The organism is Rhodococcoides corynebacterioides (assembly GCF_019834675.1).
In the GTDB taxonomy this organism is placed as follows: Bacteria; Actinomycetota; Actinomycetes; order Mycobacteriales; family Mycobacteriaceae; genus Rhodococcoides; species Rhodococcoides corynebacterioides_A.
Genome location: NZ_JABUBU010000002.1, coordinates 346,030 through 402,012, shown reverse-complemented (window position 1 = coordinate 402,012; position 55,983 = coordinate 346,030). Strand labels below are relative to the sequence as shown.

At 71.5% G+C, this 55,983-nt stretch carries 55 protein-coding genes and 4 tRNA genes (2 of these 59 cut by a window edge); 28 read left to right on the top strand and 31 right to left on the bottom strand.

The annotated features are described in order from the left end of the window. Positions 1-775, top strand: the end of a protein-coding gene (locus tag HQ603_RS06215; RefSeq protein WP_261773473.1) for a bifunctional acetate--CoA ligase family protein/GNAT family N-acetyltransferase. It extends 1,880 nt beyond the left edge of the window; the window shows 775 of its 2,655 coding nt (coding positions 1,881-2,655); its start codon lies off the left edge, out of view; it ends in the stop codon at positions 773-775. Positions 776-839: 64 nt separating this feature from the next. Here the strand turns inward: HQ603_RS06215 and HQ603_RS06210 are convergent, their stop codons facing one another. The 3 genes from HQ603_RS06210 to HQ603_RS06200 all read right to left on the bottom strand — a co-directional run bounded on the left by HQ603_RS06210 (position 840) and on the right by HQ603_RS06200 (position 4,029). After that, complete coding sequence (locus HQ603_RS06210; RefSeq protein WP_222683652.1) at positions 840-1,808, bottom strand: sigma-70 family RNA polymerase sigma factor; 969 nt, start codon at positions 1,806-1,808, stop codon at positions 840-842. A 159-nt stretch (positions 1,809-1,967) separates the two neighbouring features. Further along, positions 1,968-3,467 carry a DUF7782 domain-containing protein gene (locus tag HQ603_RS06205; protein ID WP_222683743.1) on the bottom strand — a complete coding sequence of 500 codons (1,500 nt, stop codon included), beginning with the start codon at positions 3,465-3,467 and terminating at the stop codon, positions 1,968-1,970. 130 nt (positions 3,468-3,597) lie between these two features. Next, entirely contained in the window at positions 3,598-4,029 is a 432-nt protein-coding gene (locus HQ603_RS06200) for a DUF3099 domain-containing protein (RefSeq protein WP_222683651.1), read from the bottom strand. Between the two features lie 93 nt (positions 4,030-4,122). On the opposite strand from HQ603_RS06200, the gene HQ603_RS06195 reads away from it, so the two are divergent. Then, positions 4,123-4,362, top strand: coding sequence for a DUF3039 domain-containing protein (locus HQ603_RS06195; RefSeq protein ID WP_222683650.1), 240 nt, complete (start codon positions 4,123-4,125; stop codon positions 4,360-4,362). On the opposite strand, the gene HQ603_RS06190 is transcribed toward HQ603_RS06195, so the two are convergent. After that, entirely contained in the window at positions 4,335-5,357 is a 1,023-nt protein-coding gene (locus tag HQ603_RS06190; RefSeq protein ID WP_371830977.1) for a YihY/virulence factor BrkB family protein, read from the bottom strand. The genes HQ603_RS06195 and HQ603_RS06190 overlap by 28 nt on opposite strands. A 389-nt stretch (positions 5,358-5,746) precedes the next feature. On the opposite strand from HQ603_RS06190, the gene HQ603_RS06185 reads away from it, so the two are divergent. Further along, positions 5,747-7,495 (top strand): DEAD/DEAH box helicase, encoded by a 1,749-nt coding sequence (locus HQ603_RS06185; RefSeq protein ID WP_222683648.1) that lies wholly within the window; start codon positions 5,747-5,749, stop codon positions 7,493-7,495. Between the two features lie 73 nt (positions 7,496-7,568). On the opposite strand, the gene HQ603_RS06180 is transcribed toward HQ603_RS06185, so the two are convergent. Then, positions 7,569-7,763, bottom strand: coding sequence for a DUF7455 domain-containing protein (locus tag HQ603_RS06180; RefSeq protein ID WP_068150802.1), 195 nt, complete (start codon positions 7,761-7,763; stop codon positions 7,569-7,571). Between the two features lie 253 nt (positions 7,764-8,016). On the opposite strand from HQ603_RS06180, the gene HQ603_RS06175 reads away from it, so the two are divergent. Both HQ603_RS06175 and HQ603_RS06170 read left to right on the top strand, forming a co-directional pair. Further along, the gene (locus HQ603_RS06175; protein WP_308126382.1) at positions 8,017-8,976 is read left to right on the top strand and encodes an EamA family transporter; all 960 of its coding nucleotides are present in this window, start codon (positions 8,017-8,019) and stop codon (positions 8,974-8,976) included. Further along, on the top strand, positions 8,973-9,311 hold the full coding sequence (locus HQ603_RS06170; RefSeq protein WP_222683647.1) for a DUF952 domain-containing protein: 339 nt from the start codon (positions 8,973-8,975) through the stop codon (positions 9,309-9,311). Before HQ603_RS06175 ends, HQ603_RS06170 begins: the two co-directional genes overlap by 4 nt. 48 nt (positions 9,312-9,359) lie before the next feature. Here HQ603_RS06170 and HQ603_RS06165 read toward each other — a convergent pair whose 3' ends face one another. Continuing rightward, the gene (locus HQ603_RS06165; protein ID WP_222683646.1) at positions 9,360-10,706 is read right to left on the bottom strand and encodes an RNA polymerase sigma factor; all 1,347 of its coding nucleotides are present in this window, start codon (positions 10,704-10,706) and stop codon (positions 9,360-9,362) included. Between the two features lie 153 nt (positions 10,707-10,859). Next, entirely contained in the window at positions 10,860-11,672 is an 813-nt protein-coding gene (ppgK, locus tag HQ603_RS06160) for a polyphosphate--glucose phosphotransferase (RefSeq protein ID WP_222683645.1), read from the bottom strand. Between the two features lie 94 nt (positions 11,673-11,766). On the opposite strand from ppgK, the gene HQ603_RS06155 reads away from it, so the two are divergent. Beyond that, complete coding sequence (locus tag HQ603_RS06155; protein ID WP_222683644.1) at positions 11,767-12,705, top strand: inositol monophosphatase family protein; 939 nt, start codon at positions 11,767-11,769, stop codon at positions 12,703-12,705. A gap of 66 nt (positions 12,706-12,771) precedes the next feature. On the opposite strand, the gene cei is transcribed toward HQ603_RS06155, so the two are convergent. Further along, positions 12,772-13,452, bottom strand: coding sequence for an envelope integrity protein Cei (gene cei / locus HQ603_RS06150; RefSeq protein ID WP_222683643.1), 681 nt, complete (start codon positions 13,450-13,452; stop codon positions 12,772-12,774). Positions 13,453-13,927: 475 nt separating this feature from the next. Between cei and HQ603_RS06145 the strand changes: the two genes are divergently transcribed. Continuing rightward, positions 13,928-14,230, top strand: a complete 303-nt coding sequence (locus HQ603_RS06145; RefSeq protein WP_068100871.1) for a DUF4193 domain-containing protein — start codon at positions 13,928-13,930, stop codon at positions 14,228-14,230. 94 nt (positions 14,231-14,324) lie between these two features. Here the strand turns inward: HQ603_RS06145 and HQ603_RS06140 are convergent, their stop codons facing one another. Continuing rightward, entirely contained in the window at positions 14,325-14,777 is a 453-nt protein-coding gene (locus HQ603_RS06140) for a DUF3093 domain-containing protein (RefSeq protein WP_222683741.1), read from the bottom strand. A 119-nt stretch (positions 14,778-14,896) separates the two neighbouring features. Here HQ603_RS06140 and dut point away from each other — a divergent pair, with 119 nt between their 5' ends. Further along, on the top strand, positions 14,897-15,451 hold the full coding sequence (dut, locus tag HQ603_RS06135; RefSeq protein ID WP_222683642.1) for a dUTP diphosphatase: 555 nt from the start codon (positions 14,897-14,899) through the stop codon (positions 15,449-15,451). A 2-nt stretch (positions 15,452-15,453) separates the two neighbouring features. Continuing rightward, on the top strand, positions 15,454-16,323 hold the full coding sequence (locus tag HQ603_RS06130; protein ID WP_222683641.1) for a DUF3710 domain-containing protein: 870 nt from the start codon (positions 15,454-15,456) through the stop codon (positions 16,321-16,323). A 41-nt stretch (positions 16,324-16,364) separates the two neighbouring features. Here the strand turns inward: HQ603_RS06130 and HQ603_RS06125 are convergent, their stop codons facing one another. Next, complete coding sequence (locus HQ603_RS06125) at positions 16,365-17,117, bottom strand: alpha/beta hydrolase (RefSeq protein WP_222683740.1); 753 nt, start codon at positions 17,115-17,117, stop codon at positions 16,365-16,367. A 179-nt stretch (positions 17,118-17,296) separates the two neighbouring features. Between HQ603_RS06125 and HQ603_RS06120 the strand changes: the two genes are divergently transcribed. After that, positions 17,297-17,674, top strand: coding sequence for an OB-fold nucleic acid binding domain-containing protein (locus tag HQ603_RS06120; RefSeq protein WP_068100877.1), 378 nt, complete (start codon positions 17,297-17,299; stop codon positions 17,672-17,674). A gap of 46 nt (positions 17,675-17,720) precedes the next feature. Further along, entirely contained in the window at positions 17,721-18,416 is a 696-nt protein-coding gene (locus tag HQ603_RS06115; protein ID WP_222683640.1) for a DUF3159 domain-containing protein, read from the top strand. Here HQ603_RS06115 and HQ603_RS06110 read toward each other — a convergent pair. Beyond that, positions 18,384-19,049, bottom strand: a complete 666-nt coding sequence (locus HQ603_RS06110) for a potassium channel family protein (protein WP_222683639.1) — start codon at positions 19,047-19,049, stop codon at positions 18,384-18,386. The two genes, HQ603_RS06115 and HQ603_RS06110, sit on opposite strands and share 33 nt — an antisense overlap. A 62-nt stretch (positions 19,050-19,111) precedes the next feature. After that, a complete protein-coding gene (locus HQ603_RS06105; protein ID WP_222683638.1) occupies positions 19,112-19,774 on the bottom strand; it encodes a potassium channel family protein in 663 nt (220 codons plus the stop codon). A gap of 104 nt (positions 19,775-19,878) precedes the next feature. On the opposite strand from HQ603_RS06105, the gene HQ603_RS06100 reads away from it, so the two are divergent. Together HQ603_RS06100 and HQ603_RS06095 are read left to right on the top strand one after the other, a co-directional pair. Then, entirely contained in the window at positions 19,879-21,912 is a 2,034-nt protein-coding gene (locus HQ603_RS06100; RefSeq protein ID WP_222683637.1) for an APC family permease, read from the top strand. Further along, on the top strand, positions 21,909-23,165 hold the full coding sequence (locus tag HQ603_RS06095; protein ID WP_222683636.1) for a class I SAM-dependent RNA methyltransferase: 1,257 nt from the start codon (positions 21,909-21,911) through the stop codon (positions 23,163-23,165). Before HQ603_RS06100 ends, HQ603_RS06095 begins: the two co-directional genes overlap by 4 nt. 4 nt (positions 23,166-23,169) lie before the next feature. Here HQ603_RS06095 and HQ603_RS06090 read toward each other — a convergent pair whose 3' ends face one another. Both HQ603_RS06090 and HQ603_RS06085 read right to left on the bottom strand, forming a co-directional pair. After that, on the bottom strand, positions 23,170-24,012 hold the full coding sequence (locus HQ603_RS06090; protein ID WP_222683635.1) for an ABC transporter permease: 843 nt from the start codon (positions 24,010-24,012) through the stop codon (positions 23,170-23,172). Position 24,013: 1 nt separating this feature from the next. Beyond that, the gene (locus tag HQ603_RS06085) at positions 24,014-25,012 is read right to left on the bottom strand and encodes an ATP-binding cassette domain-containing protein (RefSeq protein WP_222683634.1); all 999 of its coding nucleotides are present in this window, start codon (positions 25,010-25,012) and stop codon (positions 24,014-24,016) included. 314 nt (positions 25,013-25,326) lie between these two features. On the opposite strand from HQ603_RS06085, the gene HQ603_RS06080 reads away from it, so the two are divergent. Next, positions 25,327-25,968 carry a sigma-70 family RNA polymerase sigma factor gene (locus HQ603_RS06080; RefSeq protein WP_222683739.1) on the top strand — a complete coding sequence of 214 codons (642 nt, stop codon included), beginning with the start codon at positions 25,327-25,329 and terminating at the stop codon, positions 25,966-25,968. Positions 25,969-26,011: 43 nt separating this feature from the next. Beyond that, complete coding sequence (locus HQ603_RS06075) at positions 26,012-26,815, top strand: anti-sigma factor (protein ID WP_222683633.1); 804 nt, start codon at positions 26,012-26,014, stop codon at positions 26,813-26,815. A 68-nt stretch (positions 26,816-26,883) separates the two neighbouring features. Here the strand turns inward: HQ603_RS06075 and glsA are convergent, their stop codons facing one another. Continuing rightward, positions 26,884-28,731 carry a glutaminase A gene (gene glsA / locus HQ603_RS06070; protein ID WP_222683632.1) on the bottom strand — a complete coding sequence of 616 codons (1,848 nt, stop codon included), beginning with the start codon at positions 28,729-28,731 and terminating at the stop codon, positions 26,884-26,886. 129 nt (positions 28,732-28,860) lie between these two features. Between glsA and dxs the strand changes: the two genes are divergently transcribed. After that, positions 28,861-30,750, top strand: coding sequence for a 1-deoxy-D-xylulose-5-phosphate synthase (gene dxs / locus HQ603_RS06065; protein ID WP_222683631.1), 1,890 nt, complete (start codon positions 28,861-28,863; stop codon positions 30,748-30,750). Positions 30,751-30,773: 23 nt separating this feature from the next. On the opposite strand, the gene HQ603_RS06060 is transcribed toward dxs, so the two are convergent. Further along, positions 30,774-31,787 (bottom strand): iron-siderophore ABC transporter substrate-binding protein, encoded by a 1,014-nt coding sequence (locus HQ603_RS06060; protein ID WP_308126380.1) that lies wholly within the window; start codon positions 31,785-31,787, stop codon positions 30,774-30,776. 309 nt (positions 31,788-32,096) lie between these two features. Here HQ603_RS06060 and HQ603_RS06055 point away from each other — a divergent pair, with 309 nt between their 5' ends. Next, a complete protein-coding gene (locus HQ603_RS06055; RefSeq protein WP_222683630.1) occupies positions 32,097-32,354 on the top strand; it encodes a hypothetical protein in 258 nt (85 codons plus the stop codon). Positions 32,355-32,744: 390 nt separating this feature from the next. Here the strand turns inward: HQ603_RS06055 and HQ603_RS06050 are convergent, their stop codons facing one another. The 4 genes from HQ603_RS06050 to HQ603_RS06035 form a co-directional block, all read right to left on the bottom strand. Next, positions 32,745-34,859: a 3-hydroxyacyl-CoA dehydrogenase NAD-binding domain-containing protein gene (locus tag HQ603_RS06050; RefSeq protein ID WP_222683629.1), complete on the bottom strand. Its 2,115-nt coding sequence runs from the start codon at positions 34,857-34,859 to the stop codon at positions 32,745-32,747. A gap of 5 nt (positions 34,860-34,864) precedes the next feature. Continuing rightward, the gene (locus HQ603_RS06045) at positions 34,865-36,088 is read right to left on the bottom strand and encodes a thiolase family protein (protein WP_222683628.1); all 1,224 of its coding nucleotides are present in this window, start codon (positions 36,086-36,088) and stop codon (positions 34,865-34,867) included. 68 nt (positions 36,089-36,156) lie between these two features. After that, entirely contained in the window at positions 36,157-37,458 is a 1,302-nt protein-coding gene (locus HQ603_RS06040) for a ribonuclease D (protein ID WP_222683627.1), read from the bottom strand. A gap of 10 nt (positions 37,459-37,468) precedes the next feature. After that, a complete protein-coding gene (locus tag HQ603_RS06035; RefSeq protein WP_371830976.1) occupies positions 37,469-38,020 on the bottom strand; it encodes a DUF3000 domain-containing protein in 552 nt (183 codons plus the stop codon). A 133-nt stretch (positions 38,021-38,153) separates the two neighbouring features. Between HQ603_RS06035 and hemE the strand changes: the two genes are divergently transcribed. Both hemE and HQ603_RS06025 read left to right on the top strand, forming a co-directional pair. Continuing rightward, positions 38,154-39,236, top strand: a complete 1,083-nt coding sequence (gene hemE, locus HQ603_RS06030) for a uroporphyrinogen decarboxylase (protein WP_222683625.1) — start codon at positions 38,154-38,156, stop codon at positions 39,234-39,236. Continuing rightward, complete coding sequence (locus HQ603_RS06025) at positions 39,233-40,594, top strand: protoporphyrinogen oxidase (RefSeq protein ID WP_222683624.1); 1,362 nt, start codon at positions 39,233-39,235, stop codon at positions 40,592-40,594. Before hemE ends, HQ603_RS06025 begins: the two co-directional genes overlap by 4 nt. An 8-nt stretch (positions 40,595-40,602) precedes the next feature. Here the strand turns inward: HQ603_RS06025 and HQ603_RS06020 are convergent, their stop codons facing one another. Beyond that, a complete protein-coding gene (locus HQ603_RS06020; protein ID WP_371830971.1) occupies positions 40,603-41,511 on the bottom strand; it encodes an ABC transporter substrate-binding protein in 909 nt (302 codons plus the stop codon). 124 nt (positions 41,512-41,635) lie between these two features. Here HQ603_RS06020 and hemQ point away from each other — a divergent pair, with 124 nt between their 5' ends. Genes hemQ through HQ603_RS06005 form a run of 3 tightly spaced genes read left to right on the top strand, consistent with a single transcriptional unit; the run spans position 41,636 to position 45,335 of the window. Next, entirely contained in the window at positions 41,636-42,331 is a 696-nt protein-coding gene (gene hemQ / locus HQ603_RS06015) for a hydrogen peroxide-dependent heme synthase (protein ID WP_222683622.1), read from the top strand. Next, a complete protein-coding gene (locus HQ603_RS06010; protein ID WP_222683621.1) occupies positions 42,328-43,026 on the top strand; it encodes an HAD family hydrolase in 699 nt (232 codons plus the stop codon). The genes hemQ and HQ603_RS06010 overlap by 4 nt, the downstream gene beginning before the upstream one ends. 20 nt (positions 43,027-43,046) lie before the next feature. Further along, on the top strand, positions 43,047-45,335 hold the full coding sequence (locus HQ603_RS06005; RefSeq protein ID WP_222683737.1) for a molybdopterin-dependent oxidoreductase: 2,289 nt from the start codon (positions 43,047-43,049) through the stop codon (positions 45,333-45,335). On the opposite strand, the gene HQ603_RS06000 is transcribed toward HQ603_RS06005, so the two are convergent. From HQ603_RS06000 to HQ603_RS05980, 5 genes are read right to left on the bottom strand one after another with little or no spacing between them, the layout of a single operon-like run. Further along, entirely contained in the window at positions 45,326-45,784 is a 459-nt protein-coding gene (locus HQ603_RS06000) for a MaoC family dehydratase (RefSeq protein ID WP_222683620.1), read from the bottom strand. The genes HQ603_RS06005 and HQ603_RS06000 overlap by 10 nt on opposite strands. A gap of 37 nt (positions 45,785-45,821) precedes the next feature. Further along, a complete protein-coding gene (msrB, locus tag HQ603_RS05995; protein WP_222683619.1) occupies positions 45,822-46,256 on the bottom strand; it encodes a peptide-methionine (R)-S-oxide reductase MsrB in 435 nt (144 codons plus the stop codon). A 9-nt stretch (positions 46,257-46,265) separates the two neighbouring features. After that, a complete protein-coding gene (locus HQ603_RS05990) occupies positions 46,266-47,564 on the bottom strand; it encodes a glycosyltransferase family 87 protein (protein WP_222683618.1) in 1,299 nt (432 codons plus the stop codon). 21 nt (positions 47,565-47,585) lie between these two features. Continuing rightward, positions 47,586-49,166, bottom strand: a complete 1,581-nt coding sequence (locus tag HQ603_RS05985; protein WP_222683617.1) for an alpha/beta fold hydrolase — start codon at positions 49,164-49,166, stop codon at positions 47,586-47,588. Between the two features lie 29 nt (positions 49,167-49,195). After that, on the bottom strand, positions 49,196-49,954 hold the full coding sequence (locus HQ603_RS05980; RefSeq protein ID WP_222683616.1) for a pyrimidine reductase family protein: 759 nt from the start codon (positions 49,952-49,954) through the stop codon (positions 49,196-49,198). A 26-nt stretch (positions 49,955-49,980) separates the two neighbouring features. On the opposite strand from HQ603_RS05980, the gene zapE reads away from it, so the two are divergent. Next, positions 49,981-50,991: a cell division protein ZapE gene (gene zapE / locus HQ603_RS05975; protein WP_222683615.1), complete on the top strand. Its 1,011-nt coding sequence runs from the start codon at positions 49,981-49,983 to the stop codon at positions 50,989-50,991. Between the two features lie 6 nt (positions 50,992-50,997). Here the strand turns inward: zapE and HQ603_RS05970 are convergent, their stop codons facing one another. Next, on the bottom strand, positions 50,998-51,534 hold the full coding sequence (locus HQ603_RS05970; RefSeq protein WP_222683614.1) for a GNAT family N-acetyltransferase: 537 nt from the start codon (positions 51,532-51,534) through the stop codon (positions 50,998-51,000). Beyond that, a complete protein-coding gene (locus HQ603_RS05965) occupies positions 51,531-51,851 on the bottom strand; it encodes a hypothetical protein (protein WP_222683613.1) in 321 nt (106 codons plus the stop codon). The genes HQ603_RS05970 and HQ603_RS05965 overlap by 4 nt, the downstream gene beginning before the upstream one ends. 139 nt (positions 51,852-51,990) lie before the next feature. On the opposite strand from HQ603_RS05965, the gene HQ603_RS05960 reads away from it, so the two are divergent. Then, positions 51,991-52,230: a hypothetical protein gene (locus tag HQ603_RS05960; protein WP_222683612.1), complete on the top strand. Its 240-nt coding sequence runs from the start codon at positions 51,991-51,993 to the stop codon at positions 52,228-52,230. Between the two features lie 67 nt (positions 52,231-52,297). On the opposite strand, the gene HQ603_RS05955 is transcribed toward HQ603_RS05960, so the two are convergent. From HQ603_RS05955 to HQ603_RS05945, 3 genes are all read right to left on the bottom strand, one after another. After that, a tRNA-Val gene (locus tag HQ603_RS05955) sits at positions 52,298-52,372 on the bottom strand. A gap of 30 nt (positions 52,373-52,402) precedes the next feature. Continuing rightward, positions 52,403-52,473 (bottom strand) — tRNA-Cys (locus HQ603_RS05950). 40 nt (positions 52,474-52,513) lie between these two features. After that, positions 52,514-52,586, bottom strand: a tRNA-Gly gene (locus tag HQ603_RS05945). Positions 52,587-52,830: 244 nt separating this feature from the next. On the opposite strand from HQ603_RS05945, the gene HQ603_RS05940 reads away from it, so the two are divergent. The 4 genes from HQ603_RS05940 to thrS all read left to right on the top strand — a co-directional run. Then, positions 52,831-52,902: transfer RNA gene (locus HQ603_RS05940), tRNA-Val, on the top strand. A 108-nt stretch (positions 52,903-53,010) separates the two neighbouring features. Continuing rightward, positions 53,011-53,460 (top strand): TIGR02611 family protein, encoded by a 450-nt coding sequence (locus HQ603_RS05935; protein WP_371830970.1) that lies wholly within the window; start codon positions 53,011-53,013, stop codon positions 53,458-53,460. Continuing rightward, on the top strand, positions 53,418-54,179 hold the full coding sequence (locus tag HQ603_RS05930; RefSeq protein ID WP_222683611.1) for a hypothetical protein: 762 nt from the start codon (positions 53,418-53,420) through the stop codon (positions 54,177-54,179). Before HQ603_RS05935 ends, HQ603_RS05930 begins: the two co-directional genes overlap by 43 nt. Before the next feature lie 115 nt (positions 54,180-54,294). Then, a protein-coding gene (gene thrS, locus HQ603_RS05925; RefSeq protein WP_222683610.1) for a threonine--tRNA ligase crosses the window boundary here: on the top strand, positions 54,295-55,983 show its 5' portion. The gene runs 381 nt beyond the window's last position; the window shows 1,689 of its 2,070 coding nt (coding positions 1-1,689); the start codon lies at positions 54,295-54,297; the stop codon falls past the right edge of the window.

Genomic DNA, 55,983 nt, shown 5'->3' with positions numbered 1-55,983 from the left:
GGCGCGGCTCGGTCGCCCGGTCGACGACGTCACCCGGCCGGCGGGCATCGACACCGCCGCCGCCCGCGACCTGGTCGCCGACTGGATGGAGCGCACCCCGGACGGCCGGTGGCTGTCCGACGAGGAAGCGACGCAGCTTTTGGGGTGCTACGGAATCGACGTGGCGTCGTTCCGCACCGTCACCGACGAGGCCGATGCGGTGGCGGCCGCCGAGGAGCTCGGTGGGCCCGTGGCCGTCAAGGCGACCGGCAAGCAGTGGCGGCACCGGCCCGATCTGTCCGGCGTGCGCCTCGACGTGGTGGGAGCCGGCGCCGTCGGCCGCGCGTACCGCGATCTGTTCGCGGCGTCCGGCAATCCGGTCATGGTGGTCCAACGCATGGCCACCAAGGGCATCGGCTGCGTGGTGCGGGTGCAGGACGACCCGTCGTTCGGGTCGGTGGTGTCGTTCGGGCTGTCGGGCGCGCTCCCGGAGTTGCTCGGCGACCGGGCGTACCGGGTGCTGCCGCTCGGCGAGCGGGACGCGGCCGAGCTGGTCGAGTCACCGCGATCGGCACCCATGCTCTCGGGCTACCGCACGGCCACCCCGGTGAACAAGAACGCGCTGGTCGACCTGGTTCTGCGCGTGTCCACGTTGGCCGACGACCTGCCCGAGGTGCGGCAACTGACGTGCGATCCGGTTCTCGCGTCGGCGACGGGGGCGGAGACCACCGACGCCCGCATCCGCATCGGTCCGGAGCCGACGCGCGCCGACTTCGGGCCGCGCCGCCTCCGCTGACGGTCCACGCACGCGAGAAGGGCCCCGGCACGAATGCCGGGGCCCTTCTCGCGTGCGTGGTGTGTCAGCTGGCGTAGGACCGCAGACGCTCGGCGCGATCGCCCTGGCGGAGCTTGCCCATCACCTCGCGCTCGATCTGACGCACCCGCTCGCGGGAGAGTCCGAAGAGCTTGCCGATCTGGTCGAGCGTGCGCGGCTGGCCGTCGTCCAGGCCGTACCGCAGCCGGATGACCTGCTGCTCGCGCTCGTCGAGCGTGGCGAGGACGCTGCGCACGTCGGTGTGCAGCAGGCCGGCGATGACGGCGTTCTCGGCGGACGTGGCCTCCGAGTCCTCGATGAAGTCGCCCAGCGGCGCCTCCTCGTCACTGCCGACGGGCATATCGAGGCTTACCGGGTCACGGCTGTGGTCCAGCAGATCGGCGATCTTCTCGACCGGGATGCCCGACTCCTCGGCCAGTTCCTCGTCGGTGGCCTCGCGGCCCAGCTGCTGGTGCAGCTCGCGCTTGATGCGCGCCAGCTTGTTCACCTGCTCGACGAGGTGGACGGGGAGCCGGATGGTGCGGCTCTGATCGGCCATGCCGCGGGTGATGGCCTGCCGGATCCACCAGGTGGCGTAGGTCGAGAACTTGAAGCCCTTGGCGTAGTCGAACTTCTCCATCGCCCGGATGAGGCCGAGGTTGCCCTCCTGGATGAGGTCGAGCAGCGGCATGCCGCGTCCGGTGTAGCGCTTGGCGAGCGACACCACGAGGCGCAGGTTCGCCTCCAGCAGATGCGCGCGCGCCGCGCTGCCCTCGCGGACCACGGTGGCGAGATCACGCTTCTTGGCAGCGGAGAGACGCTTGCCGGTGGCGAGGACGTGCGCGGCGTAGAGGCCGGCCTCGATCTTCTTGGCCAACTCGACCTCTTCGGCGGCGGTGAGCAGGGCCGTGCGGCCGATACCGTTCAGGTAGACGCGAACGAGGTCCGCAGCCGGGCTTTGAGCGTCGAGATCGGCTTCGCTCGGGCGCGGACGAACGGTGGTGGGGCTGGTCATGACGTGCCTCCTGATCGGTGGTGTCTCACCCGTGTCAACGTCGAAACACTCCCCGAAAGTTCCCAGCCGGCCCGGCCGTCAAACCATCTGGCCTGCGGATTCGTCGACATCGCCCTGAGAAGTTGCTGAGAGAAAGGATCTCCGGGGCCGTCGGTGCGGTTACCGGGAACCGGCCGGCCGCACGAGCCCGTGGACCACCAGGCCGGACACCAGGGACACCGCGCCCGGCATCAGCTCGTCGGCGTCGACGCCGCGCGCCGCGGCCAGCAACTCCACCACGTCGCCCAGGGGCAGACCGTCCGCGCGCAACCCGGCGAGCAGCGTGGCACCGTCCTCGTCGATCTCGTGCTGCCAGGCGGGACCGTCGCCGCGGTGGACCCGACGCACCACCGTCGACCAGCCGCCGTCGGGGTCGGGGAGCGCGACGTTCTCGTACGCGGTGGCGGGGTCGACCGTGAACCGTTCGGCCACGAGGTCGTGTGTCCGCAGCCAGTCGAGACGGTCGAACACGTCGAGGGCCTCGTCGCCCAGCGGGTCCGCGAGGCCGTGGCGCAGGTCCTCCGCGAGCACGCTCGTCGGTCGGTCGGTGCGCCGCAGGTAGACGAACCCGAATCCGACCCCGGTGACGTCGGCGTCCTCGAGTCGGCTCAGCCAGCGCTCGGCGAGCGCGTCGGCCGCCGGCGTGCGAGGGTCGAGTCCGCCGTCGCGCAGCCAGGTGCCGACGTGCAGAGCCGGATCGGCGACGTCGCGCTGCACGATCCAGGCGTCGACGCCGTGGTCCGGGAGCCAGGACGCCACCCGCGAGCGCCAGTCCTCGCCGTCGACGTGGATCCAGGCCGCCAGCAGGGCGGCAGTGCCGCCGAGATGCAGGTGGTCCGGCGCGGTCGACACGACCAGCCGACTCGCCCCGTCGAGGTCGAGGCCGGAATCACGGTAGGAGTGCGTGACGTCGCCCGTCCCCACGACGAACGGGGGATTGGCGACGATGCGGTCGAAGCGGCGGCCGACCACCGGCTCGAACCACGGCCCGGCCAGTACCTCGACCGAGGTCCGGTTCAGCGCCGCGGTCACGCGCGCCAGCACGACGGCGCGGGCGGACAGGTCGGTGGCCGTGACCCGGTCCGCGTACGTGGACCCGTGGACGGCCTGGACACCGCAGCCGGTCCCGAGGTCGAGGAGGGACACCGGGCCGTCGGTGCGGGTCGGTGTCGCCCGGACCAGGGACAGCGAGGCGTGGCCGACCCCGAGCACGTGGTCCGACCCGATGGGCACGTCGCGGGTGCTGCCGTCGATGTCGGACACCACCCAGCGCGTGCCGTGGCCGAGGTCCAGCGGTCGCACGTCGAGCAGCGCGCGCACGGTACCCTCGGCGTCACCGGCGAGAAGCCCGGCCCGCTCGGCGTCGGCCCGCTCGACCGGTGCGAGGGCCGCCCGCGCCGCGTCCGCGTCGACGTCGTCGGCCAGCAGGAACAGGCGGATCAGGGTTCCGAGCTCGCCGAGGTCTCGGCACCGGCGGCGGACGGGCGTGGGTTCACCGCGGCCGAGTGCGTCGTGCACCTCGGACTCCAGGCCGGCGAGGACACCGTCGGCGGTGAAGCCGGTGCGCGCGAACGCCTCACGCAGCGGGTGCGTGAGGCGGAGCAGCGCGTCCTCGTCGATCGCAGGAGAAGCGGTCGGACGCGGGGCGTCGGTGTCACTGGGACGCGAAGCGTCGGTGTCACTGGGACGCGAAGCGTCGGAATCGGTCACGGCGACGAGCGTATCGACCCGCGCCGACCCGCCCGGCGAGTCAGGTCGCGGCCGTCCCGGGGCTCTTCGCGGTCACCGCCGCGCGCGGGGGAGCGGCGGTCTCGTCGAGGTCCACGTCCACGGTCACGACGGGATGGCTCGTCGATTCCAGCGCCGTCGTGTTCTGCGCACGCCACCCGTAGCGGCTGGGCTCGTCGTCGGTCCGCGGCGGGCGGTCGTTCGCGATGAGCACCGCCATCCACGGCAGCGGGATCGAGACGCCGACGATCGCCATCGCGATCCACGGGTTCTGCCACGCCCCGTAGGACAGCGCCGCGAGAACCAGCGCGGGGATGCGGAAGGACATGATGAACAGGTATTTGCGGACACGCGCGCGGTGTTGTTCCTCGACCGACGTGTGTGCCTCGGTGATCAGAACCGCCCGGCGAACATCCTCTCGGGCGGACTGGCGTGAGGTGCCGTCTTGTGCCATGACTCCACTGTGTCACTGTTGAACGAAGTGTGCAGTAATCCGGACCGTGACATGTCCGACGCCGTCGTCGGGAACAACCGTCATAATCGAACGATGAGCAGCACGCAGACCATCGAACGGCCCGATGTCTCCACCAACGAGACCACCGACGACGACACTCCCAAGTTCTTCCACTACGTCAAGAAGAACAAGATCGCCGAGAGCGCGGTCATGGGCACCCACGTCGTCGCGCTGTGCGGCGAGGTGTTCCCGGTGACCAAGTCGGCCAAGCCGGGATCCCCGGTGTGCCCGGAGTGCAAGAAGGTCTACGACGGCTTGCGCAAGGGCGACTGAGCCGTCTCCGGCCGGGCCGACCGACCGCGAGACGCCTCCGGTCGGTCGGCGCGGGCGTCCTGACGACCGAGCCGGACGGGCCCGGTGGCCAGCCGTCCGAGGGCGCCCGTCGCCGGTTCGACGGCCTTGGTGTTCACCCAGTCCTTCACCTGCTCGAGCCGGGACGCGCGCGCGGGCCAGAACTCCTGCACGGTCGCGTTGAACTCCGCGCCGAGGACCACGGCGAATCCGAGGAAGAACGTGAACAGCAGGAACGCGATCGGCGTGGCCAGCGCGCCGTAGGTGTAGCCGGTTCCGGTCACCCAGGACAGGTACGCGCGCAGCACCGCGCTCGCGATCATGAAGAACACGCCGGCCAGCAACGCCCCGCCGAGCAGACGGTGCCACGGCAGCGAGGTGTGCAGCGCCACCTTGTACAGCGTGGTGAGGCCGACGATCAGCAGCAGTCCCACGCCGGGGTAGTAGGCGACGTCGATGATGCTCGACCCGATCTCGTACCACGACGACGGCAGCACCCGGCCGATCATGGTCGGGCCCAGCGCGACCAGCGGCAGGACGAACACCGCGACGATCAGGAACCCCACGTAGAGCAGGAGCGCGAAGATCCGCTGCCACACCGGGTTGCGTGCGTCCTGCTGCCCGTGTGCGGCGACGATCGAGTCCACGAACGTCGAGATCGCCGACGACCCCGCCCAGAGCGAGAGCAGGAAACCCACCGACACCACCGGGCCGTGACCGCTCGCGAGGATGTCCCGCACCGTCGGACCGATGATTTCGTCGACCACGTTGTCGCTGAACACCGTGCCGCTGAACGTGAGGATCTTCGACTCGATGATGTCGAGGGTGTTCGGCCCGAACCAGGCCGCCACCGAGGTGAGGCTGCCGAGCAACGCCAGGATCAGCGGGGGCAGCGACAGGGTCTGCCAGAACGCCGCGGTCGCCGACTCGGAGAAGATCGAGTCGTCCCACGCCTTGCTCGCGGTGCGCACGAGCACGCGCCACGCCGTCCGGACGGGGCGAGCCGGCACCGGGCCGGTGCCGGGGACGTCGGACGCTTCGGGGACGTCGGACGCTGCCGAACCGTTGGACGCTGCCGAGCCGTCGGACGCTGCCGAGCCGTCGGGCACGGCGGTCACGGACTCGGTGGGCCGGTCGTTCTCGGGCGCGGACATGATCGCTCCAGCATGACGGACGGCGCGGGGAGATGCGGCGGTGCCGGGCGGCGTGTCACCCCGTCCTGGGGATTGGTCGGTCCGGCGCGCGGGCCGCTAGGGTTGCCCGCGGTGTGCAGAAGACGAGCGAGCCGGACGGGAGTTCCAGTGCCACGGACGGACCGACCTCTCGTGAGGCCGTGCGCGGAGTCGACTCGGGGCGGGGTGCGCCGATGACCGCCGGGGTGGACGACACACCGCGCGGCGCCACGGGTCCGGCGGGAGTGTCCCTGCCGCCGCTGCGCGCGTGGCAGCGGCGGGCGCTGACGAAGTACCTCACCAGCGGGCCACGAGACTTCCTCGCCGTCGCGACGCCCGGCGCGGGCAAGACCACCTTCGCCCTCCGAGTGGCGCTCGAGCTGCTGGCGGATCGCACCGTGGACCGCGTGACGGTCGTCGCCCCGACCGAGCACCTCAAGCACCAGTGGGCGGAGGCGGCCGCCCGCGTGGGTCTGGCGTTCGACTCGCGCTTCTCCAACAGCACGGGGTCGACCTCGGCGGACTACCACGGCATCGTGGTCACCTACGCGCAGGTGGCGTCGCATCCCGCCCGGCACCGCGTCCGGACCGAATCGTTCCGCACCCTGGTGATCCTGGACGAGATCCACCACGGCGGTGACGCCAAGAGCTGGGGCGAAGGCATCCGGGAGGCCTACGGCGACGCGACTCGGCGCCTGGCGCTCACCGGTACGCCCTTCCGCAGCGACGACAGCCCGATCCCGTTCGTGTCCTACGAGCCGGACGAGGAGGGCCTGCCGCGGTCGCGACCGGACCACAGCTACGGGTACGCCGACGCGCTGGCCGACGGCGTCGTGCGTCCGGTGGTGTTCCTGGCCTATTCGGGCGAGGCGCGGTGGCGCAACAGCGCCGGCGACGAGTTCTCCGCTCGACTCGGCGAGCCGCTCAGCGCCGAGCAGACCGCCCGTGCGTGGCGCACGGCGCTCGACCCGTCGGGGGAGTGGGTGCCGTCCGTGCTCTCGGCGGCCAACACCCGGCTGCACCAGTTGCGTGCCGGCGGCATCCCCGACGCCGGGGGCCTCGTCATCGCCTCGGACCAGACCACGGCACGCGCGTACGCGGGCATCCTCGAAACGCTCACCGGTGAGATGCCCACGGTGGTGCTGTCCGACGACCCGACGTCGTCGTCACGCATCGCCGAGTTCGGCGCCGGCACGTCGGCGTGGATGGTGGCGGTACGCATGGTGTCCGAGGGAGTCGACGTGCCGCGCCTGGCCGTCGGCGTCTACGCCACCAGCGCTTCGACGCCGCTGTACTTCGCGCAGGCGATCGGGCGCTTCGTGCGCTCGCGCCGCAAGGGCGAGACCGCCAGCGTCTTCCTTCCGTCCGTGCCGGTGCTGCTGGACCTCGCGAGCAAGCTCGAGGCGCAACGCGACCACGTGATCGGCAAGCCGCATCGCGAGAAGGACGGTCTGGACGACGACCTGCTTGCGGACGCGAACCAGCAGAAGGACGAACCGGGCGAGGAGGAGAAGGCGTTCACCGCCCTGGGCGCGGACGCCGAGCTCGACCAGGTCATCTTCGACGGCTCGTCCTTCGGTACGGCCACGTTCTCCGGCAGCGACGAGGAGGCGGACTACCTCGGCCTGCCCGGCCTGCTCGACGGGAACCAGATGCGCGCGTTGCTGCGTAAGCGTCAGAGCGACCAGCTCGCGAGCCCGGCCCGCGCCGAAGCGCCGGCCCCGACGCCCGCGCGGGCGGCCGAGAGTCGGGCGGGCGACGCCGCCAAGCTCGCGGATCTGCGCAAGGAACTGAACTCTTTGGTCGCGATGCAGCATCACCGGACCGGCAAGGCGCACGGCATCATCCACGGCGAACTGCGCCGTACGTGCGGCGGGCCGCCGACGGCCATCGCGACGGCCGAACAGCTCACCGAACGTATCGCCGCCCTGCGCTCCTGGTGACGGGGCGCCGCAACGACGAACGGCGGGCGACCACCGAGGTGGTCGCCCGCCGTTCGCGGGTGGAGCGGGGCCGTCAGGCCATCGCGTCGGCATCCGTCACGATGGTCGCGTTCATCTCGCGGAGGCGGTCCTCGTGCTCGTTGGCGTGGTGGCGGCAGAAGAGAAGCTCACCGCCGGTGGCGAGGACGGCGCGCACCCGTGCGCCTGCGCCACAGCGGTCGCATCGATCCGCCGCTGTGAGGGTCGTGTCTGTCATCAATCCGGGCATGACGCCTCCGTACTGACCGCGAAAGCACGGTCCTGGGATCGGTCCTCCGCGCCGGTGCGACGCGGTTCGTTCACTCTGTCAGACGTATAGCCGCCATGCGGTGTTCCCACGCAGGACACGATGTGTCGTCACTAACACGAAACATGCTGGCCAGGGCCTCGGCTGCTCGAGACGTTCGCTGAGGGCAGAACGCGACGGCCCCGTCGGACCCGGCTCGGGGGTCGACCCCGCCGTCTCGCTAGCGTGCTCCCTCGTGGCCTCCGACACGTCGCGTACCGCACCGCGCACCTTCCCCGGGTGGGCGGTGCCCGGCGTGTTCGTCGTCGGCGCGGTGGCCCAGTACCTCGGCGCCGCGGTCGGCGTGTTCCTGTTCGACACCACCTCGCCCACCACCGTCGCCTGGCTGCGAGCCGCCGGGGCGGCGGTGATCCTGCTCGCCTGGCGTCGGCCGTGGCGCACGCGGTGGACGCGCCGGTCGGTCCTGGCCGCAACGGGATTCGGCGTGGTGACCGTCGCGATGAACCTGGCGTTCTACGAGGCGATCGCCCGGATCCCGCTCGGAACGGCGGTGGCCGTCGAGTTCCTCGGCCCGGTGGCGGTGGCCGCACTGGGTTCCCGACGTCCTCGCGACGTCCTGTCGCTGGCGTTGGTGATCGTGGGCGTCGCCCTGGCCGCGGGCGCGACCGGGGACGTCGGCGCCGTCGGGGTGGCGTTCGCGCTGACCGCGGCCGCCCTGTGGGCGGCCTACGTGGTGCTCGGCACCGTGGTCGCCGACGCCGGACGCGGGCTCGATTCGCTCGCCGTCGGCATGGGCGCGGCGACCGTCCTCCTGGCACCGATCGGCCTGACGCCGCAGCTGCTCGCCGACCCCGGTGTGTTCGCGCACCCCGCCACGTGGGCGCTGGGGCTGGGCATCGGCCTGCTGTCGTCGGTGGTGCCGTACGCGCTCGACCAGGTGGTCCTGCGGTCGGTGGGCCGCGCACGCTTCGCGCTCCTGCTGGCCCTGCTGCCCACCACGGCGACGGTGGTGGGCTTGGTGGTCCTCGGTCAGCTCCCCGAGATCACCGAGGCGGTCGGCATCGCCTTCGTCGTGGTCGCGCTGATGCTCGGCGGCGTGGACCGCCGCCCCCGCCCTGCCGATCCACCCCGCTCTGCCGATCCACCCCGCCCTGCCGATCCGCCCCCGACGCGGGCACCGAAAGGACTCACGTGACCGAACTTCTGCACCTCTGCACGCAGGACGAGTGGGCCGGGTATCGCGCCGCCGGCGAGATCGCCCCGCCGTCGCTGGCGACCGACGGCTTCGTCCACCTCTCCACCGCCGAGCAGGTGCACCTGCCCGCGAACCGGCTCTTCCGCGGCCGCACGGACCTGCTGGTGCTCCGTGTCGACGCCGCCGCGTTGCCGGGCGAGGTGCGGTGGGAACCCGGGGTGCCGGGCGATCCGGAATCGATGCGGTTCCCGCATCACTACGGGCCGATCCCGGTCGGCGCCGTACGCCGGGTGGACGCACGACCGCCCGGTGACGACGGCTCGTTCGGCGGGTGACGCCGAGCCGTGGTCACCGGGCGGTGAACGAGGCGGTGCTGCGGGTGCTCAGTCCAGGTAGTCGCGCAGAACCTGGGACCGGCTGGGGTGGCGCAGCTTCGACATGGTCTTGGACTCGATCTGCCGGATGCGCTCGCGCGTGACTCCGTAGACCTGGCCGATCTCGTCGAGGGTGCGCGGCTGCCCGTCGGTGAGACCGAAGCGCAGACGGACCACGCCGGCCTCGCGCTCGGAGAGCGTCTCGAGCACGGACTGCAGCTGATCCTGCAGGAGCGTGAACGACACGGCGTCGACCGCGACCACGGCCTCCGAGTCCTCGATGAAGTCGCCGAGCTGGCTGTCGCCCTCGTCGCCGATGGTCTGGTCCAGCGAGATGGGCTCACGCGCGTACTGCTGGATCTCCAGCACCTTCTCCGGCGTGATGTCCATCTCTTTCGCCAGCTCCTCCGGCGTGGGCTCGCGGCCCAGGTCCTGGAGCAACTCGCGCTGGATGCGGCCGAGCTTGTTGATGACCTCGACCATGTGCACCGGGATGCGGATGGTGCGGGCCTGATCGGCCATGGCGCGGGTGATGGCCTGACGGATCCACCACGTGGCGTAGGTCGAGAACTTGTAGCCCTTGGTGTAGTCGAACTTCTCGACCGCGCGGATCAGGCCGAGGTTGCCCTCCTGGATCAGGTCGAGGAAGGCCATGCCGCGGCCGGTGTAGCGCTTGGCCAGCGAGACCACCAGGCGGAGGTTCGCCTCGAGCAGGTGGTTCTTGGCGCGGTTGCCGTCGCGGCAGATCCAGTTCATGTCCCGGCGCTGCGCGACGGGGAGCTTCTCGCCCTTCTCGGCGGACTCGGCCATCAGCTGCGTGGCGTACAGACCCGCCTCGATGCGCTTGGCCAGCTCCACCTCCTCCTCGGCGTTGAGGAGGGCGACCTTGCCGATCTGCTTGAGGTAGGCGCGGACCGAGTCGGCCGACGCGGTGAGCTCGGCGTCCTTGCGGGCCTGACGCAGCGCCTCGGACTCCTCCTCGTCCCACACGAAGTCGCCCGACGCCTTGTCCTCGGCCGTGGGCTCGGCGGTGGCCTCGTCCTCGCCGTCCTCACCGACGGCGACGACCTCCACCACGTCGGACTCGGCGGCGAGTTCGCCTTCGGGCACGTCGAGGTCGGCGATGTCCGAGGGGTTCTCGTCCGCGTCCTCGGCGGGCGCGGCGGCGGCGCCGGCCTTCTTGGCGGGGGCCTTCTTCGCCGCGGTCTTCTTCGCGGCGGCGCCGCGCGGGGCGGCCTTCTTGGCGGGGGCCTTGCGGGCCGCCTTCTTGGCGGGAGCCTTCGCAGGTGCGGCGACCGCAGCGTCCGCGGTGTCGGTCGCGGTCTCTACGGTCTGACGAATGTCGGTGGCTGCCACGTACGCCCTTTCGTGACGGTGTCGTGCGGCGTCACGCCAGAGTGTTCTTCCGGCGGAGAGGTCTCTCGGATTACCCTGCCGTCGCGGCCGGGGCGTGGACCATTGTAACGACCGCGCGGCACTGTCGGAGACCGCGCGAGTCGAGGGCGGTTCTCAGGGCGCCACGCGGGAGGTCGCGGCGAGTGCGGCACCCACGATGCCGGCGGTGTTGCGCAGGGTCGCGGGCTGGACGGGGGTGCGGTTGGTGAGCAGCGGGATCCACTTCTCGGCCTTGCGGCTGATACCGCCGCCGGCGATGAACAGGTCCGGCCAGAACAGGTCCTCGACGCGCTGCAACACGCGGGAGACCTCCTTGGCCCACTGCTTGTAGGAGAGGTCGTTCTCCTCCTTGACGCGGGACGCGGCGCGGTGCTCGGCCTCCTTGCCGTCGACCTCCATGTGCCCGAGTTCGGTGTTGGGCAACAGAACACCGTTCTGCAGGATCGCCGACCCGATTCCCGTGCCGAACGTCAGCAGGATCACCACGCCCTTGGTGTCCCGGCCGCCGCCGAACTTGTCCTCGGCGATGCCCGCGGCGTCCGCGTCGTTCAGCACCGTCACCCCGCGGCCGTCGAGATGCTCGGAGAACAGGGCACCCGCGTCCGTGCCGATCCAGGCCTGGTCGACGTTGGCCGCCGTGCGCGCGATGCCGCCGGTCACAACGCAGGGGAGGGTGATGCCGACGTCGCCGGTCCACTCGAAGTGGTCGACGATCGCGCGCACCGTCTCGGCCACGGCCTGCGGCGTCGACGGCTGCGGCGTCTCGATCTTGTGCCGCTCACCGATCAGCTCACCGGTGGACAGGTCGACGATGCCGCCCTTGACACCACTGCCGCCGACGTCGACACCGAAGCCTCGGCCCGCGGGCGCGGTGCCGGTCCGGTCGGCGATGGAGACGGGTCCGGGTTCGGTGGGGCCGTTCGACATGCGTGCATCCTCCTCGGGCAGCGGGCGAGCGGAACCGGCGCTCGCGGATCACCCTAGTTGTCGTCGGCGGTACGGGGCGGCGCGGCGGTCGCGGATGTGGTCGGATTGGCCGGTGACCTCGCCCGTGGATCCTTCCTCTCCCGCCGACCGCACCGTGACCCCCGGTGACACCGCCGACGATCCGGAGACGCTGCGGCGCATCGCCGTCGAGGTGGCGCGCGACGCGGGCCGGCTCGTCGCCCGACGTCGCCCGGAGGTGTTCGGCCCGCGCGGCGCGGCGGCCGACGCCGTGCAGTCGAAGTCGACGCGCACCGACCCGGTCACCGTGGTGGACACCGAGGCCGAACACCGGGTGCGCGAACTGCTCCGGACGTACCGGCCCGACGACGACGTCCTCGGCGAGGAGGGCGGCGGGGCCGTGCGCGCGCCGTCGGGGGTGCGCTGGGTGGTGGACCCGATCGACGGCACCGTCAACTTCCTCTACGGCCTGCCCGCCTACGCGGTGTCGGTCGCCGCGCAGGTGAACGGTACGTCCGTCGCCGGTGCGGTCGAGGACGTCGTGGGACGACGGACGTACGCGGCCGCGCGCGGCGGCGGAGCGTGGGTCAGCGAGGACGGCGGGGACTGGGTCCGGTTGTCCGTCACCGACGTCGACGACGTGTCGATGGCCCTGGTGGCGACGGGCTTCGGCTACGGAGCGGCGCGCCGCCGCCGGCAGGGCGAGGTGGTGAGCGGGCTGCTGCCCCGGGTGCGCGACCTGCGCCGGGTGGGATCGGCGGCGCTGGACCTGTGCATGGTCGCGGCCGGGCAGGTGGACGCGCACTTCGAACACGGCCTCTCGCCGTGGGACTGGGCCGCCGGAGCGCTCGTCGCGGCCGAGGCGGGCGCCGTGGTGCGTACGCCGTCACCGCACTCGCGCAGCAGCGACGGGGAGGTCACGGTGGCCGCGTCGCCGGGCGTCGCGGCGGCGTTCTCCGCCCTGCTCGACGAGCTCGGCGCGCTCGATCCCATCGCGGAGGATCCCGCGCGCTGACGTCGGCGGTTCTCGGCGGTCGTCGGGGTTGTCGGGTCGGTCGGGTCGGTCGGGTCGGTCGGGCCGTCAGCAGTCGACGGTGCGTGCCGCCTGCAGCAGATCCTGATCGAGCGCCGGTGCGGGTTGGCCGGGGGCGACCTCGGCGAGCGAGCGGACCACTTCCTCGCCGTCGGTGTTCGGCTGCAGCGCACGGAAGTTCGTGCCGAGCGCGAGGTCGACGGTGTCGTCGGCGCGATCGTCGCGCACGAACTCCGCGCACGGCGCCACCAGCGCGACGGTGCCGGCCGCGGCGGTGCCGGCCTCACCGAATCGGATCTGGGCGATGCACTGCATGTTCTGGTCGACGTAGACCGGGTCGTTGCCCACCTGGACGTCGGGGGCGCTGGCGTACCCGAAGTTGTTGAGGTCCGCGGCGATCTCCGCGGCCTGCCCGCCCTGCCCGTTGGCGTTGAACACCCGCACCTTCGTGGCGGCCAACGGCAGCGGCTCGGTCGCGTCCACGACGGTGCGATCGACCACCGTGCCGAGGGCGGCGGCGGTGGGTGCCGCGGGATCCGAGGGCGGCTGCGGGGAGTTGCACGCCACCGCCTCGGTGCCGGTCTCCGCCGCCGTCAGAACCCGCACCCACACGGCCGCACCCGCCAGCGCGAGCACCACCAGCACGATCAGGATCGGGGCGGGACGACGGCGGGGGAACGGCTTGCCGCGATCGTCGGTCGACGACCCTCGGGTGATGTACGAAACCACGTTGGCGGCTGCCCTTCCGTCGTCGGTCCCCGGCTGGGGCGGCGTGTCGCGATCACTGTAATCGTGACCGGGCCGACAGCGCCGACGAGCCCGACACGGCCGACGGGGCCGGGTGACGGCGGGTGCTTTCGATCCGGGCGGGCGTCGGCTATTGTCTGGCGGCCCGGTCAGGTACGGGCGGCTCGGCGGACCGTCCGCGGCGAACGGTCATCCGTCCGGGCCTCGGCTGCGAATGGTCGTTCGGACGCACCGCCCGGTGGGCGGCGAGGGGAAGCCTCGGGAACAACCTGACCCGATCGGCTGTTCGGCCACGAACACCGTTCGGAAGCACCACAGCGGTGCAGCCGAGGATGTACGCACACGAGGAACGAGTTCGTCGAACAAGAAGCGGTCGACGTCTTGCACATCCCCACGAAGGCGATCGAGAGGATCGGGCACCCATCCCGGTCCGGCAGGAAGGTAAGGGGACACGGTCATGGCTACCGATTACGACGCACCACGACGCACCGAATCCGACGACGTGTCGGAGGATTCGCTGGAAGAACTGAAGGCACGACGCAACGAGGCGCAGTCCTCCGTCGTCGACATCGACGAGACCGACACGGCGGAGTCGTTCGAACTGCCGGGCGCGGACCTCTCGGGCGAGGAACTCTCGGTCCGGGTCGTCCCGAAGCAGGCCGACGAGTTCACCTGTTCGAGCTGCTTCCTCGTTCATCACCGGTCGCGACTGGCCGAGGAGAACGGCGGCGCGCCGATCTGCCGGGACTGCGCTGCCTGATCCCGGCGTCACCCGTAGGAACCACGTACCGGGCACCCGACCACGTCGGGTGCCCGTTGTCGTCTCGGGCCCGGGCCGCCTCGGGGCCGGGCCGTCAGGCGCCGGGGACGAGCGCGGCGACCAGCTCCTCGGGACGTCGGGTGCTGATCAGCCAGTACGGCGTGGGGTCGTCCTCGTCGTCGAGGACGACCAGCGCCAGCGTCTTCACCCAGGACCGGTTGAGCACGTAGGCGGCGGGATCGAGTTGGCGTCCCAGCGCGGCGCTCTTCGCCGTGGCGGGAACGGCTGCGGCGCGCGAGACCACGGAGGCCGGGAGCGTGGCCTTCCCGGCGAGCAGGTACCGCTCGCCCCCCCGCTCCACCACCCGCACCCGGGTGCGTCCCAGGCGGGCGACGATCCACAGGGCGAACGGAACCAGGACCACGTAGGGCAACCAGGCCATGATGCCGGGTGACCCCAGGTGCACCTCGGCGGACAGAATCGCGGCGACGCCGACACCGGCGAACCAGTACCAGAGCGGCACGGTGAGCCGCTCGTCGTGCAGCACGGTCTCCGCGGCGTCGGTTCGATCGGTGCGACGCGTGTCGTTCTCTCCCACGATCCCCAGGGTAGTGCGTCGGGTGCGCGGGTCGGACGGCCGCGGACGGCCGGGTAACGTCGTCGATCGTGACCGACCCCCGCTCGGCTGGGTTCGACGACGGCGAGTGGGCCGTCTCGTTCCGCCGCCTCGACCCGTCCGTGCCCGCCCCGACTCGCGCGCACCACGGTGACGCGGGAGTGGACCTCACCGCGACCGAGGACGTCACCATCGCCCCGGGCGCCCGCGTGCTGGTCGGCACCGGCATCGCGGTCGCGTTGCCCGTGGGAACCGTGGGGCTGATCCACCCGAGGTCCGGTCTGGCGGCGCGCACGGGACTGTCGGTGGTCAACACCCCCGGCACCATCGACGCGGGGTACCGCGGCGAGATCAAGGTCTGCCTGATCAACCACGACCGCACGACCCCCATCGATCTGCGACGCGGCGATCGCATCGCGCAGCTGGTGGTGCAGCGGGTGGAGTTGCCGCGATTCGTCGAGGTCGACACCCTGGACGACACGACCCGCGGCGTCGGCGGATACGGCTCGAGTGGCGGCCACGCGGTGCTGGACGGGGCAGCGGACCACACGACGGACGGCGCGCGCGCGGACCACCCGGTGGTCGGCGCGAGCGAGAAGGAGTGAGCATGTTCGGCAGGAAGAAGCGCGACACCACCGAGACCGCGGAGGCCGAGGCACGGTCGTCGGCCCTCGATGCGGAGGCCGACGAGGACCTCGGTGCCGACGGCGCCGACGACTCCGTCGACGTGGCCGACGGGACCGCGGATCCGGACAGCGGTCCCTGGTCCATCGAGGACCGTGAGGGTGAGCGGGAGGAAATCGCGCAGGGTCGGCTGGACCTCGGTTCGGTGCTTCTGCCGCTCCCTGCGGGTGGTCAGTTGCAGGTCGAGATGACGCAGCAGGGCACTCCGCAGGCGGTGCACATCGTGACCCAGCACGGCCGCATCACGGTGGCGGCGTTCGCGGCCCCGAAGTCGCCCGGTCAGTGGCGTGAGGTGGCCACCGAGCTGGCCGACACGTTGCGACGGGACAACGCCTCGGTGTCCGTCGAGAGCGGCCCGTTCGGCCGTGAGGTGGTCGGCCTCACCGCCGGCGGTGAGCTTCGGTTCATCGGCGTCGACGGCTACCGCTGGATGATCCGCGGGGTCGCGACGGGCCCGGCGGGGTCCGTGGGGGCCGACTCGCCCCTGGTTCAGCAGGCACGGGCCGTGGTGGCGGGCACGATCGTCGACCGCGGGTCCGATCCGCATCCGGTGCGGACGCCGCTGCCGGTGACGTTGCCGCAGGCGCTCGCCCAGCAACTCGCGGCGGCGCAGCAACAGCAGGCCGCCCAGCAGGCAGCGGCCCAGCAGGCAGCGGCCCAGCAGGCCGCCCAGCAGCAGGCCGGGCAGCAACAGGCCGGCTCCCCGCACCCGGCGCCAGAGCCGGGCGAGGACCCGTCGGCCGGCGGGACTCGACGCGGCCCGTCCGGATCGGCGATGCAGCAACTCGGCTGACCCCAGCGGCGGCAGCACTGCCCGGGCCGGGCGGACGCCGGTCAGGGATGCGTCACCCGTGTCCAGGCGTCGAGTGCGCAGCGTCCGAGCACGGCCGGCTCTCGGCCGACGTCGTCGAGCGTCGTCGTGGCCATCGCCGCACGGCGCAGCGCCGACGTCCACCGATGCGCGACGTCGACGGGATGAACCGGGTCGTTCGTCACCCCCACGACGGCGACGGGAATCGCGAGCGCGGCGAGGTCGGCCTCCGTCGGTGAGCGGTGGGCGGCGGCCTCCTCGAGCGCGTCCGGCAGGTGCGGCCACTGCGCCCGCCACGACCGTGCCAGCGTGCGCGCCAGCCAGGCCGGGCTGGTGGCGGCCATGCCGTCGAGGGTGACCTCGAGTCCGTCGCGGCGCAGCATCGCCGCCGACGTCCGGGCCAGCACGGCGGCCGGAGCGGAGTCCGGTGCGCCCGTCCACGCCGGCATCACGGCGACCACACCGTCGACGCCCGCGTCGTCGCCCGCGCTGTCGCCCGCCTCTCTGCCCGCCGCACCCGCCCGCGCGTCGCTCCCGCCGTCGAGCACCCAGCGCACCGCGACCGCGGCGCCGATCGACACACCCCCGACGAGGAGGCGGTGCCCGGGGTGCTCGGCGCGCGCGTCCCGCGCGGCGTCGCCGAGGGCCCGTCGATATCCCGCGACCAGATCGTCCGGCTCGGGCTCGATCGCCCGCAGCCGCCAGTGCGCCGCCGTCGCCGCGGCCTGGAACGCCGTCCGGACGAACGCCGCGTCGGATCCGGTGCCCGGCAGCATCACCAGCGTGGTGTCGGTCACGACCGGGGGCTCCTTCGTCCGTGGTGGGGGCCTGCCGGCAGCGTGACCGAGCAGACGTTCGAGGGGTGTGGTGGGCGGTGCGGCCGGGGTCTACAGTGGCGCTGACAGAAGCGAAACACCAGTCGCGGACCGCCCGCGTGAACGCTCCAGGAGCAACCATGGCACCCGCTGCCGCAGGATACTTCCGCCGCATGGCTCGGAAGTTGACCGAGGACATCGACCAGCTCGATGCCGAGGACATGGAGTCGGAGTCGAGGGCGTCCGGTGCACAACGGGCCTGCGACTGTTCCCGCGGTGACGAGGTCACCATGATCGGCCGCCTCCGCAGTGTCGAGGCGTGCAGCAAGTCCGCGAACGCCGCCGTGCAGGCCGAGTTCTTCGACGGGACCGACACGCTGTCGCTCGTCTGGATGGGCCGCCGCAAGATCGCGGGTATCGAGTCCGGAACGCAGCTCCTCGTCCGCGGCCGGGTCGGCGAGCGCGACGGACGCAAGGTCATCTACAACCCGTACTACGAGCTCCGGTCCGGAGACTGACGCACCGCTCGGAGTTCGGGTGCCCGGTCTGGCAGGGTGAGCAGACATGAGCGACGCCCCGAAGATCGACACCGACGCCCCGCCGCCGACCGTGCTCGCGCAACTCGGCGGCGTGAGCGGCCTCGTCTTCTCCACCCTGCCGGTTCTGGTGTTCGTCCCCGTGAACGCGGTCGCGGGCCTGACGGTGGCCGTGTGGTCCGCGCTCGGACTCGCCGTGGCCATCCTGCTCTGGCGCCTCGTGCGCAAGGATCCCGTCCAACCGGCGATCTCGGGCTTCTTCGGGGTGGCGGTGTGCGCGTTCATCGCCTATCGCACGGGCGATGCCAAGGGGTACTTCCTGTTCGGCATCTACACCTCGCTGGTCTACGGCGGGGTGTTCCTGGTGTCGATCCTGGTGCGGCGGCCCCTGGTCGGCCTCATCTGGGGGTACCTCAACGGCACCGCCAAGGAATGGCGGGGGCACGCGCGCGCCGTGCGGGCCTACGACATCGCGACGGCCGCCTGGGTGCTGGTGTTCGTGGCTCGGTACGTGGTGCAGTCGCGGCTCTACGACGCGGACGAGACGGGATGGCTCGCCGTCGCCCGCATCGCGATGGGGTGGCCGTTGGCGGCCGTCGCCTTCGGCGTCACGTTCTGGGCCGTGCGCCGGGCGGACCGCCTCGTCGCCGAGGCGGCCGAGTCGGACGTGCGCGAGTCGGTGGCGCGGGAATCAGGGACGCGCGAGTCCGAGGCAGGCACGTAGCTCGTCCTCGACGTCCACGGTGGTCACGAACAGCAGTTCGTCGCCGCCCTCGAGCGGGTCGTCGGCCTGCGGGACGATCACGCGTCCGCCGCGCAGGATGGTCACCAACGCGGCGTCGCGCGGCAGCGTGACCTTGCGGACCGGCTTGCCGGCCAGGGGAGTGGTCGCGGGCAGGGTGATCTCGACCAGGTTGGCCTTGCCCTGACGCAGGGTCATGAGGCGGACGAGGTCACCGACCGACACGGCCTCCTCGACCAGGGACGCCAGCATCCGCGGGGTGGACACGGCGACGTCCACGCCCCACGATCCGTCGAACAACCACTCGTTGCGGGGGTCGTTGACCCGCGCGACCACGCGGTCGATGCCGAACTCGGTCTTCGCCAGCAGGCTGAGCACCAGGTTGGCCTTGTCGTCGCCCGTCGCCGCGATGACGACGTCGTACGACTCGAGGCCGGCGTCCTCGAGGGTCGCCAGCTCGCACGCGTCGGCGTGCACCCACTCCGCCTCGACCACCGATTCCGGGTCGACGTGGTCGAGTTTGCGCTCGATCAGCAGGACGTGGTGGTCGGAACGCAGCAGCTCGCGGGCGATCGAACGGCCGACCGCGCCGGCTCCGGCGATGGCGACTCTCATGAACGGGATCCGTTTCTTCGGCGGGTCGAGGTGGGATGCCCGGGCCCGGGCGGCCCGCGGTCTCATTCCTCGGGGGGCGGGCTGCTCGCGAGGGCAACGGCCTCGGCGACCATGCCGTCGACGGCGGCGACCCACACCTCGTCGTCGGCCTGCAGCACGGTCTTGCGATCGGGGAGCAGCCCACTGCCGAAGCGGATGAGGAACGCCACCCGGGTGCCGGTGGTCTTCTCGAGCGTCGTGACGCTGCGGCCGACCCACCCGTCGGCAAGATCGAGTCGGGTGACCGCGACGTTGCCCGACGGGTCACGCCACTTGGTCCGCTCGTCGTCGTGGATGAGCGTGTGCAGGAAGCGATCGGTGGTCCACGGCACCGTCGCCACGGTGGGGATGCCCAGACGTTCGTACACCCGCGCGCGTTTGGCGTCGTAGATCCGGGCGACGACGCGCTCGACACCGAAGGTCTCACGGGCGACGCGGGCGGAGATGATGTTCGAGTTGTCGCCCGACGAGACGGCGGCGAGAGCGTCGGCGCGCTCGATACCCGCCTCCGTCAGCACGTCCCGGTCGAACCCCATGCCGGTCACCCGCTGCCCGGTGAAGGTGGATCCGAGGCGACCGAAGGCCGTGGGGTCGCGGTCGATGACGGCGACCTCGTGACCGAGGCGGGACAGGGCGGTGGCGAGCGAGGATCCGACTCGGCCGCACCCCATGACGACGACGTACAACGATTGCTCCGTTCGGGGCGTGGACTCGCGTGCTGGACCGACGCGCTCACGCTATCGGTCACCCTGCCCCCCGGTCGAGTCCGGCACGGCTTACGCTTCAGCCTGTGTCCAAGCTTTCGACGGCCACCAAGAGGCTGCTGCTGGGTCGGCCGTTCCGTAGCGACACTCTCGGTCACACGCTGCTGCCCAAGCGCATCGCGCTGCCCGTGTTCGCCTCCGACGCGATGTCGTCGGTCGCCTACGCGCCGGAGGAGATCTTCCTGGTGCTGTCGGTTGCCGGCATCACCGCGTACTCGTTCTCCCTGTGGATCGGCCTGGCCGTCGCCGTGGTGATGGCGGTGGTCGTGGCCAGCTATCGGCAGAACGTGCACGCGTATCCGTCGGGCGGTGGCGACTACGAGGTGGCCACCACCAACCTCGGGCCGACGGCCGGTCTGACCGTCGGCAGCGCGTTGATGGTCGACTACGTCCTCACGGTGGCGGTGTCCATCTCGGCCGCGGCGTCGAACATCGGGTCCGCGGTCCCGTTCGTCGCCGAGCACAAGGTGCTTTTCGCCGTCGCGGCGATCGCGACGATCACCGCGGTGAACCTGCGCGGCGTGCGCGAGTCCGGCACGGCGTTCGCCATCCCGACGTACGCGTTCATGGTGGGCATGTTCGTCATGCTGGCGTGGGGTCTGATCCAGGTCTTCGTGCTCGGGGAGGACGTGGCGGCCGAGTCGTCGGCCTTCGACCTGCAGGCCGAGGACAGTCACCTGTACGGCATCGCGTTCGCGTTCCTGCTGGCCCGGGCGTTCTCGTCGGGCTGCGCGGCCCTCACCGGTGTCGAGGCGATCTCCAACGGCGTGCCGGCGTTCCGCAAGCCGAAGTCGCGCAACGCGGCGACCACCCTGCTGCTCCTGGGCACGATCGGCGTCACGCTGCTCATGGGCATCATCGTGCTGGCGGAGAAGATCGGGGTGAAGTACGCGGCGGACCCGGCGACCCAGCTGATCGGCGCGCCGGAGGGCTACCAGCAGAAGACGTTGATCGCGCAGCTCGCGGAGGCGGTCTTCCAGGGGTTCAGCCCGGGCTTCTACTTCATCACGATCGTCACGGCGCTCATCCTGGTCCTGGCCGCCAACACCGCCTTCAACGGCTTCCCGGTGCTGGGCTCGATCCTCGCGCAGGACCGGTTCCTCCCGCGCCAGTTCCACACGCGCGGCGACCGCCTGGCGTTCAGCAACGGCATCGTCTTCCTCTCGGCCGCCGCCATCACGTTCGTCGTGGTCTTCGGCGCCGAGGTGACCAAGCTCATCCAGCTCTACATCGTCGGCGTCTTCGTCTCCTTCACCCTGAGCCAGACCGGCATGGTGCTGCACTGGACGCGGCTGCTGCGGGACGAGACCGACCCCGCGGCGCGACGGCGGATGGTGCGGTCGCGGGTGGTCAACGGCATCGGTCTGGCCATGACCGGCGTGGTGCTGGTGATCGTGCTGCTGACCAAGTTCCTGGCCGGCGCGTGGATCGCGATCGCGGCGATGCTGTTCATCTTCGGACTGATGAAGCTCATCCGGAAGCACTACGACTCGGTGACCGCCGAGCTGTCCGACGTCGAGTGGGACGGGGTGCTGCCCAGTCGTACGCACTCGATCGTGCTGGTGTCCAAACTGCACAGCCCGACGCTGCGCGCGCTCGCGTACGCCCGCGCCACGCGTCCGGACACGCTCGAGGCGATCACCGTCAACGTCGACGAGGCCGACACGCGTGCGCTGGTCCGCGACTGGGAGAAGAGCGACGTCACCGTGCCGCTCAAGGTCGTCGAGTCGCCGTACCGCGAGATCACCAAGCCGGTTCTCGACTACGTGCGACGGGTCAAGCGGGACTCTCCGCGCGACGTCGTCACCGTCTTCATCCCCGAGTACGTCGTCGGCCACTGGTGGGAGCAGGTCCTGCACAACCAGAGCGCGCTCCGGCTCAAGAGCCGCCTGCTGTTCCAGCCCGGCGTGATGGTGACCAGCGTGCCGTGGCAGCTCAACTCGTCCGAGCGCGCCAAGCGCGAGAGCCTGCAGAACGCGCCCGGCGGGTCCCGCCGGGGATACGAGTCGCCGCGTGAGCGCGGGGTCGACTCGCTGCGCGATCGGGGACCGGGCGCGTGAGCGAGTCCTGGACGGGCCGCGTGCTCGAGGTCGTCGTCGGCGCGCCGGGGCACGGCGGATTCTGCGTGGGGCGGCACGAGGGCCGGGTGATCTTCGTCCGGCACAGCCTGCCGGGGGAGACCGTGCGTGCCCTGGTCACCGAGGACACCGGGGGCAGCTTCTGCCGCGCCGACGCCGTGGAGATCGTCGACGCGTCGCCCGAGCGGATCGACCGCCTGTGCCCGATCGCGGGACCCGGCGGCTCCGGTTGCTGCGACCTGTCCCACGCCGGCGAGGCGGGGGCGAGAGCGTGGAAGGCGGCGGTGGTGTCCGACCAACTGCGCCGCATCGCGCACGTCGAGACCGACGTCGACGTCGAGACCTGGGGTGAGCGGACGGGGTGGCGCACCCGGCTGCGGCTCGGCGTGGGCGACGACGGCCGCGCCGGTTTCCACCGCGCGCGCAGTGCCGAGCTGGTCACCGACCTCGCCTGTCCGCAGTCGCCGGTCGCGGCCTACGACGGTCTCGCCGACCGAACCTGGACGCCCGGCGCCGATCTCGCGGTCGCGCTCGACTCCGACGACGAGCGGCACGTGGTCGAGATCGCGCCGCCGACGGCGTCGCCCACGTCCCGCGGCGGCGCGCGTCGGGGAGCGTCGTCCCGACGCGCCCGCCGGTCCGCGCCGCGCGCCCACCGCGTCGTCGTCGGATCGGGCCGCGCGAGGCAGCGCGTCGCCGATCGCGACTGGACGGTCGACGCGCAGGGCTTCTGGCAGGCCCACCGCCGTGCCCCGGACCGGTACTCGGCCGTGGTGCGGGAGTGGGCCGACGTCCGACCGGGCGACACGGTGTGGGACCTGTACGCCGGTGCCGGGGTCTTCGCGGCCGCGGTGGCGGACGACGCCGGGAGCACCGGCTCGGTGGTCGGCGTCGAGGCGTCGGCCGACGCCGTGCGCGACGGCCGCGCCGCGCTCACCGACCTCGCGGCCGTGGACCTACGCGCCGCCCCGGTGGAACGCGCGCTCGCCGACCTCCCGTCGAGCCCGGCGACGGTGATCCTCGACCCGCCGCGGGCGGGCGCCGGGAAGACCGTGGTGGCCGCCGTCGCGGACGCCGGGCCGCGCCGCGTGGTCCACGTCGGCTGCGACCCGGCCTCCTTCGCCCGCGACCTCGGCCTCTACCTCCGGCACGGCTACCGCCTCGAGCACCTGCGCGCGTTCGACGCGTTCCCGCTCACCAGCCACGTGGAGTGCATCGCCGCCCTCGTGCGCTGACGGGCTACTTGCGGTTGTAGAGCCGCATGGTGATGGGTCCGAACACCGCGAGCAGCCCCACCGACCAGATGCCCGTCCACATCAGCGCGGTCGTGTCCACGGCGCCGTCGCACACGCTGCGGAGCGTCGTCACCAGATGCGACACCGGGTTGACCTCGACGAAGGCCTGCAGCCACCCGGGCATGGTCGCGGGGTCGACGAAGATGTTGCTGGCGAAGGTGAGCGGGAACAGCACCAGCATGGACACGCTCATCACGGCGGTCTCGCTGCGCATCATGAGGGCGAACATCGTCCACACCCAGGACACGCAGAAGGAGAACGCGAGCAGAAGCGCCACCGCGATCACCACCCCCGGCAGACCACCGGCGGGACGGAACCCCAGCACGAGGCCCAGCAGCAGCACGATGGTCGACGCGAGGGTGTAGCGGACGACGTCACCGAGCAGCGCGCCCACGAGCGGCGCCGGCCGCCAGATGGGCAGCGAGCGGAACCGGTCGAAGACGCCCTTCTCGATGTCCCGGTTGAGCGTCATGCCGGTGTACATGGTGATCATGACGACCGTCTGCACCAGGATGCCCGGGAGCAGGAACTGGATGTACGCCCCGGTCGAGCCGGCCAGCGCGCCGCCGAACAGGAACGTGAACATCAGCGTGAACATGATCGGGAACATGGTCACGTCGAACAGCTGCTCCGGGACGTGCTTGATCTTCAGCAGCGCGCGCCACCCGAACGACAGCGCCGCCGAGGTCGAGGTGGGTCGCGGCGGACGCGGGCCGGACGACGCGAGCAGGTCGGCGACGGACGGGGTCGGGGTCGACGCGCGGGCGCCGGTGTCGGTGGTGGTCATGTCAGGACGCCTCCTGTTCGGCGGGGCGGCCGGTGAGGGCCAGGAAGACTTCGTCGAGGCTCGGCTGCCCGAGCGCGTAGGTGCCGATCTCGACGCCGGCCTCGTGCAGGGCGGTGAGGCCGCGTGCGACGGCGGCGGTGTCGTCGACGATCGAGGTCAACGCGGCGGGGTCCGCTTCCTCGACGACGTCGGTGTGCAGCGTCTCCCGCAGGATGCGGGCGGCGTCGGGTCGCACCGCCGGGTCCGCGACCCGCACGTGCAGGGAACCGGACCCCACCGACGCCTTGAGCTGACCGGTGGTGCCCTCGGCGATGACCCGACCGGAGTCGATGACCGCGACGCGGTCGGCGAGCTGATCGGCCTCGTCCAGGTACTGCGTGGTCAGCAGCACCGTGGTGCCGCCCGCCACCAGTGACCGCACGATCTCCCACACCTGGTTGCGGCTGCGGGGATCGAGGCCGGTGGTCGGCTCGTCCAGGAACATCAGCTCCGGGGTGACCACGAGGCCCGCGGCGATGTCGGCCCGACGCCGCATACCGCCCGAGTACGTCTTGACCTGCTTGCCGGCGGCGGCCGTGAGGTCGAACACCCGCAGAAGCAGGTCCGCACGCTCGCGGGCGGCGGGCCGGCTGTACCCGTGCAACCGGGACAGCAGGACGAGGTTCTCGTAGCCGGTCAGGTCCTCGTCGAGGGAGGCGAACTGGCCCGTCAACGACACGGCCGAACGGACGGCGTCGGGCTCGGTGGCCACGTCGTGGCCGAGGACGCGGGCGGAGCCGCCGTCGATGCCGGTCAGCGTGGCGAGCATGCGCATCGTGGTGGTCTTGCCGGCCCCATTGGGGCCGAGGACGCCGTAGACGCCGCCGCGCGGCACGGCGAGGTCCACCCCGTCGACCGCCACGGTGGAGCCGAACGTCTTGCGCAATCCGCTGGCCTCGATCGCGAGGTCGGTGCGCGCGGTCGACGCGGGGGTCGCGTCGTCGAGAATGGTGCGGTTCATGACGAGACAGACTCCTGCCGATCCGAGAACTCATCGCGGGGGCCGGGTGCGGCCGCCGCAGTCGTGAGGGGTGACGTGCACCCGGTCGAGCACATGGTGCGCGTGTCCGTGCGGGAATCGCAACGGATTTCCGGTCCGCCCGGTTCGATTCCGGTCCGACTCGGGGTCGGTACCGAATACGGGGTGACGGATCGAAGGGATCTTTCGGGGGCGGAGGACGACGAGTCGGCGCGGCCGGTAGTGAGGTGCGGACGGTGACCACTAGTGTCGTGACCGATGAACGCCACATCCTGTTTCGCGCCCGGTTGCGGCCGATGACTGCGGACGAGCCTCGGACGGCCGAGACCGCCGACCCGACGTGCGCGGTGCCGACCGACGCCCTCCGGTCACGGCGCGCCGCCGAGGCCGACGAGCTGCGCGTGCTGCTGTCCGCGGCGGCGTCGGGCGATCAGACGGCCTTCGGCCGGTTGTACGACCTCACGTCGTCACGGGTGTACGGCATGGTGCTCCGCGTCCTGCGCGACCCCGGGTTCAGCGAGGAGACCACACAGGAAGTCTTCCTGCAGGTGTGGCGCACCGCCGATCGGTACGACCCGGCACAGGGATCGCCGCTGGCCTGGATGATGACGCTGGCCCACCGCCGCGCCGTGGACCGGGTGCGCTCGGAGCAGTCGGGGACCGACCGAGAAGCGCTGTACGGCAGCAAGGCCCACAGCCCGGCGCACGACGAGGTGCTCGAGTCGGTCACCCAGACCCTCGAGTCCGAGGCGGTGGTGCGCTGCCTCGCCGCGCTCACCGAGACCCAACGCGAATCCGTCCGCATGGCGTACTACAACGGGTGGACCTACCGCGAGGTGGCCGAGCGACTCGGTGTCGCCGTGCCCACCGTCAAGTCCCGCATCCGGGACGGACTGATCAAGCTACAGAAATGTCTGGGGGTGGACGGCGGTGAATGACCCTGCCGACCACGGCCGACATCGGAAAGACGAGTACCGCCCCATGACTGCCTCGACCCCCGGCGACACCGAGTCGTCGGACCTCGTCGACCTCGCGTACGCCTACGCGCTCGACGCCGTCGACGACGTGGAACGCGCCGACATCGACCGCCGCGTCGCCGCCGCGTCGCCCGACGTCCGGGCCCGGTTCGACGCCGTCGTCGAATCGGTGCACGTCACGCTCGCACTGGCCGCCGACGCGGACGCCAGCCCGCCGCCCGCGCACCTGCGCGAGCGAGTCCTGTCCGCCGTCGACGCCGAGCAGGCCCCAGATACCGAGCAAGCACTGACTACCGAGCAGGCCGTGACTACCGAGCAGGCCGGTCCCGCCGCTCCGGTGGTGTCCCTCGACGACCGGCGACGCACCCGTCGGTGGCGCATCGCCGCCGCCGCGGCCGCCGCGGTGCTCGTCGTGGGCGTGGGCGGTGCCGTCGTGTCCCAGCAGTTCGGGTCCGACCCCACCTCGCCGACCGCGACGGTGCTCGCCGCCGACGACGTCCAGCGCAGCACCGTTCCCGTCGAGGGCGGCGGATCGGCCACCGTCGCGTGGTCCCGATCGCACGACGCCGCCGTGGTCACCCTCGACGGTCTGACCGACCCGGGCGACGGACGCGTCTTCGAGATGTGGCTCATCGGCGCGGACCCCGCGCCGCGGCCCGCCGGACTCGTCGAGGCCGACGCGGCCACCGCCGACCGCGAACACCTGGTCAGCGGACTCGAGGACGCCACCACCTGGGCCGTCACCGTCGAGCCCGAGGGCGGGTCCGACGCCCCCACCAGTCAGCCCATCGTGGCCGTCACCTTCTAGGCGACCCGCCTGCATCCGACTCAGGCGACCCGCCTGCATCCGACTCAGGCGACCCGCCTGCATCCCACCTAGGCGACCCGCCTGAGCGCTCCCACGATGGTCTCCACCTGCTCGTAGGCCCGGTCCAGCAGCGTGATCACCAGATCGGCCGTCGCGGCGGGGTCGTCGGCCCGCAAACGCTCGAAGTCGGCGGGCGCCAACACCGCCACCGTGGTGTCCTCGACCGCGGTGATCCGCAGGCCGAACTCCGTGCGACGGACCAGGGGGATCTCGCCGAAGCTCATGCCCGCCGACAGCGTCGACACCGGCCGGACCACCCCGTCCGTCGACACGAACTCCACCGTGACCCGGCCGGCCAGGACCAGGGCCAGCCCCAGCGCGGGGTCACCGATGTCGGCCACCACCGTCCCCGCCGGATACGTCGACGTCGTCGTGAGGGCGGCGATGCGATTCCGATTCCCGCGTGACGACGACGCGAGCACCGGATGGTCGTCCAGCGTCACCTCGGTGGCCTGACGCGGCCCGTCGCACCACCGGTCGAGGACCACGTCCTCCGCCCACGTCAGAGCCGAGTCGAGGGTCGAGAAGACCCGGCCCGAGCCGTCCGGGTCGAGGGTCGACACGGTGTGCGCCATGGTGCCCCGCGGGTCCACGAGCCCCGCCGCGCAGCCCGACGCGCGGAGTTGCTCGGCCAGCGCGTCGAGCATGGAGCGGGCGACGTCGCTGACGTCGTCGACCCGTCTCATGTCGAGCACGACCGCGTCGAGAGGCCGGTCGGCGGTGGAGGCGTCGGTGGCAGTCGTGACGGCGGGGGGCGACACGGCGCGCACCACCGACTCCGCGGCCGAGAACAGCAGGTCGCCGTGCAGCTCGAAGATGCGAGAGCGGGTGCCGCGTTCGGTGAGCGTGCGTTGCTCCGCGGCCGTCCGCCGTCGCCGCGAGGGGGCGTCGACGATGCTGTAGCGGGCGCGCACGGCGCTGCGGGCGGCGCGGCCGACGTGGAGGAAGTGCAGTTCGAGGCGGCGCGAGAGTTCGCGGCAGGCGAGGACGCCGCGGACGCTGTTGCCGTGGCCGTCGAGGCGCGGCGAGTAGACGGAGATGCCGAGTTGGCCCGGCAGCACGGCCATCACGGACCCGGCGACGCCGCTCTTGGCGGGCAGGCCCACGCGGTTGACCCAGTCGCCGGCGCCGTCGTACATGCCGCAGGTGGTCATGACGCTGAGGACTCGTTCGATCAGGACGGGATCGGCCGCGCGGTCGCGGGTGCACGGGTTGGTGCCGTTGTTGGCGAGGGTCGCGGCCATCACGGCGACGTCGCGACCGGTGACGATCAGCGAGCACTGCCGGAAGTAGAGGTCGACCGCGGCGTCCGGGTCGGATTCGACCACGCCGAACGAGCGCAGCATGTGGCCGATGGCGCGGTTGCGGTGGCCCGTCGCCGATTCCGAGGCGTGGACGGCCGCGTCGAGCTCGAGGTCGCGCCCCGCGAAGCGGGAGAACGACCGTCGGATACGGTCGAACTGCTCGTCCGGCGTGTCGCCGGCGACCAGCGAGGCGGCGGTGATCGCGCCGGCGTTGATCATCGGGTTGCGCGGGCGCTCGGTGACGGGGTCCAGGCTGATCTCGTTGAAGGGCTCGCCCGACGGTTCGACGTCGATCTTCGCCGCCACCGCCTCCTCGCCGCGGTCGGCCAGCGCGAGCGCGTACGTGAACGGCTTGGAGACCGACTGGACGGTGAACGGGACCCGGGTGTCGCCCACCTCGTAGACGTAGCCGTCGGCGGTGGTGAGGCAGATGCCGAACCGATCGGGGTCGGCCGTCGCGAGCTCGGGGATGTAGTCGGCCACCGCGCCGGACGTGTCCGCCGCGCACAGCGCGTACACGTCCTCGAGGATGTGCTGCACGACGTCGGTCATCGGTCTCGGTACCTCGCTCGGTCGTCGCGGGTGTGGGCCGTCGTACGGTAACGCGACGCCCGGTGACACGTAGACTGGCGTGACCGATCGGCGCGCCTCGATCGGACCGTACGAGGGGAGACGATTTCGTTGGGTGTTCTGTCACGTGTGCACGAGCCCGGCGACCTGCGTGCCCTGTCCCTCGACGAGATGACCGAGCTGGCCGCGGAGATCCGACGGTTCCTGGTGGAGAAGGTGTCCGCCACGGGTGGTCATCTCGGGCCCAATCTCGGGGTCGTCGAGCTGACGTTGGCCGTGCATCGGGTGTTCGAGTCGCCCACCGACGCCGTGATCTTCGACACGGGGCACCAGGCCTACGTGCACAAGATGGTGACCGGTCGGGCCGACAGGTTCGACACCCTCCGCAAGGACGGCGGCCTGTCCGGCTACCCGTCGCGGGCGGAGAGCGAGCACGACTGGGTGGAGTCGTCGCACGCGTCCGCCTCGTTGTCCTACGCCGACGGGCTGGCCAAGGCCTTCGCGCTCACCGGCCGCTCGGACCGGCACGTCGTCGCCATCGTCGGTGACGGCGCTCTCACCGGCGGCATGTGCTGGGAGGCGCTCAACAACATCGCGGCGGGCCAGGACCGGTCGCTGGTCATCGTCGTCAACGACAACGGCCGCTCGTACTCGCCGACCATCGGGGGCCTGGCCGACCACCTCGCCACCCTGCGCCTGCAGCCCGGGTACGAGCGCGCGCTCGACACCGGCCGACGCGTCGTCCGGAACATCCCCGTGGTCGGGTCCCCGGCCTACGCCATGCTGCACGGCATGAAAGCGGGTCTGAAGGACGCCGTCAGCCCGCAGGTGATGTTCACCGACCTCGGGATCAAGTACCTCGGACCGGTCGACGGCCACGATCAGGCGGCCATGGAGTCGGCGTTGCGCCGCGCCAAGGCCTACGGCGGGCCGGTCATCGTCCACGCCGTGACCCGCAAGGGCATGGGGTACTCCCACGCCGAGAACGACGTCGCCGATCAGATGCACTCCACCGGCGTCATCGACCCGCTGACCGGTCGTGCGGTCGCTGTGGCGGCGCCGGACTGGACGTCGGTGTTCTCCCGCGAACTCATCGACCGCGCCGCCGATCGCCCGGACGTGGTGGCCATCACGGCCGCGATGGCGGGCCCCACCGGTCTCGCGGCGTTCGGTGAGCGCTACCCGGACCGCTTCTTCGACGTGGGGATCGCCGAGCAGCACGCGCTGACGTCCGCGGCGGGTCTGGCTCTGGGCGGCCTGCACCCCGTGGTCGCCGTCTACTCGACGTTCCTCAATCGCGCGTTCGACCAGTTGCTCATGGACGTCGCGCTGCTGAAGCAGCCCGTCACGCTCGTGCTCGATCGCGCCGGTGTCACCGGGTCGGACGGCGCCAGCCACAACGGCATGTGGGACATGTCGCTGCTCGGCATCGTGCCGAACATGCGGGTCGCCGCGCCGCGTGACGCCGCCACGCTCCGCGAGGAACTCGGCGAGGCCCTCGCGGTCTCCGACGGTCCCACCGCGATCCGCTTCCCCAAGGGCGCGGTTCCGGAGACCACGGCCGCCGTGCGCCGGATCGACGACGTCGTCGACGTGCTGCACGAAACCGAGGGCCCCGGCGACGTCCTGCTCGTCGCCGTCGGACCGTTCGCGTCGCTGGCCCTCGACACGGCCGAGGAACTCGCCGCCGGGGGCGTGCGCGCGACCGTCGTCGATCCGCGGTGGGTGTTGCCGGTGCCGCAGTCGCTGACCAAGCTCGCCGCGGACTACCGCCTGGTGGTCACGGTCGAGGACAGCGGACTGCACGGTGGTATCGGTGCGTCGGTGTCCGCCGCGTTGCGGGCCGCGGGTGTCGACGTGCCGTGCCGGGATCTCGGTGTGCCGCAACAGTTCCTGGACCACGGCTCGCGTGATCGGATCCACCGGGAGATCGGGCTGACCCCGGCCGACATCGCCGGTCGGGTGTTCGGGTGGCTCGGCCATCGGCCGGACGGCATCTGACCGAGCCACCGCCCGCGTCGCGGTCAGGCTGCCTTGCCCGCGGCGTCCTTCAGTTGCGGCAGGATGCGCTCGAGCACCCACGGCGTGGACACCGGGTTGACGTTGCTCAGCCCGGCGATCACCTGCTGATCGGTCATCGCGATCGCGGACCCGGACTGCACCGCCGGCAGGGTGGCCAGTGCAGGCACCGAGTCGAAGGAGAAGCCGTCCGGGGTGAAGGCGACGATGACGTCGGCGTCGAAGCTCTGGACGTTCTCGAGCGACACGGTGGAGAAGAAGGACCCGGTGGTGTCGGCGTCGGCCAGCGCGGTCACGCCGGGAGCGTTCACGAAGCCCATCTCGTTCAGCACCTGTACGCGCGGATCGGTGGGTAGGTAGACGTTGGCCTGGCCGGCGTCGGTGTCCAGGTTCACGACGGCGACCGTCTTGCCCGCGAACTCCGGGTTGGCCTCGGCTTCGGCGGCGAGCCGTTCGCCCAGACCGTCGATCAGCCCCTGCGCCTCGTCGGGCTTGCCGACGGCCTCGCCGATCATCGTGGTCTGCTCCTGCCAGGTGGTCTGCCAGGGGCCGCCGGGGTACGCGACCACGGGGGCGACACCGCTGAGGGTGTCGTAGTAGGTCCGCGAGAAGCCCTCGTAGGGCGCGAGGACCAGGTCGGGTGCCAGGGCGGCGAGGGCCTCGACGTCCGGATCGCCCGCGGCCGGGTCCTCGTACAGCGTCGTCGCGTCGGCGTCGTAGAACTCCTGCGCCCACGGCATCACGCCGTTCTCGTCGGCGCCGTAGTCGTACCGCGGCTGTCCCACCGGCGTCACGCCGAGGGCGCTGAGAATGTCCTGGGCGTTCCACCCCATCGTGACGATGCGCTCGGGGGCGGAGGGGATCTCGGTCGACCCGAAGGCGTGCTCGATGGTGACGGGGAAGGCGCCCTCGCCGGTGCCGGCGGCGGTCGATTCCGAGCCCGAGTCCGAGGAGCACCCGGCCACGAGGGCGACGGCGGCGGTCGCGGCGACGAGGGGAACGAGGCGGTTGCGTTTCACGAGGATAGCCTAACCTATGCAGGTGGCTGGGGTGGTGGGCCGGGGCTCGCCGTTGTGGGCGGCTCGGGTTCTGGTCAGGCGCGCGGGTTGCAGCCGGTGAGGGTGGCGGGAACCTGCGCGGGTGCAAACTTGCTCCGGTTTCAGCAACTTGCCTCGGTTGTAACAGGAGCAGGTTGCGGAAAGGGGAGCAGGTTCGAAGCCCGACCGCCGTGCGGGTAGCTTCCGAGCCAGCTGCGCTCTGCAGGCAGTGGATTGGAATATCGCGGTCGCGCCGACTTGCCGACGGACGCCTTGTGAGAGCATCGGCGCATGAGTCACGGGTACCCCGCCGGCAGTCCTGTGCTGCAGCGAGGTGACCGCGCCGTCGGGTTCAGTCCCTCCCCGAACGGCTTTTTCGTGCGCGTGTGGTGGACGCACGACGGGAACCCTATCGGCTCCTTCGGCAGCATGGCGGACGCCGTACAGGCGGGACTCGAGGCGCTCGGGTGTGGAGATCGCCCCGACGCCGAACAAGAAACGGCGCGCATCGCCGCCGAGTACGAGTCTGTGTACTGGCCGCTCAACTGATTACGGCTACAACTTGTCGACTTCCGAGCGCACGTTGTCAGGCCCGCACATCGCTTTCCGGCATGGCGAAACGTCTCAACCTGTTCCAGTCGATAGGTCATCGCGGGTGAGAAGTTGCTCCGGTTTCAGCAACCTGCTTCGGTTGTGACAGGAGCAAGTTGCGGAAAGGGGAGCAGGTTCGGGCCCCGACCTCCACCTGCTCGGATTCCAGTCAGGCGCGCAGGTTGCAACCGGTGAAGGTGGCGGAAACCCGTGCGGGTGGACAGTTGCTCGGGTTCCGGTCAGGCGCGCGGGGTGCAACCGGTGAGGGTGGCGGAAACCGCGCGGAAACGACGACACCCCCGGAGGATGCGCGGAGCACCCACCCGGAGGTGTCGGTCGAGCGGCGAACTACAGGCTGGCCACACCCTTGTCGAGGAAGCGGTGCCCGGTGACGGCCTCGGAGGTGCCGGTGCGGTCCAGGTACGGGGTGATGCCGCCGTTCCAGAAGCCGAACCCGCCGCCGAGGATGAGGCACAGGTCGATGTCCTGCGCCGCGGCGACGACGCCCTCGGTGAGCATGATGTCGATTTCCTCCGCGAAGGCGCGGCGGGTGCGATCGAGCACCTGCTCGGACGTGGACGGGGAGTCGCCCTGCGGCCAGAGGTCCGCGACCTCGGGGTCGACGGTCTTGGTGCCGTCGGCGCCGTAGGTCCACACCGCGGACTTCTTCGCGGCGACCATGGCCTGGAGTCCGGGGGAGTCGTGGAACCGCTCCGGGTAGTACTCGGCCATCGTCTCACCGGTGTGCAGTGCCACCGCCGGGCCGACCAGGGACAGCAGGGTCAGCGGACTCATCGGCATGCCGAGTTCTCCGATGGCGTCGTCCGCGACGTCGAAGGGGGTGCCCTCGTCGATGGCGTTCATGACCTCGCCGAGCGCGCGGGTGAGCAGCCGGTTGAACACGAAGCCCGGCTTGTCGGCGACCAGCACGGCCGACTTCTTCAGCGACTTCGCCGTGGCGAACGCGGTGGCCAGGGTGGCGTCGTCCGTCTTCTCGCCGCGGATGACCTCGAGCAGCGGCAGAACGGCGACCGGGTTGAAGAAGTGGAATCCCACCACCCGCTCGGGGTGCTTCAGGTCGGCGGCCATGCGCGTGATCGACAGCGACGAGGTGTTGGTCGCCAGGATGGTCTCCGGGGAGACGTGCTCCTCGAGCTCGGCGAACACCTTCTTCTTGACGTCGAGGTTCTCGAAGACGGCCTCGATGACCCAGTCGGTCTTCGCGAACGCGGCCTTGTCCAGCGAGCCGGACACGAGCGCCTTGAGGCGGTTCGCGGCGTCGGGCGAGAGCCGCTTCTTGCCCTGGAGCTTGTCGATCTCCGCGTGCACGTAGCCGACGCCCTTGTCGATGCGCTCCTGATCGATGTCGGTGAGGATCACCGGCACCTTCAGCTGGCGCACGAAGAGCAGGGCGAGCTGGCTGGCCATGAGTCCGGCACCGACGATGCCGACGCCGGTGACCTTGCGGGCCGCCGACTTGTCGGGCGCGCCGGCGGGACGCTTGGCCCGCTTCTGCACCAGGTCGAAGGCGTAGAGACCGGCCCGTAGTTCGTCGGCCATGAGGAGGTCGGCGAGCGCCTCGTCCTCGGCGGCGAACCCGGCGTCCAACGACGCGGCATCCCCGAGATCGGTGTTGCGCGCCAGCTCCAGCAACTCGACGGCCTTGACCGGACCCGGAGCGTGATCGCGGGTCTTGCCGGACACGATGCCCTTGGCGCGGGCGATCGCGTCGTCCCACGCCTGGCCGCGATCGATCTCGGGGCGGGCGGGAACGACGTCACCGGCGAGCACCGAGGCGGCCCACACGAGCGACCGCTCGAGGAAGTCGGCGCCGCCGAGCACCGCGTCGGCGATACCGATCTTCTGCGCGTCGGCCGGCTTCAGCATGCGGTTCTGGTTGAGAGCGTTCTCGACGACCACCGTCACCGCGGCCGAGGGCCCGATGATGTTGGGCAGCAACTGCGTTCCGCCCCAGCCGGGCACGAGACCGAGGAACGCCTCGGGCAGTCCCAGGGCCGCGGCGTTGTCCGCGACGGTCCGGTAGTGGCAGTGCAGGGCCAGTTCCAGACCGCCGCCGAGCGCGGCGCCGTTGACGAAGGCGAACGTCGGCACCGTCGATTCGCGCAGACGACGGAACACGGCGTGGCCGCGGCGGCCCATCGTCAGGGCGACGTCCCGATCGGCGATCTTCGGCACCCCGTTGAGGTCCGCGCCGACGGCGAAGACGAACGGCTTGCCGGTGACCGCGACGGCGACCGGGTCGGCGGCGAAGGCCTCGTCGAGCGCCGCATCGAGCGCGTCCAGTCCGGCCGGGCCGAAGGTGGAGGGCTTGGTGTGGTCGAAGCCGTTGTCGATGGTCACGAGGGCCACGGGCCCGTCGATGCCCGGGACGGTGAGGATGCGCGTGAAGGCGTGCGTGACGACCTCGTCGGCGAAAGCGGCCGGGGTGGTGGATTCGGTCATGGTGATCACTTGCTCCCGTCGAAGTTCGGGTTCTCCCAGACGACGCTGCCGCCCATGCCGAGGCCGATGCACATGGTGGTCAGGCCGTAGCGGACATCGGGGCGGGTGGCGAACTGTCGGCTGAGCTGGGTCATCAGGCGCACGCCGGACGAGGCGAGGGGGTGGCCGCACGCGATGGCGCCGCCCCACTGGTTGACGCGAGCGTCGTCGTCGGCGATGCCGAAGTGCTCGGTGAACGCGAGGACCTGCACGGCGAAGGCCTCGTTGATCTCGAACAGGCCGATGTCGTCGATCGACAGGCCGGTGCGCGCCAGCAGCTTCTCGGTGGCCGGCACGGGGCCGACGCCCATGACGGCGGGGTCGACGCCGGCGAAGGCGAAGCCCACCATGCGCATGCCGACCTTGAGGCCGAGCTCCGCGGCGGTGTCCTCACCGGCGAGGATGGCCGCGGTCGCGCCGTCGTTGAGGCCGGCGGCGTTGCCCGCGGTCACGCGTCCGGCGGGCCGGAACGGCGTCTTCAGCGCGGCGAGGTTCTCGAGGGTGGTGCCGGGACGGGGCGGCTCGTCCTCGGTGGCGAGGCCCCAACCGGCGGCCGACTTGGTGGCGACGGGCACGAGCGTCTCGCCGATGAGTCCGGCGCGCTTGGCGGCGTCGTACTTCTCCTGGCTCGCGACGGCGTAGGCGTCGGTGCGGTCCTTGGTGATGGACGGGAACCGATCGTGCAGGTTCTCGGCGGTGTTGCCCATGACGAGAGCGCTGGGGTCGACCAGTCGGTCGGCGAGGAAGCGTGGATTGGGGTCGACGCCCTCGCCCATCGGGTGGCGGCCCATGTGCTCGACGCCGCCGGCGATGACCACGTCGTACTGCCCGAAACCGATGCCCGACGCGGTGGTGGTCACCGCGGTCATGGCGCCGGCGCACATGCGGTCGACGGCGAAGCCGGGGACGCTCTGCGGGAGGCCCGCGAGCAACGCGCTGGTGCGGCCGATGGTCAGGCCCTGGTCACCGGTCTGCGTGGTGGCGGCGATGCCGACCTCGTCGACACGCTCGGGGGGCAGTTCGGGGTTGCGACGCAAGAGTTCCCGGATGGACTTGACCACGAGGTCGTCGGCGCGGGTGTCGGCGTACATCCCCTTGGGTCCGGCCTTGCCGAACGGGGTGCGGACGCCGTCGACGAAGACGACGCCACGGGCGGAGGAGGCGGCAGCGGACGAGTGCTGATCGGACATGGTTCCTTCCGGCGAGCGCGAGGATCCGCTCGGACGGTGGTCCGAGCACCGTCACTGTAGACCGTCTGCTACTCGTCGGTAACTTCGGGCGCGTCCGCGGCAGCCAGCGCCTCCGCGACGACCGGACCGACCAGTTCGCGTTGCCAGGGCCGCGCTCCGCGGGCGGCCAGAACCGCGTCCACGTGTGCCGGGAGGTCGTCCGTGGCGGGTGGGCCGGGCCAGTCCCAGCAGAGGCGGCGAATCGTGTCCGGGGCGCAGAGGTTCTCGACGGGCACGTCGACTCGCGCGGACAAGTCCGTCATGGCCTCGCGGACGGCCGCCAACCGCGCCGCGGCCGCCGGGTCCCGCCGGGACCACCGGCTGACGGGCGGGGGACCGGTGAACGGTTGGGTGATCGGCGGCAGCGCGTCGTCGGGCAGGGTGCGGGCACGCTCGAGCGCCGCCATCCACACGTGCGATTGGCGACGCTGGCGCGGGCCGCCGAACACGGGCAGCGATCGCAGCTCCCCGCTGGACGACGGATTCTGTTGCGCCGCAGCGGTGATCGCCGAGTCCGGGAGCACGCGGCTCGGCGCGACGTCTCGCTTCCGCGCGAGATCGTCTCGCGCGGTCCACAGTTCGCGGATCGCGGCCAGGGTGCGGGCGTTCTTCACGGTGTGGATGCCCGACGTGCGGCGCCACCGGTCCGGTTTCGGCGCGGGCGGCGGAGACAGCCGGATGTGCTCGAATTCCTGGGCAGCCCAGTCGGTCTTGCCCTGGCGCTCCAGTTCCTCGGCCATGGCGTCACGCAGTTCGACCAGCACCTCGACGTCGAGGGCGGCGTAGTTCAGCCAGGTGTCGGGGAGGGGGCGGGTGGACCAGTCGGCGGCGCCGTGACCCTTCTGCAGGGACAGCCCCAGGACTCGCTCGACCATCGCGGCGAGCCCCACCCGGTCGAATCCGGCCAACCGTCCGGCCAGTTCGGTGTCGTAGAGCGAGCCGGGGGTCAGGCCCAGCTCGGCGAGGCCCGGCAGATCCTGATCGGCGGAGTGCAGAACCCACTCGAGGTCGCCGATCGCCTCGGCCAGCACCGCGAGAGCGTCCCGGCCGTCCTCGCCCGCCGCGACCACCGGAATCGGATCGAGGAGGACCGTGCCGGCGCCGCGGCGTCGGAGTTGGATCAGGTAGGCCCGCGCGGAGTAGCGGAATCCCGAGGCGCGCTCGGCGTCGACGGCGAGGGGCCCGGACCCGGCGGCCAGCGCGGCGGCGACGGCGCGCACCGCGTCGGGCGTGTCCGTCAGTGGCGGCACTCCGTCACGGGGGGCGAGCAGGGGCTCGGGCGCAGGGCCGTCCGGCGCTGTCGGCTCGGGCGTGTCGGGACTGTCGGGCACTCCGATCACTCTAGGCGTCGGCGGTTCCGGTCGACCCGCGCACACCCAGGCGGGTGATGCCTGCGGGCGGCAGTCCTGCGGCGTACGCGAGGACCTCGCAGAAGGCCTCGACGTGGACGGACAATTCGTCGGTCAGCGCGGTCCAGGAGGACCGCAACTCCAACTGGTGGGCGCGCGGCGGCCCGGCGATGTCGCCGAAGCGCACCGAGCTGGTGGACGTCACGGTGCCGCCCAGGGCGGTCAGCGGCTCGTTCCGCGAGTCGAACGCCTCGACGAGCCAGGACCACGCCACGTCGGGCAGCAGGGGGTCGCCCGCGAGGGAGGCGTCCACGTCGGCCTGGATGTAGGCGACCAGGCGCATCGTGCCGTTCCAGGCCTCGTCGCCCTCCGGGTCGTGCAGCAGGATCAGCCGGCCGAACGCGTCGCCCTCGGTCTGCTCGGGAACGCCCTCCGATTCCGGGTGGCGCACCTCGGCGCCGAGGGCGTAGCTGAACGGCGCCAGACGCTGCGGCGGGCGGATCGGTCCCACCTCGATGCTCGGGTGCACCGTGGCACGGTGCATCGCCTCGATGGCGGCGCGGAACTGCGCGGGTTGCGAGGCGTCGGGCGTGGTCACGAAATCGGACGTTAGCCCGGTCACGGGGCACAGGAGCGGAGGCGCGCCGGACCGCGGCGTTCTGGCAGCATGGACGCCGATGAACACCACCTCGGCCCCCGCTTCCGGTCACGACGTCGCGCGTCGGACACTTCCCGACGCCCCGTTCCTCGCGGCCGCGACGGGCCGCACGCCGTCGCGGCGCCCGGTGTGGTTCATGCGGCAGGCCGGTCGGTCGCTGCCGGAGTACCGGAAGCTGCGCGAGGGCACGTCGATGCTCGCGTCGTGCTTCGACCCCGAGATGGTCTGCGAGATCACCATGCAGCCGGTGCGCCGGCACGGCGTCGATGCCGCGATTCTGTTCTCCGACATCGTCGTTCCGCTCAAGGCTGCCGGTATCGATCTCGAGATCGTCGCCGGCACCGGCCCCGTGGTGGCCGAGCCGGTGCGCTCGGTGGCCGACGTCCGGGCGCTGCCCGCGCTCTCCCCGGAGCAGGTCCGGCCCGTCGCCGACGCCATCGGGCTGCTGCTGCCGGCACTCGGCGACACCCCGCTCATCGGCTTCGCCGGCGCGCCGTTCACCCTGGCCTCGTACCTCGTGGAAGGTGGCCCGAGCCGCAACCACGAGCGCACCAAGGCGCTCATGCACTCCGACCCCGAGACCTGGCACGCCCTCCTCGGGTCGCTGGCCGACACCACCGTCACGTTCCTCACCGCGCAGCTCGACGCCGGCGTCGACGCGGTCCAGCTCTTCGATTCCTGGGCCGGCGCCCTGTCGCTCGCGGAGTACCGCGAGTTCGTCCTGCCGCATTCGACGCGCGTGTTCGACGCCGTGGCCGCGGCGGGCGTACCCCGCATCCACTTCGGCGTCGGCACCGGTGAACTCCTCGGCGCGATGGGCGAGGCCGGCGCGGACGTCGTCGGCGTCGACTGGCGCATTCCGCTCGACGTCGCCGCGACGCGGGTCGGGCCGGGCAAGGGTCTGCAGGGCAACCTCGACCCCGCAGTGCTGTTCGCCGGTCCCGACGCCGTTCGCCGTCAGGTCGAGCGCATCGTCGGCGAGGCCGACCGCGCCCTCGCGGCGGGAGCGACCGGGCACGTCTTCAACCTCGGCCACGGCGTGCTCCCGGCCACCGATCCCGACGTGGTGACGTCGGTGGTGGAGCTGGTGCACTCGCTGTGACCACCGTGGCCGTTCTCGGCGCGGGCATCAGCGGCCTGGTCGCGGCCCATCGGTTGCGACGAGCCCTCGGGTCGTCGGCCCGCATCCTGCTGGTCGACGACGCCGAGCGGGACGGTGGGAAGCTGCGCACCGTGGACGTCGGGGACGTCCCCGTGGACGTCGGTGCGGAAGCGTTCGTCGCCCGCCGCCCGGAGATGCCGGCCCTGCTGGCCGAACTGGGTCTGAGTGACCTGCTCGTGCGCCCGTCGACGACCGCTCGTCCGCTGGTGCGGTCCGGTGGGTCCCTCCACGCGCTCCCCGTCGGGACGCTCATGGGCATTCCCGCCTCGGCGGAGTCGGTGGCGCACCTCGTCGACGAGGCCACTGTGACGCGAATCGAGGCGGAGGCGACGACGCCGTTCCGGTGGACGCCGGGCGACGACGCCTCCATCGGGGACTTGGTCTCCGAGCGGTTCGGGCCGCAGGTCACCGCGCGCAGCGTCGACCCGCTCCTGGGGGGCGTCTACTCCGGACTGTCGGTCACCACCGGCGTCCGTGCGGCGCTGCCCGGTCTCGCGGCGGCGCTCGACGCGGGGGCGACGAGCCTCACCGATGCTGTGCTGCGGGCGCGCCCCGCGCCGGCGCCGGGTCCGGTCTTCGGCGGGTTGCGCGGGGGCTATCGACCGGTCCTCGAAGCGCTGGCCGACGCGGCCGACGCCGAGCGCGTCGTCACGCGGGTGGGGTCCGTGACGACGACCGGAGCGGGATGGACCGTCGACGGCGTGGGCACGGTCGACGCCGTCGTCGTCGCCCTTCCCGCACCGGCCGCCGCTGCTGCTCTCGCGGCCTTCCCGGCCCTCGCTGACCATCTCGGCGCGATCGAGCTCGCGTCGTCCGCCGTCGTCGCACTGCGATTCGACGGGGTCGATCTGCCCGACAACTCCGGCGTCCTCGTCGCGACCGGCGAGCTGCGGCACGACGGCGAACCGTTGCGGGCCAAAGCATTCACGCTGTCCAGCCGGAAGTGGCCGCACCTCGCCGACCGCGGCGGCGATTTCGTGCGCGCGTCCTTCGGGCGCTACGGCGACGCTGCGATCGTGGACGAACCGGACGACGTGCTGATCGACCTGGCGCGGCGCGACCTCGCCGACGTCCTCGGGGTGGACGCCGCCCCGGCCGCCGCCGTCGTCCAGCGGTGGCACGGCGGGCTGCCGCAGTACCGTCCCGGCCACCTGCGCGTCGTGGCCGACGTCGAGGCCGCGGCGGCGGAGCTGCCCCGCCTCGAACTCGCGGGCGCCTATCTCCACGGGGTCGGAGTGCCCGCGTGTGTCGCGGTGGCGAGCGCCGCGGCGCAGCGCACGGCCGCCGCGCTCGCCTGACCGCGGGGTCAGCGGGCGAGGATGCGCTCGAGATCGTCGAGGACCGCTTGGCCGCCCTTCGGTCCGACGCCGGTGATCCACGTGGACTGATCCACCGGGTGAGGGTCGGGGAACACGGCCGGGTCGGCGACGATCGGCGCCGGCAGCGGCGTGTCCGCGCCGGGGTCGACGGTGGTGACCAGCACCAGGTCCGCCTCGGCCTGCGACACCAGTTCGGGGGAGAGGTCGACGCTGATCTCGTCGCCCCACTCGGGGCGCGGCGGGGTGGTGAAGCCGGCGCACTCGAGCGTGCTGCCGGCGAAGGACAGCGGGCCGTAGAGGGTGAGAACGTCGTCGCGCGGGCGAATGAGCTGAGCCGTCCGGCCGGCGGTGTCGTGGGCGGCCGCGACCTCCGCGCAGCGGGCGGTGTACTCGCCGAGGACCTCCTCCGCGCGGCTCTCGCGGCCGAGTGCGCGGCCGACGAGGCGCACGTTGTCCTGCCACGGGTCGGACTGCGACGCCATGAAGACGGTCGGTGCGATCGCCGCGAGCCGGTCGTAGAAGTCCCCGTGCCGGGTGTCGGTGCCCAGGATCAGATCGGGCTCGAGAGCGGCGATGGCTTCGAGGCGCGGTTCGGCCACCGTGCCCACCGTGGGGATCTGCTCCGCCTCGGGGCCGAGGTACGCCGGAACGCCGGTGGCCTCGCTCAGCACGGTGGTGCCGACGGGAATCACACCGAGGGCGACGGAGGTGTCGAGTTCGACGGGCTCGAGGGTGATCACGCGGACGGGATCGGCGGGCACCTCGGTGGCGCCGCGTGCGTGGTCGACGGTGCGGGTGGCGTCGGGCGCGTTGTCGTCGGCACCGGGCGACGAGCACGCGGACAGCGCGAGCGAGGCGGTCGCAACGGCCGCGATCACGAGGGCGACGGGGCGCACGGAACTCCTGACGGTCGAGGTGCGGGGCAAGGGCAGCCTAACCTCATGACGGCGTCCGGTGGGCGGCACGGTCGGTGACACGCCTGACAGTTCGAGCGACGACGGCGGGTGGCACGATGAGGTCATGGCACGTCTCGACTTCGACAAGCTCAACTCGACCCTGCGGTACTCGATGCACTCGGTGTTCACCGCCACGCCCGGCGCGCTCGGCGAGGACCGCGCCGAGGCCCTCACGGAGGCCCGTGCCTTCTTCGACGAGTTGGCCGAGACGGACGTCGTGGTCCGCGGCATCTACGACGTCTCGGGCCTGCGTGCCGACGCCGACTTCATGATCTGGTGGCACGCGGAGAAGATCGAGGACCTCCAAGCCGCGTACGCCCGGTTCCGCCGCGCGACGCGACTCGGCCGCGCCAGCACCGCCTTCTGGAGCAACGCCGCCCTGCATCGTCCCGCGGAGTTCAACAAGTCGCACGTTCCCGCGTTCATCGCGAACGAGGAACCCGGCGCCTACATCTGCGTGTACCCCTTCGTCCGGTCGCTCGACTGGTACCTGCTGCCCGACGAGGAACGGCGCACCATGCTCGCCGACCACGGCAAGGCGGCCCGCGGCTACAAGGACGTGCGCGCCAACACCGTGCCGTCGTTCGCGCTCGGCGACTACGAGTGGATCCTCGCCTTCGAGGCGCCGGCACTCGACCGCATCGTCGACCTCATGCGTGACCTGCGCGCCACCGAGGCGAGACGGCATGTGCGCGAAGAGGTTCCGTTCTTCTCCGGCCCGCGCGTGAGCCTCGAGCAGCTGGTCGAGTCCCTGCCGTGACGGACGCACCGGACGCCGTTCTCTTCGACTACTCCGGAACCCTCTTCCGCCTCGAGGAGGACGAGAGCTGGTTCGCCGACCTCCGCGTCGGCGACGACGAATCGATCGACGGTCACCACCAGGCCGAGCTGATGCGCCGACTCACCCAGCCGGTCGGCGCCACCGTCACCCTCGACGACGACGGCCACCGGGCCTGGGAGCGGCGCGATCTCGACCCCGCCATGCATCGCGCGGCGTACCTGGCCGTGCTGGCGGCGTCGGGCGTACACCGGCGCGAGCACGCGGAAGCGTTGTACGACAGGGTGATCGAGCCGGATTCCTGGACGCCCTACCCCGACACCGCCCGAGTGCTCCGCGGCCTGGCCGAGCGCGGCATCCCCGTCGCCGTGGTCAGCAACATCGCGTTCGACCTCCGTCCGGCGTTCGCGCGCCTCGGCGTCGACGATGCCGTGACGTCCTTCGTCCTGTCCTTCGAGGTGGGTGCCATCAAGCCGGACCCCGCCATCTTCCGCACCGCCCTCGACCGACTCGGCGTCCCCGCCGAGCGGGCCCTCATGGTCGGGGACAGCGAGGAAGCGGACGGCGGTGCTCGCGCCCTCGGCACGGCCTTCGGGCTGGTCGACCCCCTCCCGACCGTCGACCGTCCGACCGCCCTGCTCGACGTGGTGGCGGCGCACGGACTCGACCTGCGGTGACCGGTCGCGTCGTTCCGCATATGGCCCACTACGGGCGCTTCTCCGTCGACACGGACGGCGCCGACGTCGTCGCCGTGCGTCCGGCCGTCGAGGACGGCGATCCCTCCCCGCTCATCGGCAACGTCCCGGGATCGGTGACCCACCCGTCACGCATCCGGCGCCCGGCGGTGCGACGCGGGTGGCTCGAGCACGGACCCGGCCCGACGGCGATGCGCGGCAACGACTCCTACGTGGAGATGGACTGGGACGAGTTCGTCCCGCTCCTCGCCGCCGAACTCCGCCGGGTGATCGACCGTCACGGCAACGAGGCGATCTACGGCGGGTCCTACGGATGGGGAAGCGCGGGGCGGTTCCACCACGCCCAGAGTCAGGTGCACCGGTTCCTCAACACGATCGGCGGCTACACCCGCTCGGTGGGCAACTACTCGCTCGGTGCCACCAACGTGGTCATGCCGCACGTGATGGGCAGTCACTGGAAGTTGTTCTCCCGCTCCACGTCCTGGGACGTGATCGCCGAGCACACCGATCTGCTGGTGGCGTTCGGCGGCGTGCCGATCAAGAACACGTTCGTCAATCACGGAGGGACGAGCCATCATCCGACCCGCGACGCCCTGCATCGACTGCGGGCGCGCGGTGGGCGGATCGTGTCGGTCTCACCACTGGCCGACGACCTCGAGGGTCATGCCGAGCGCCTCGCCCCCGTGCCGGGAACCGACGTCGCGTTCATGCTGGCGCTGGCGTACGTGCTGGCGTCGAACGGGTGGCACGACACGGACTTCCTCGGGCGCTACACGGTGGGGTACGACCGGTTCGAGGACTACCTGCTCGGCCGCACCGACGGCGTTCCCAAGTCACCGGAGTGGGCCGAGGCCATCACCGGCATCCCGGCGTCGGCGTCGGTGGACCTGGCGCGTCGGATGACGAGGAGAACCACCATGATCACGGTGACGTTCTCGCTGCAGCGCACCCGCCACGGCGAGCAGGCCCCGTGGATGGGCATCACGCTGGCCGCCATGCTCGGCGGAATCGGGGTTCCCGGTGCAGGTTTCGGCCACGGCTACGGCTCGATGAACGAGCCCGGCATCGGGCCGGTGCCGTACCCGTTGCCGACGCTGCCGCAGGGCACCAATCCGGTGCCGACGTCGATTCCCGTCGCGGCCGTGTCCGACATGCTGCTGAATCCGGGTGCCCCGTACGACTACGACGGCGAGCAACGGGCGTTCCCCGACATCCGACTGGTCCACTGGGCGGGCGGCAACCCGTTCCACCATCATCAGGATCTCGGTCGTCTGCGCGAGGCGCTGGGACGGCCGGACACCGTGATCGTCCACGATCCGTACTGGACACCGATGGCCAAGCACGCGGACTTCGTCGTCCCGTCGACCACGTCGCTCGAGCGGGACGATCTGAGCTGCACGCGCAACGACCCGTGGCTGGTCGCCATGCCGGCCGCGGTGCCCCGCTTCGCCGACAGCCGGGACGATTACGAGACCTTCACGCTGCTGGCCCGCGAGCTCGGCGTCGAGCAGGAGTTCACGGAGGGGCGTACCGCAGCGGAGTGGCTCCGGCATCTGTACGAGCCGTGGCGCGGATTCGTCTCGGCCGCCGGCCGGGTCACCCCGCCGACGTTCGACGAGTTCTGGCGGGACGGGGCGTTCCGGATGGACACCGAGGACGGTCTGACGTTGCTCGAGGACTTCCGGAACGATCCCGAGCGAGCGCCGCTCCGCACGCCGAGCGGTCGCCTCGAGATCTTCTCCGAGACCATCGACGGCTTCGGTTACGACGACTGCGCCGGCCACCCGCGGTGGTTCGAGCCCCAGGAGTGGTTGCGGGGCGAGCGCGCGGAACGCTTCCCGCTGCATCTCGTCGCGAACCAGCCGAGGACCCGCCTGCACAGCCAGCTCGACCACGGTGCGGTCAGCCGGGCGTCGAAGGTCCAGGGCCGCGAACCGATCCGAATGCATCCCGACGACGCCGGGGCGCGCGGGCTCGCGGACGGTGACGTGGTGCGGGTGTTCAACGACCGTGGTGCGTGCCTCGCGGGCCTGCGCGTCGACGACGGCCTGACGCCGCGGGCGGTGCAGTTGGCGACGGGGGCCTGGTACGACCCCCTCGATCCCGCCGACCCGCGATCGATGTGCGTGCACGGCAACGTGAACGTGCTCACCGAGGACCGTGGCACCAGCTCACTGGCGCAGGGCTGCACCGGCCAGCACGTTCTGGTCGAGATCGAGAAGTGGACGGACGCACTGCCTCCCGTGCGCGCCCACGACCCACCCGCGTTCGCGGAGCGGACTCAGAAGTAGACGCGGGAGATGACCTGCGCGACCAGCGCGGGCTTGTCGACACCCTCGATCTCGACGGTGGAGTCCACGGTCATCTGCACGGCCCCGTCGGCCAGGGTGTCCGCCGAGCCGAGCACGGCCACCAGACGGATGCGCGACCCCACCGGCACGGGGTGGACGTAGCGGACCTTGTTGCTGCCGTAGTTCACCCCCATCCGGGAGTTCTCGACGGTGTACGTCTGCCAGGACAGCATCGGCAGCAGGGACAGCGTGAGGTAGCCGTGGGCGATGGGACCGCCGAACGGGCTCTCCTTCGTGGCCCGCTCGACGTCCACGTGGATCCACTGGTGGTCGCCCGTGGCGTCGGCGAAGGTGTTCACCCGCTCCTGGGTGATCTCGAGCCAGTCGCTGGTCCCGATGGTCTCGCCGACCGCGCCGGTGATGTCGTCTGCCGAGGTGAAGGTACGCATCCCCGAGACCCTAGCGGGCCCCGGCGGACGCGCGGGGTCACTTCGTGTCGGGGACCAGGGTCAGCGAGATCGAGTTGATGCAGTACCGCTGGTCGGTCGGGGTGGGGTACCCCTCGCCCTCGAAGACGTGTCCGAGGTGGCTGTGGCAGTTGCGGCACAGCACCTCGACGCGCTTCATGCCCATCGACCGGTCCTCGCGCAGGATGACCGCGTCGGTGTCGGCCGGGTCGTAGAAGGACGGCCACCCGCAGTGCGACTCGAACTTGGTGGTGCTGCGGAAGAGTTCGGCGTCGCACGCGCGGCAGCGGTACACGCCCTCGGTGGTGGTGTCGGTGTACTCACCGACGTAGGGGCGTTCGGTCCCGGCCTGGCGGAGCACGGCGTATTCGGCAGCGCTCAACTTCTCTTTCCACTGCTCGTCGGTGAGGTCGTAGGCCGGTCGATCGGTGTTCGTGTCACGAGCGGAAGTCATGCGACCACGCTAATGCGTTTCGGCGGCCTCCGCCGTCGTCGCAGGTGAGGCGGTGCGCACCGAGGGGCGAGCGGTGAGGAAGTCGGGGTCGATGCCGTCGGCGAGACGTCCCTCCCGCTTGGCCGTCAGGTACCGGTTCACCAGCACCGCGAAGATCACGACGATGAGCAGCGACCATCCCCACGTCACGCGCAGGTATTCGAGGGTGCGCCCGAACTCGGGGAACCGGCCCACCAGCCAGCTGTCGTAGCTGAGGAAGCCGTACGCCGCGAGCCACGCCGGCCAGTTGCGCATCACCGAGTTCCGCAGCACCACCGACATCAGCAGCGGGAACAGCATCATCGAGTAGTACATCTGCCCCAGCGACGACAGCAGGAACGACGCCACCAACAGCAGACCGCCGGCGGTCACGAGGAAGAAGAGCTCGTCCCGGCGGTAGTACTTCCACAGCAGCCAGAGCGAGACGGCGACCATCGCCGCGAACACCGCCCGCAGGGCGAGCACCAAACCGGTGGGCAGGCCGTAGTAGAGCCCGTTGCCCACGATCGCGCTGTTGAAGTAGTCGCGCGTCTCGAGCAGGTACGGCACGGTGTGCGAGACGAAGGCGAAGGGGTCCACCGAGAGAGGCAGGGCCAGCAGGGTGAGCACCACCGGCAGGCCGACGGCGGTGACGAACACCCGCCATTCCTTGCGCACCAGCGGGAGCAGCAGCAGCGGCGCCAGGGTGGGTTTCACCGCGATGGTCAGCCCGATCGCGGCGCCCGCCCAGTACTGCCGGCGGCGCAACAGCAACATCAGGAAGAGCACCTCGCCGAGCAGGATCAGGCCGTTGACGTTGGTGAAGATCAGGGTGTTGGTCACCGTCTCGGTCGAGAACGCGGCGAGCAGGACGGCCGGCGCGGCGACGGAGGTGACGGACAGGTCGAACAGGCGCAGCAGCACGTACAGGGCGATCACCACGGCGACGGCGTTGACGCCGATGAACAGCCAGCGCGAACGCTCCGGGTCGAGCACCGCCAGCGGCGCGATCAACAAGGTGCCGCTCGGCGGATACAGATAGTGCGGGTCCACCGAGTCGAAGTTCGCGGTGTAGACCTCACGGCGGTTGAGGAACGCGAGAGCGGCGCTGTAGACCGGCCGGAAGTCGTCGGTGATGTTGCCGTTGACGGCCTTGACGATCACGCGGTTGATCACGGTGAGAATCGCGATCGGCCACAGGGCGTAGGTCAGGACCTGCGCGGTGGTCCGACCCGTCCTCGGTTCGAGGGCACTGAGTGCGGACGAGACCGGCGATTCACGAGAAGACACGAGGGGACGGTACCGCGAGCATCAGGCGGGACAGGCATTCCCGCCCGTCGGCACGTCGCCCGCGGCGAGGTACGACGTCACCGCCGCCCGTCCGCAGGCCGACCCGACGAGCACCGGATGGCCGAGCCCGTCCCACGTCACCGTCGCGGTCCGGGTACCGGCGGATCCGAGGGCGCCGGTGACGGTGGGCAGGGCCTCGGCCGTCGCGACGGCGTCGTTCCGACCGCTGAGGATCAGGACGGGCACGCCGGGTGCGGACGGGACGGGCGGCGGCGGGGACGACGGCCAGGCGGAGCAGGCCAGCAGTGCGCGGGCCGCGACCGCGCCGTACGCAGGATAGAGGGACGACCACGCCGTGGACAGCTCCCGGACGCGGTCCGGCCCCGGCCACTGCTGACCGTCGGTGCACCGGCCGACGAACACGCCGTCCGTGGCGGTGAACCCTCGGGTCAGGTCGACGACGCGGGTGAGGGCGGTCGTGTCGCCGGACCGCGCGGCCGCGAGGGTGTCCGACGCCGCGCGGAGGCGGTCGGCGGCCTCGGCCGAGCGGGGGTAGGACAGCAGCGTGACGACGGCGTCGCGCACCGTGGCACCGGACAGCGGAGCGAACTCCCCGGCGTCGGCGCGCGCGAGCAGGTCGACGACGGCGGCGCGCGGATCCGCCCCGAGCGAGCATCCGATCGCGGCGCAGCGCGACGCGAACTCGGTCAGGACGGCCTCGCGCGCTCGCACCACCTGCTCGGCGGCGGGCACGGCGTCGGTGACGACGTTCGCGGGGGAGTCGAGCACGAGACGGGCCACGTGATCGCCGAACGCGGCGGCGTACGCGAGCGCGACGAGGGCGCCGTTGCCCGAGCCGACCAGGGACAGGGACGTCACGCCCCACGCCCGGCGCAGGGCCTCGAGATCGGCCGCGCTGTCGGTCACCGAGAACGCCAACGCGTCGGGTTGAAGGAAGTCGGTGCAGGCGATGGTGGCGTCGCGGGCGAGTGCCGCGGTGGCCTCGACGGGATCGTCGCCGGGCGAGTACTGCCCGAGATCGATCAGCGCGTTGCGGGTGGACGTCGCGCCGGAGTAGCAGTCGAACGGCGCGGAGTTGCCGGTTCCGCGTCGGTCCACCCCCACCACCGGGTGCGCCGCCAGCAGCGCGGTGTCCGGCGCCGCGGACAGCGCGGCGACGTCCGCGAACGACGGCCGGTCGGTTCCCGACGTGTAGACCACCGGGGCGGCATCGCTCGGTGTGGCCGTGGTCCGAACGCGGGTCACGGCCAGTTCGAAGGTGCCGTCCGAGGCCACCTCGGTGTCGATCGGCGTGGTGACGGTGGCGCACTCGACCACGGCGCCCGGCGCCGCGGTCACCCCCACGGTGGCAGTGAGGCGGGCGGTGCAGTCGCTCCAGTTCAGTTCGGTCACCGGAACCTCCAGCGCGGGTGGTGCCGCGGGCGGAGCCGAGGACGCGGGTGCAGACCCACCGTCGGTCCCGCCGTCCACCGCGACGTCCGGTCGCGCCGAGGGCCCCGCGCCGCACGCGGCGAGCAGGACGGCGGCGACCAACAGCGAGCCGGCGGAAGCGGGAAGCCGTCCGGCACGACGCGTCTGCATGCGCACCAGCGTGCCAGAGAACGGCGGCGTCACCGGCTGCGGTCGCGCACCCACCGGATCAGCACGGTGCCGTCGTCGTCCAGCAGAACGTGGGCGGGCGACATCGCGCGCGGTGTCGCGGTGTCGGAGGACGCGATTCGGCCGGCATCGCCCGCCGCGACCATCGGGCTGGTCGTCAGACACACTTCGTCGACGACGTCCTCGGCGAGCAGGGTGGAGAACAGGCCGGGCCCGCCCTCGCACAGCACGCGGCGCAGCCCCAGGCGGTCGAGGACGGCGACGACGCCGGCGCCGGTGACGTCGCCGTCGAGCTGCTCGACGCGCGCACCTGCCTCGCGCAGGGCGCGGACCCGCTCACCATCCGCGGAGGCCGACACCACGATCACCGGCGGCACCTCGGTGTCGGTGAGCACCGACCACCCCGGCTCGACGGAGGCCGAGCCGCTCACGATGACCACGGGCGGCACCTCCGCCTGACCTCGCTCGCGTCGTGCCGCGCGCGCCGACTCGCTCACCCGCACACCGCCGTAGTCCTCGGCGGACACCGTCGACGCCCCCACCAGCACGGCGTCGGCGAGGTCGCGCAGCGTCGTGAAGACGGCGTGGTCGGCGTCCGTGCCGAGACCGCCGCTGCGTCCGTCGACGGACACGGCCCCGTCGATGCTGGAGACGAAGTTGACGCGGATCCGAACCCGATCGTCGTCGGCCGGATACGCGTACAGATCGACGAGGTCGTCGTCGGTCACTGTGAGGTAGGTCCCATTATCGATACGCTGCACAAGGGGCATCCCACCACGTCGTTAACCTCGTCGTCATGCCGACACGTCTGGTCGATCGCAACCCCGAGGTGCCCGCCGACCAGTTGATCGCCAACATGGTCCCGCCCGCGATGTTCGACGACGTCAGCTTCGCGTCCTACATTCCGGATCCGAACGAGCCGACGCAGGCCGAGGCCGTCGCGAAGGCGGAGGAGTTCGCCGGCAAGGTCGGCAAGATCCGGTCGGGTGGCAAGCGCGGGCTGTTCGGCCGCAGGACCCAGGCCACCGGTGCCGGGCTCTACCTCGACGGCGGATTCGGCGTCGGCAAGACCCACCTGCTGGCGTCGATCTACCACGCCTCGCCCGAGCCGAAGGCGTTCGGCACGTTCGTCGAGCTCACCCACGTGGTCGGTGCCCTCGGCTTCACCAAGGCGCTGGAGGAGCTGTCGAACCACAGCGTGCTGTGCATCGACGAGTTCGAGCTCGACGATCCCGGCGACACCATGCTCGTCTCGCGCCTCCTGACGGAACTGTCCGGCCGCGGCGTGTCCGTCGTCGCCACGTCCAACACGCTGCCCGGCCAACTCGGCGAGGGTCGCTTCGCGGCGCAGGACTTCCTGCGCGAGATCAAGAAGCTCGGGTCCATCTTCGAGTCGGTGCGAGTCGACGGGCCCGACTACCGCCACCGCGATCTCCCGCCCGCCCCGGACCCCTTGTCGCCGGAGGAGCTCACCGCGGCGGCCGAGCGCATCGACGGTGCGTCGCTGGACGAGTTCGACGCGCTGGTCGAGCACCTCAGCACGCTCCACCCCTCCCGCTACGGCAAGTTGATCGAGGGCGTCGAGCAGGTGTTCGTCTCCGGAGTGCACGCTGCACCGGACCAGTCGGTGGCGCTGCGCATCGTCGTCCTCGCCGACCGGCTCTACGACGCGGGGACGCCGGTCACGGTGTCCGGCGCCAAGCTGGACGAGCTCTTCACCGAGGAGATGCTGCAGGGCGGCTACCGCAAGAAGTACCTGCGTGCTACGTCGCGACTGCTCGCGCTCTCGCGCTTCGCGTCCGTCTGACCGGACCTACAGGACGCGCTCGAAGACGAAGTCCTCGTGCAGGACGTCGCCGAGCGCGAAGCGGCGATGCCCGACGGGGGAGAAGCCGCACTTGCGGTAGAAGGCCTGCGCCCGCGCGTTCGCGTGGTTGACCCCGAGCCACAGCGACGCCCGACCGAGGTCGCGAGCGACATCCACCGCCGCCTCCATGAGGGCGCCGGCCGCGCCGCGACCGTGCGCCGCGGGGTCGGCGTACATCTTGTTCACCTCGACGGCGGGGATGTCCCGCACCGCGGCGCGCACGTCGCGATCGTCCGGGGGACGGAGGCCCAGCATCGTGTACCCGACCAGGACGCCGTCGTGGTCCGCGACGAGCACCCGACGGTCCTCGTCGCGCAGGTAGCCGCGAAAGGCGTTCTCCGACAACGACGCCGCCACGAACGTCTCGATGTCCGCCGTCGCCGTCCCCGGTGGGCACGCCAACGGGAAGGTGCGCGCAGCGAGCGCGGCGAGCGCGGGCACGTCCGTGTCCACTGCCGGTCGGACGGTGAGGACGTCGATCACGCCGCACCGTGGTGGTCGGCGCGCGGGGCGCCCGCGCCGTGGCGTGACGCGCGCACGCCGGCGGTCATGGCGTCGACGGTGTCCTTCGCCTCGCGCAGCGGCATCCCGGTCCGCCGACGCAGCAGGGCCATGGCCTCCGCCGTGCGGTGCTCGGTGACCAGGGCGGCCACCTCCGTGCGCGTCTCCGCGTCGACGGAATGACCGGTGGCGGGGCCCGGTGCGGCGGCGGCCGACCGGTGCCGGAGGGCGAACCACGTGACCACGACGGCGAGGTCGACCACCACCAGGGCGACCACGAACCACACCCAGCTGGACATGTCCTCCAGTGAACCACCCCCGGGAGGGCGGTCCGGCCGACTTCGGCCGATTCGCCGCGGCGTCGGGGTGTGAGCCCGCTTTCGTGATGGGGTACAGGTGGCACAGGTGACAATCGGACAGGCCGACGGAGGAGTCGAGATGACGGACCGAATGACCGAGCAGTGGTTCCTCGCCCGCGCGGATCGGGTGAAGGCCGCCGTGCAGACGGCGGTCGACGAGGCCGGCGCGTACGGCAGCGATCAGCTGGTGGCCGATCACGAGTGGATTCAGTACGTGCACGATCACGTGCACGTCGTCGAGGAGGACGGACAGCGCGTGGTCGACGACGACGCCACCACGCGTCGGCTCGAGGAGTTGGCCGAGCGCTACCGCGTCTGAGGCCATCGAACCGGTCCCGACGACGCGAAAGGCCCCCCTGCGAAAAGGGGGGCCTTTCGGTGAACTCTGGTGCGCGATACTGGGATTGAACCAGTGACCTCTTCCGTGTCAGGGAAGCGCTCTCCCGCTGAGCTAATCGCGCGGGACCCGGTGGATCACGGACCGGGTAACGAGGTGGAGACGGGAATCGAACCCGTGTGCACGGCTTTGCAGGCCGTTGCCTCACCACTCGGCCACTCCACCGTGGTGACGGGATCCCTGAATCGAGATCTCGATACCCTCGAGCGGACGACGGGATTCGAACCCGCGACCCCAACCTTGGCAAGGTTGTGCGCTACCAGCTGCGCCACGTCCGCACGCTCCTCGGTGGCGTTGCCGCCTCCGTGGTGCGGTTCGAAACATTAGCCCACTGTGTCCGCGAGTCACAAATCGCCTGTTCACGCGGCGTGTACGACCGATTCGCCGGGTGTCGGCACCGTCCGCGGACGGGGCCGGATCGAGCACCGTTCGGTGATGACCCGGCGCTTTTGGGGCCGCGTCGGCTGCGTGCTAGTGTTCCTCCTCGTTCGAGCGTCCGGTTCCGATCGGAAGCGCGTACGCGGTCCCGTGGCTCAGTGGAAGAGCGTCCCGTTCACACCGGGGAGGTCGCTGGTTCGAACCCAGCCGGGACCACCGCAGAAGCATCGCCGGCAGGCCCGCACCGATACCCGGTGCGGGCCTGCTGTCGTTCGTCGGCCTCGACTCGTCCGGTCCGACGCTCACGTCGGTACCCTGAATCCCGTGAACAGCGACGACACGAGCGTGCGGCCCACCGCTGCGGCCACCCGCCGCACCCGCGAGCCGAGCTCCTACCGCCGGTGGCGCGACGGTCTCGCGTCCCGCCCCACGGTGGACCGGGCGTACCGGATCGGGGTCGGGGTGGTCGGCACTCTCGTTCTCGCGGTCGGCATCGTCGCCATCCCGTATCCGGGTCCCGGCTGGCTCATCGTCTTCGCCGGCCTGGGCATCCTCGCGTCGGAATTCGCCTGGGCCAAGACGGTTCTGCGGTGGGTGCGGGCCCGCTACGACGCCTTCATGGCGTGGTTCGAGAAGCAGAACATCGTGATCAAGGGCCTCGGTGTCCTGTTCACGGCCGCCGTCGTCGTCGCCACCCTCTGGGTGCTCGGCGCGCTCGAACTGGCCGGCGGTTGGGTGGGCCTGGACTGGGCCTGGCTGCAGAGCCCGCTCTGATACCGCCGTCGACCGAGCCCGGGGCGGTCGTCGCTGCCGCCGCGCGGGCTCTGCCGTGGGCGGCGTCGTCGTTCCACGTCCCGCCGGGGTCGCCGCCCCTCGGGTCTCTCGATCTCGGCGCGGTGCTCGATCGCGCCGCCGTGCGGTGGCCGGACGTCTCTCCCGCCGTGCTGGCGACGCTGTGGTGGTACGGCTCGAGTTCGACCCTCGCCACCGTCCTCGTGGCGCAGCTGGCGGTCACCGGGCGGTGTGTCGATCCCGCCCACCCGTCGGCCGTGGTCACGGTCGGCGACACCGGCACCCTCGCCTCGCTCGGCGCGGCGGTCACCGTGGACGGGCCCGGCGCCGCGGCGGCGTTCGCCGACGTCGTGGACTCGCTGGTGGGCCGGGTGCGCGACCGGGTTCCGTCCGTGTCCGGGGCGAGTCTGTGGGCGATCGCCTCCGACAGCGTCGCCAACCGCGCGCTCGACGTGGCGACGGCACTGAACCGGGTGGCCGACGCGCCGCGCTGGGCGCAGACGCTGACCGCCGAGCGTCGTCGACACCGGTTCCCGCAGCCGCGCTTCGTCGACGTCTCGGCGAACGGCAGCACAAGACGCTTCCTCCGCCGCAGCTCCTGCTGCCGGGTGGTCGACGCCGGCGAGGACCTCTGCACGAGCTGTCCACGACGCACCCCGCAGGACCGCGCGGCACGGTGGGCGACGCTGGTCGGGCGCTGACCGGGCGGTCCTGCGGCGCGGGGGAACCCGTGACGCCGGGTGCCGATACGCTGTCACCGATCCGTGTCACCCGTCCCCCCAGTCCCGACGCCGTCGTACCGAGGAGCACATCACCGTGAGCATCACCGAGTCCGCTGGTCCCGCACCCCGCATCAGCGTGGCGGCCGGGACGACCGCCGGCACGGCGTTGCGTGACACGGACCTGCCCAACAAGGGGCCGGGCGCCGTCGTGGTGGTCCGGGACGCCGAGGGCCGCCTGCGGGATCTGTCCTGGGCGCCGGAGACCGACACTGTCGTCGAGCCGGTGCGCGCCGATTCCGAGGACGGCCGCAGCGTCATCCGCCATTCCGCGGCGCACGTGCTGGCCCAGGCGGTCCAGGAGTTGTTCCCGCAGGCCAAGCTGGGCATCGGCCCGCCCATCGAGAACGGCTTCTACTACGACTTCGACGTCGCGGAGCCCTTCACGCCGGACGATCTGGCCAAGCTCGAGAAGAAGATGAAACAGATCGTCAAGAGCGGTCAGCGGTTCTCGCGGCGGGTGTACGAGTCCCTGGACGCGGCGAAGGCCGAGTTGCAGGACGAGCCGTACAAGCTCGAGCTGGTCGACGACAAGGGCTCGGCCGACGACCCCGAGGTCATGGAGGTCGGCGGGGGAGAGCTCACCGCCTACGACAACCTCAACCCCCGCACGGGCGAGCGGGAGTGGGGCGATCTGTGCCGCGGCCCGCACGTCCCCACCACCAAGTACATCCCGGCGTTCACGCTCACCCGCAGCTCGGCCGCCTACTGGCGCGGGAACCAGGACAACGCCGGTCTGCAGCGCGTCTACGGCACGGCGTGGGAGTCGCAGGAGGCGCTCGACGCCTACCTGGAGCTGCTGGCCGAAGCCGAGCGCCGCGACCATCGCCGGCTCGGGTCCGAGCTGGACCTGTTCAGCTTCCCCGACGAGTTGGGATCCGGGCTGCCGGTGTTTCATCCCAAGGGCGGCATCGTCCGCAAGGAGCTCGAGGACTACTCGCGGAGCCGACACGTGGCCGAGGGCTACGAGTTCGTCTACTCGCCGCACATCACCAAGAGCACGCTGTACGAGGTCTCCGGTCACCTGGACTGGTACAAGGACGGCATGTTCCCGGCGATGCACCTCGATGCCGAGCTCGACGAGAACGGCGAGGTGCGCAAGCCCGGCCAGGACTACTACCTCAAGCCGATGAACTGCCCGATGCACAACCTGATCTTCGATTCGCGCGGGCGGTCGTACCGCGAACTCCCGTTGCGCCTGTTCGAGTTCGGGTCGGTGTACCGGTACGAGAAGTCCGGCGTCATCCACGGCCTCACCCGCGTGCGCGGCATGACGCAGGACGACGCGCACATCTACTGCACGCGCGAGCAGATGCGCGACGAGCTCACGCGGACCCTGCAGTTCGTGCTGGGGCTGCTGAAGGACTACGGCCTCGACGACTTCTACCTCGAGCTCTCCACCCGGAACCCGGAGAAGTCGGTGGGGTCCGACGCGGTGTGGGAGGAGGCGACGGCGACGCTCGCCGAGGTCGCCGAGGCGTCCGGGCTGCAGCTGGTTCCGGATCCGGGCGGCGCCGCGTTCTACGGCCCCAAGATCTCGGTGCAGGCCAAGGACGCGCTGGGCCGCACGTGGCAGATGTCGACCATCCAGCTCGACTTCAACCTGCCCGAGCGCTTCGTGCTCGAGTACACCGGGCCCGACGGCACCAAGCAGCGGCCCGTCATGATCCACCGGGCCCTGTTCGGGTCCATCGAGCGCTTCTTCGGCGTGCTCACCGAGCACTAC

Excerpts from the sequence above, each read along its gene's own strand:
- HQ603_RS06210 (WP_222683652.1), bottom strand. The coding sequence starts at position 1,808 with ATGACCAGCCCCACCACCGTTCGTCCGCGCCCGAGCGAAGCCGATCTC.
- HQ603_RS06200 (WP_222683651.1), bottom strand. The coding sequence starts at position 4,029 with ATGGCACAAGACGGCACCTCACGCCAGTCCGCCCGAGAGGATGTTCGC.
- HQ603_RS06195 (WP_222683650.1), top strand. The coding sequence starts at position 4,123 with ATGAGCAGCACGCAGACCATCGAACGGCCCGATGTCTCCACCAACGAG.
- HQ603_RS06185 (WP_222683648.1), top strand. The coding sequence starts at position 5,747 with ATGACCGCCGGGGTGGACGACACACCGCGCGGCGCCACGGGTCCGGCG.
- HQ603_RS06180 (WP_068150802.1), bottom strand. The coding sequence starts at position 7,763 with ATGCCCGGATTGATGACAGACACGACCCTCACAGCGGCGGATCGATGC.
- ppgK (WP_222683645.1), bottom strand. The coding sequence starts at position 11,672 with ATGTCGAACGGCCCCACCGAACCCGGACCCGTCTCCATCGCCGACCGG.
- HQ603_RS06155 (WP_222683644.1), top strand. The coding sequence starts at position 11,767 with ATGTGGTCGGATTGGCCGGTGACCTCGCCCGTGGATCCTTCCTCTCCC.
- HQ603_RS06145 (WP_068100871.1), top strand. The coding sequence starts at position 13,928 with ATGGCTACCGATTACGACGCACCACGACGCACCGAATCCGACGACGTG.
- HQ603_RS06130 (WP_222683641.1), top strand. The coding sequence starts at position 15,454 with ATGTTCGGCAGGAAGAAGCGCGACACCACCGAGACCGCGGAGGCCGAG.
- HQ603_RS06125 (WP_222683740.1), bottom strand. The coding sequence starts at position 17,117 with ATGCTGCCGGGCACCGGATCCGACGCGGCGTTCGTCCGGACGGCGTTC.
- HQ603_RS06120 (WP_068100877.1), top strand. The coding sequence starts at position 17,297 with ATGGCACCCGCTGCCGCAGGATACTTCCGCCGCATGGCTCGGAAGTTG.
- HQ603_RS06115 (WP_222683640.1), top strand. The coding sequence starts at position 17,721 with ATGAGCGACGCCCCGAAGATCGACACCGACGCCCCGCCGCCGACCGTG.
- HQ603_RS06110 (WP_222683639.1), bottom strand. The coding sequence starts at position 19,049 with ATGAGAGTCGCCATCGCCGGAGCCGGCGCGGTCGGCCGTTCGATCGCC.
- HQ603_RS06090 (WP_222683635.1), bottom strand. The coding sequence starts at position 24,012 with ATGACCACCACCGACACCGGCGCCCGCGCGTCGACCCCGACCCCGTCC.
- HQ603_RS06085 (WP_222683634.1), bottom strand. The coding sequence starts at position 25,012 with ATGAACCGCACCATTCTCGACGACGCGACCCCCGCGTCGACCGCGCGC.
- HQ603_RS06080 (WP_222683739.1), top strand. The coding sequence starts at position 25,327 with ATGACTGCGGACGAGCCTCGGACGGCCGAGACCGCCGACCCGACGTGC.
- HQ603_RS06075 (WP_222683633.1), top strand. The coding sequence starts at position 26,012 with ATGACTGCCTCGACCCCCGGCGACACCGAGTCGTCGGACCTCGTCGAC.
- glsA (WP_222683632.1), bottom strand. The coding sequence starts at position 28,731 with ATGACCGACGTCGTGCAGCACATCCTCGAGGACGTGTACGCGCTGTGC.
- HQ603_RS06055 (WP_222683630.1), top strand. The coding sequence starts at position 32,097 with ATGAGTCACGGGTACCCCGCCGGCAGTCCTGTGCTGCAGCGAGGTGAC.
- HQ603_RS06050 (WP_222683629.1), bottom strand. The coding sequence starts at position 34,859 with ATGACCGAATCCACCACCCCGGCCGCTTTCGCCGACGAGGTCGTCACG.
- HQ603_RS06045 (WP_222683628.1), bottom strand. The coding sequence starts at position 36,088 with ATGTCCGATCAGCACTCGTCCGCTGCCGCCTCCTCCGCCCGTGGCGTC.
- HQ603_RS06035 (WP_371830976.1), bottom strand. The coding sequence starts at position 38,020 with ATGCACCGTGCCACGGTGCACCCGAGCATCGAGGTGGGACCGATCCGC.
- hemE (WP_222683625.1), top strand. The coding sequence starts at position 38,154 with ATGAACACCACCTCGGCCCCCGCTTCCGGTCACGACGTCGCGCGTCGG.
- hemQ (WP_222683622.1), top strand. The coding sequence starts at position 41,636 with ATGGCACGTCTCGACTTCGACAAGCTCAACTCGACCCTGCGGTACTCG.
- HQ603_RS06005 (WP_222683737.1), top strand. The coding sequence starts at position 43,047 with ATGGCCCACTACGGGCGCTTCTCCGTCGACACGGACGGCGCCGACGTC.
- HQ603_RS06000 (WP_222683620.1), bottom strand. The coding sequence starts at position 45,784 with ATGCGTACCTTCACCTCGGCAGACGACATCACCGGCGCGGTCGGCGAG.
- msrB (WP_222683619.1), bottom strand. The coding sequence starts at position 46,256 with ATGACTTCCGCTCGTGACACGAACACCGATCGACCGGCCTACGACCTC.
- HQ603_RS05985 (WP_222683617.1), bottom strand. The coding sequence starts at position 49,166 with ATGCAGACGCGTCGTGCCGGACGGCTTCCCGCTTCCGCCGGCTCGCTG.
- HQ603_RS05980 (WP_222683616.1), bottom strand. The coding sequence starts at position 49,954 with ATGCCCCTTGTGCAGCGTATCGATAATGGGACCTACCTCACAGTGACC.
- zapE (WP_222683615.1), top strand. The coding sequence starts at position 49,981 with ATGCCGACACGTCTGGTCGATCGCAACCCCGAGGTGCCCGCCGACCAG.
- HQ603_RS05965 (WP_222683613.1), bottom strand. The coding sequence starts at position 51,851 with ATGTCCAGCTGGGTGTGGTTCGTGGTCGCCCTGGTGGTGGTCGACCTC.
- HQ603_RS05960 (WP_222683612.1), top strand. The coding sequence starts at position 51,991 with ATGACGGACCGAATGACCGAGCAGTGGTTCCTCGCCCGCGCGGATCGG.